Annotated in this window: 48 protein-coding genes and 2 tRNA genes (2 of these 50 running past the window's edge); 11 read left to right on the top strand and 39 right to left on the bottom strand. The window is 71.7% G+C overall.

Annotated elements, in window-relative coordinates; translation table 11 throughout:
* The 8 genes from CFP65_RS11930 to rplU all read right to left on the bottom strand — a co-directional run.
* Nucleotides 1–269, bottom strand: partial view of a hypothetical protein gene (locus tag CFP65_RS11930; RefSeq protein WP_104816082.1) — the beginning only. Its footprint begins 775 nt before the window's first position; only the first 269 of its 1044 coding nucleotides appear in the window; it begins with the start codon at nucleotides 267–269; the stop codon falls past the left edge of the window.
* 80 nt (nucleotides 270–349) lie between these two features.
* A complete protein-coding gene (locus CFP65_RS11935; RefSeq protein ID WP_158702142.1) occupies nucleotides 350–940 on the bottom strand; it encodes a hypothetical protein in 591 nt (196 codons plus the stop codon).
* 76 nt (nucleotides 941–1016) lie between these two features.
* Entirely contained in the window at nucleotides 1017–2291 is a 1275-nt protein-coding gene (locus CFP65_RS11940) for a glutamate-5-semialdehyde dehydrogenase (protein WP_104816084.1), read from the bottom strand.
* Between the two features lie 84 nt (nucleotides 2292–2375).
* The gene (locus CFP65_RS11945) at nucleotides 2376–2813 is read right to left on the bottom strand and encodes a hypothetical protein (protein ID WP_104816085.1); all 438 of its coding nucleotides are present in this window, start codon (nucleotides 2811–2813) and stop codon (nucleotides 2376–2378) included.
* A gap of 75 nt (nucleotides 2814–2888) precedes the next feature.
* Nucleotides 2889–4025, bottom strand: a complete 1137-nt coding sequence (gene proB / locus CFP65_RS11950) for a glutamate 5-kinase (protein ID WP_104816086.1) — start codon at nucleotides 4023–4025, stop codon at nucleotides 2889–2891.
* A gap of 103 nt (nucleotides 4026–4128) precedes the next feature.
* Nucleotides 4129–5604, bottom strand: a complete 1476-nt coding sequence (gene obgE / locus CFP65_RS11955) for a GTPase ObgE (RefSeq protein ID WP_104816087.1) — start codon at nucleotides 5602–5604, stop codon at nucleotides 4129–4131.
* Between the two features lie 167 nt (nucleotides 5605–5771).
* A complete protein-coding gene (rpmA, locus tag CFP65_RS11960; RefSeq protein WP_057238555.1) occupies nucleotides 5772–6029 on the bottom strand; it encodes a 50S ribosomal protein L27 in 258 nt (85 codons plus the stop codon).
* A 16-nt stretch (nucleotides 6030–6045) separates the two neighbouring features.
* Nucleotides 6046–6360, bottom strand: coding sequence for a 50S ribosomal protein L21 (gene rplU / locus CFP65_RS11965; RefSeq protein WP_104816088.1), 315 nt, complete (start codon nucleotides 6358–6360; stop codon nucleotides 6046–6048).
* Nucleotides 6361–6692: 332 nt separating this feature from the next.
* Here rplU and CFP65_RS11970 point away from each other — a divergent pair, with 332 nt between their 5' ends.
* The gene (locus CFP65_RS11970) at nucleotides 6693–7835 is read left to right on the top strand and encodes an IS30 family transposase (protein WP_371682514.1); all 1143 of its coding nucleotides are present in this window, start codon (nucleotides 6693–6695) and stop codon (nucleotides 7833–7835) included.
* Nucleotides 7836–8028: 193 nt separating this feature from the next.
* Here the strand turns inward: CFP65_RS11970 and CFP65_RS11975 are convergent, their stop codons facing one another.
* The 4 genes from CFP65_RS11975 to CFP65_RS11990 form a co-directional block, all read right to left on the bottom strand.
* Nucleotides 8029–11451 (bottom strand): Rne/Rng family ribonuclease, encoded by a 3423-nt coding sequence (locus CFP65_RS11975; RefSeq protein WP_104816089.1) that lies wholly within the window; start codon nucleotides 11449–11451, stop codon nucleotides 8029–8031.
* A gap of 424 nt (nucleotides 11452–11875) precedes the next feature.
* Complete coding sequence (locus CFP65_RS11980) at nucleotides 11876–12640, bottom strand: TIGR03936 family radical SAM-associated protein (RefSeq protein WP_104816090.1); 765 nt, start codon at nucleotides 12638–12640, stop codon at nucleotides 11876–11878.
* A gap of 122 nt (nucleotides 12641–12762) precedes the next feature.
* Nucleotides 12763–13632, bottom strand: a complete 870-nt coding sequence (locus CFP65_RS11985) for a hypothetical protein (protein WP_104816091.1) — start codon at nucleotides 13630–13632, stop codon at nucleotides 12763–12765.
* 63 nt (nucleotides 13633–13695) lie between these two features.
* Complete coding sequence (locus CFP65_RS11990; protein WP_158702143.1) at nucleotides 13696–14889, bottom strand: acyltransferase; 1194 nt, start codon at nucleotides 14887–14889, stop codon at nucleotides 13696–13698.
* A 201-nt stretch (nucleotides 14890–15090) separates the two neighbouring features.
* Here CFP65_RS11990 and CFP65_RS11995 point away from each other — a divergent pair, with 201 nt between their 5' ends.
* On the top strand, nucleotides 15091–15615 hold the full coding sequence (locus tag CFP65_RS11995) for a hypothetical protein (RefSeq protein WP_104816093.1): 525 nt from the start codon (nucleotides 15091–15093) through the stop codon (nucleotides 15613–15615).
* A 68-nt stretch (nucleotides 15616–15683) separates the two neighbouring features.
* Here the strand turns inward: CFP65_RS11995 and CFP65_RS12000 are convergent, their stop codons facing one another.
* The 9 genes from CFP65_RS12000 to CFP65_RS12040 all read right to left on the bottom strand — a co-directional run bounded on the left by CFP65_RS12000 (nucleotide 15684) and on the right by CFP65_RS12040 (nucleotide 26555).
* Nucleotides 15684–17612 (bottom strand): TIGR03960 family B12-binding radical SAM protein, encoded by a 1929-nt coding sequence (locus CFP65_RS12000; protein WP_104816094.1) that lies wholly within the window; start codon nucleotides 17610–17612, stop codon nucleotides 15684–15686.
* Between the two features lie 141 nt (nucleotides 17613–17753).
* Nucleotides 17754–18953, bottom strand: a complete 1200-nt coding sequence (rodA, locus tag CFP65_RS12005; RefSeq protein ID WP_104816095.1) for a rod shape-determining protein RodA — start codon at nucleotides 18951–18953, stop codon at nucleotides 17754–17756.
* Complete coding sequence (mrdA, locus tag CFP65_RS12010) at nucleotides 18950–21196, bottom strand: penicillin-binding protein 2 (RefSeq protein WP_104816096.1); 2247 nt, start codon at nucleotides 21194–21196, stop codon at nucleotides 18950–18952. Before mrdA ends, rodA begins: the two co-directional genes overlap by 4 nt.
* 46 nt (nucleotides 21197–21242) lie before the next feature.
* The gene (gene mreD, locus CFP65_RS12015; protein WP_104816097.1) at nucleotides 21243–21899 is read right to left on the bottom strand and encodes a rod shape-determining protein MreD; all 657 of its coding nucleotides are present in this window, start codon (nucleotides 21897–21899) and stop codon (nucleotides 21243–21245) included.
* A gap of 2 nt (nucleotides 21900–21901) precedes the next feature.
* Nucleotides 21902–22849, bottom strand: coding sequence for a rod shape-determining protein MreC (gene mreC / locus CFP65_RS12020; protein WP_104816098.1), 948 nt, complete (start codon nucleotides 22847–22849; stop codon nucleotides 21902–21904).
* Between the two features lie 110 nt (nucleotides 22850–22959).
* On the bottom strand, nucleotides 22960–23985 hold the full coding sequence (locus CFP65_RS12025; protein WP_104820811.1) for a rod shape-determining protein: 1026 nt from the start codon (nucleotides 23983–23985) through the stop codon (nucleotides 22960–22962).
* A 321-nt stretch (nucleotides 23986–24306) separates the two neighbouring features.
* The gene (ndk, locus tag CFP65_RS12030) at nucleotides 24307–24720 is read right to left on the bottom strand and encodes a nucleoside-diphosphate kinase (protein ID WP_104816099.1); all 414 of its coding nucleotides are present in this window, start codon (nucleotides 24718–24720) and stop codon (nucleotides 24307–24309) included.
* Between the two features lie 119 nt (nucleotides 24721–24839).
* Complete coding sequence (locus CFP65_RS12035) at nucleotides 24840–25190, bottom strand: DUF4233 domain-containing protein (RefSeq protein WP_104816100.1); 351 nt, start codon at nucleotides 25188–25190, stop codon at nucleotides 24840–24842.
* Nucleotides 25191–25193: 3 nt separating this feature from the next.
* A complete protein-coding gene (locus CFP65_RS12040) occupies nucleotides 25194–26555 on the bottom strand; it encodes a folylpolyglutamate synthase/dihydrofolate synthase family protein (protein WP_104820812.1) in 1362 nt (453 codons plus the stop codon).
* A 191-nt stretch (nucleotides 26556–26746) separates the two neighbouring features.
* Here CFP65_RS12040 and CFP65_RS12045 point away from each other — a divergent pair, with 191 nt between their 5' ends.
* The 3 genes from CFP65_RS12045 to CFP65_RS12055 all read left to right on the top strand — a co-directional run bounded on the left by CFP65_RS12045 (nucleotide 26747) and on the right by CFP65_RS12055 (nucleotide 31061).
* Nucleotides 26747–28159 (top strand): glycosyltransferase family 2 protein, encoded by a 1413-nt coding sequence (locus CFP65_RS12045; RefSeq protein ID WP_371682406.1) that lies wholly within the window; start codon nucleotides 26747–26749, stop codon nucleotides 28157–28159.
* 28 nt (nucleotides 28160–28187) lie between these two features.
* Nucleotides 28188–29327: a non-hydrolyzing UDP-N-acetylglucosamine 2-epimerase gene (gene wecB / locus CFP65_RS12050; protein WP_104816102.1), complete on the top strand. Its 1140-nt coding sequence runs from the start codon at nucleotides 28188–28190 to the stop codon at nucleotides 29325–29327.
* Nucleotides 29328–29546: 219 nt separating this feature from the next.
* Entirely contained in the window at nucleotides 29547–31061 is a 1515-nt protein-coding gene (locus CFP65_RS12055) for a chitinase (RefSeq protein WP_371682407.1), read from the top strand.
* A gap of 4 nt (nucleotides 31062–31065) precedes the next feature.
* Here the strand turns inward: CFP65_RS12055 and CFP65_RS12060 are convergent, their stop codons facing one another.
* The 3 genes from CFP65_RS12060 to CFP65_RS12070 form a co-directional block, all read right to left on the bottom strand.
* Nucleotides 31066–31599, bottom strand: a complete 534-nt coding sequence (locus CFP65_RS12060) for a hypothetical protein (RefSeq protein WP_158702144.1) — start codon at nucleotides 31597–31599, stop codon at nucleotides 31066–31068.
* Nucleotides 31600–31776: 177 nt separating this feature from the next.
* A complete protein-coding gene (locus CFP65_RS12065; RefSeq protein WP_104816104.1) occupies nucleotides 31777–32823 on the bottom strand; it encodes a rod shape-determining protein in 1047 nt (348 codons plus the stop codon).
* Nucleotides 32824–33026: 203 nt separating this feature from the next.
* The gene (locus CFP65_RS12070) at nucleotides 33027–35636 is read right to left on the bottom strand and encodes a valine--tRNA ligase (protein WP_104820814.1); all 2610 of its coding nucleotides are present in this window, start codon (nucleotides 35634–35636) and stop codon (nucleotides 33027–33029) included.
* A gap of 119 nt (nucleotides 35637–35755) precedes the next feature.
* Here CFP65_RS12070 and CFP65_RS38870 point away from each other — a divergent pair, with 119 nt between their 5' ends.
* The gene (locus CFP65_RS38870; RefSeq protein WP_158702145.1) at nucleotides 35756–36673 is read left to right on the top strand and encodes a hypothetical protein; all 918 of its coding nucleotides are present in this window, start codon (nucleotides 35756–35758) and stop codon (nucleotides 36671–36673) included.
* Nucleotides 36674–36727: 54 nt separating this feature from the next.
* Here CFP65_RS38870 and clpX read toward each other — a convergent pair whose 3' ends face one another.
* The 5 genes from clpX to CFP65_RS12100 all read right to left on the bottom strand — a co-directional run bounded on the left by clpX (nucleotide 36728) and on the right by CFP65_RS12100 (nucleotide 41576).
* Entirely contained in the window at nucleotides 36728–38017 is a 1290-nt protein-coding gene (gene clpX / locus CFP65_RS12080) for an ATP-dependent Clp protease ATP-binding subunit ClpX (protein ID WP_104816105.1), read from the bottom strand.
* A 287-nt stretch (nucleotides 38018–38304) separates the two neighbouring features.
* On the bottom strand, nucleotides 38305–38961 hold the full coding sequence (locus CFP65_RS12085) for an ATP-dependent Clp protease proteolytic subunit (protein ID WP_104816106.1): 657 nt from the start codon (nucleotides 38959–38961) through the stop codon (nucleotides 38305–38307).
* A 58-nt stretch (nucleotides 38962–39019) separates the two neighbouring features.
* Nucleotides 39020–39637 (bottom strand): ATP-dependent Clp protease proteolytic subunit, encoded by a 618-nt coding sequence (locus tag CFP65_RS12090; RefSeq protein ID WP_371682527.1) that lies wholly within the window; start codon nucleotides 39635–39637, stop codon nucleotides 39020–39022.
* A 226-nt stretch (nucleotides 39638–39863) separates the two neighbouring features.
* Nucleotides 39864–41240 (bottom strand): trigger factor, encoded by a 1377-nt coding sequence (gene tig / locus CFP65_RS12095; protein ID WP_158702146.1) that lies wholly within the window; start codon nucleotides 41238–41240, stop codon nucleotides 39864–39866.
* 262 nt (nucleotides 41241–41502) lie between these two features.
* Nucleotides 41503–41576, bottom strand: a tRNA-Pro gene (locus CFP65_RS12100).
* A 141-nt stretch (nucleotides 41577–41717) separates the two neighbouring features.
* Here CFP65_RS12100 and CFP65_RS12105 point away from each other — a divergent pair.
* Nucleotides 41718–41791 (top strand) — tRNA-Gly (locus CFP65_RS12105).
* 111 nt (nucleotides 41792–41902) lie between these two features.
* Nucleotides 41903–42679 (top strand): DUF6348 family protein, encoded by a 777-nt coding sequence (locus CFP65_RS12110; RefSeq protein WP_104816108.1) that lies wholly within the window; start codon nucleotides 41903–41905, stop codon nucleotides 42677–42679.
* Between the two features lie 4 nt (nucleotides 42680–42683).
* Here CFP65_RS12110 and CFP65_RS12115 read toward each other — a convergent pair whose 3' ends face one another.
* Both CFP65_RS12115 and CFP65_RS12120 read right to left on the bottom strand, forming a co-directional pair.
* Nucleotides 42684–42878 carry a hypothetical protein gene (locus tag CFP65_RS12115; protein ID WP_104816109.1) on the bottom strand — a complete coding sequence of 65 codons (195 nt, stop codon included), beginning with the start codon at nucleotides 42876–42878 and terminating at the stop codon, nucleotides 42684–42686.
* A gap of 396 nt (nucleotides 42879–43274) precedes the next feature.
* On the bottom strand, nucleotides 43275–44507 hold the full coding sequence (locus tag CFP65_RS12120) for a PP2C family protein-serine/threonine phosphatase (protein ID WP_104816110.1): 1233 nt from the start codon (nucleotides 44505–44507) through the stop codon (nucleotides 43275–43277).
* A gap of 126 nt (nucleotides 44508–44633) precedes the next feature.
* Between CFP65_RS12120 and CFP65_RS12125 the strand changes: the two genes are divergently transcribed.
* Entirely contained in the window at nucleotides 44634–45896 is a 1263-nt protein-coding gene (locus CFP65_RS12125; RefSeq protein WP_104816111.1) for a GNAT family N-acetyltransferase, read from the top strand.
* 107 nt (nucleotides 45897–46003) lie between these two features.
* Here CFP65_RS12125 and CFP65_RS12130 read toward each other — a convergent pair whose 3' ends face one another.
* Nucleotides 46004–46489 (bottom strand): ribose-5-phosphate isomerase, encoded by a 486-nt coding sequence (locus CFP65_RS12130; protein WP_104816112.1) that lies wholly within the window; start codon nucleotides 46487–46489, stop codon nucleotides 46004–46006.
* 61 nt (nucleotides 46490–46550) lie between these two features.
* On the bottom strand, nucleotides 46551–47150 hold the full coding sequence (locus CFP65_RS12135; RefSeq protein WP_104816113.1) for a biotin transporter BioY: 600 nt from the start codon (nucleotides 47148–47150) through the stop codon (nucleotides 46551–46553).
* Nucleotides 47151–47428: 278 nt separating this feature from the next.
* On the opposite strand from CFP65_RS12135, the gene CFP65_RS12140 reads away from it, so the two are divergent.
* A complete protein-coding gene (locus CFP65_RS12140; RefSeq protein ID WP_104816114.1) occupies nucleotides 47429–48832 on the top strand; it encodes an amino acid permease in 1404 nt (467 codons plus the stop codon).
* A gap of 104 nt (nucleotides 48833–48936) precedes the next feature.
* Here the strand turns inward: CFP65_RS12140 and CFP65_RS12145 are convergent, their stop codons facing one another.
* The gene (locus CFP65_RS12145) at nucleotides 48937–49572 is read right to left on the bottom strand and encodes a DsbA family protein (RefSeq protein WP_305778250.1); all 636 of its coding nucleotides are present in this window, start codon (nucleotides 49570–49572) and stop codon (nucleotides 48937–48939) included.
* A gap of 184 nt (nucleotides 49573–49756) precedes the next feature.
* Between CFP65_RS12145 and pepN the strand changes: the two genes are divergently transcribed.
* Nucleotides 49757–52366, top strand: coding sequence for an aminopeptidase N (pepN, locus tag CFP65_RS12150; RefSeq protein WP_104816116.1), 2610 nt, complete (start codon nucleotides 49757–49759; stop codon nucleotides 52364–52366).
* Between the two features lie 72 nt (nucleotides 52367–52438).
* On the opposite strand, the gene CFP65_RS12155 is transcribed toward pepN, so the two are convergent.
* The 5 genes from CFP65_RS12155 to CFP65_RS12175 all read right to left on the bottom strand — a co-directional run.
* Complete coding sequence (locus CFP65_RS12155) at nucleotides 52439–53314, bottom strand: carbohydrate ABC transporter permease (RefSeq protein WP_104816117.1); 876 nt, start codon at nucleotides 53312–53314, stop codon at nucleotides 52439–52441.
* Nucleotides 53314–54246 (bottom strand): carbohydrate ABC transporter permease, encoded by a 933-nt coding sequence (locus CFP65_RS12160; RefSeq protein ID WP_104816118.1) that lies wholly within the window; start codon nucleotides 54244–54246, stop codon nucleotides 53314–53316. Before CFP65_RS12160 ends, CFP65_RS12155 begins: the two co-directional genes overlap by 1 nt.
* 14 nt (nucleotides 54247–54260) lie before the next feature.
* Complete coding sequence (ngcE, locus tag CFP65_RS12165; RefSeq protein ID WP_104816119.1) at nucleotides 54261–55655, bottom strand: N-acetylglucosamine/diacetylchitobiose ABC transporter substrate-binding protein; 1395 nt, start codon at nucleotides 55653–55655, stop codon at nucleotides 54261–54263.
* Between the two features lie 153 nt (nucleotides 55656–55808).
* Nucleotides 55809–57110 (bottom strand): glycoside hydrolase family 18 protein, encoded by a 1302-nt coding sequence (locus CFP65_RS12170; RefSeq protein WP_104816120.1) that lies wholly within the window; start codon nucleotides 57108–57110, stop codon nucleotides 55809–55811.
* Nucleotides 57111–57218: 108 nt separating this feature from the next.
* Nucleotides 57219–57671, bottom strand: partial view of a maleylpyruvate isomerase family mycothiol-dependent enzyme gene (locus CFP65_RS12175; RefSeq protein WP_104816121.1) — the 3' portion only. It continues 171 nt past the right edge of the window; the window shows 453 of its 624 coding nt (coding positions 172–624); its start codon lies off the right edge, out of view; it ends in the stop codon at nucleotides 57219–57221.

Below are 57671 nucleotides of genomic sequence, written 5' to 3' on the forward strand. Positions count from 1 at the left end.
CTCACGCCGAAGTACACCGCCGCCGCGAAGGCCATCGCGACGAGCAGCAGCAGCGCCACCGCCTGGCGCGGCAGCGAACCGAGCGGCCCGAGCCCGATCCGGGTGCGCACCGCCCTCGGGTAGTGGCCGCCGAGGCGCTCGCGGGCCGACAGCTCCTGGATCCGCGCAGCCCGGACGAACGACTCGTCGAAGACGACGGATCGGTACTCGTCCTCGTTGCCGGACCCACCGTCGGGCGCACCCTCCGGAGGTTCGCGCGGGTCACCCATACCACCAAGAGTAAGGCTGGGGCTCGGCCGCTACGAGAGTCTGCGCAGGACGAGTTGCCACCTGCGGGCGGGGCGGGTCGCTACCTGGGCAGCAGGGCCGGCACGGAGGGGCTCGGCACCGTGGTCACGCCCGGGCTGCTGGTGCCGCTCTCCGGGCGGCGCGGCGACTCGGTGTCACTGCCGCCGGTGCCCCGGTAGATCGCGGCCACCGCGACGGCCACCACGCTCACGCCCATCACCACGGCCAGCACCCAGGCGATCGGCCGGTGCCAGCGCTGCTGGGCCACGTGCCGGCCGCCCACCCGGCGGGCCGCCTCGTACCGCGCCGCCCGGCCCCAGCCGGCCCGCCGCAGGTAGGCCCGGCGCTGGGCGCGGGCCGCCCGGGCGGAGGCGGTGAAGGGATCCGGGTAGTGCCGTTCGTCGTCCGCCCCGCCCGGGTGCGGACGCAGCTCGAGCGGCAGGCCGTCGGGCTCGTAGCCCCGGCCGTAGGCCACGCCGTCGGGCTCGAACCGCGCCTCGGCGGCGGCCAGCTGCCGCTCCCGGGCGCTCGGCTCGTGCACGGCGGCGGACCGGACGAAAGCCTCGTCGAAGACCACGGTGGCGAACTCGTCGTCCGCATCACCGTGGTCGGCGCCGCCGGAGTACGGCGAGCCCCCCACATCCTCAGCCATGGGGCTCAGCGTATTACCGGGCGGGCGATTTGTCTGTGGCTCCCGGCAGACGGCCCAGCCGACCGGGAGGCCCCGGTCAGCGCAGGTGGCCGTCGCCGGTGACGAGGTACTTCGTGGAGGTCAGCTCCGGCAGGCCCATCGGGCCCCGCGCGTGCAGCTTCTGGGTGGAGATGCCGATCTCCGCGCCGAAGCCGAACTCACCCCCGTCGGTGAACCGGGTGGAGGCGTTGACCGCCACCGTGGCCGCGTCCACCAGCTGGGTGAAGCGGCGGGCGGCGGTCTGCGAGCCGGTCACGATCGCCTCGGTGTGGCCGGAGGACCAGCGGCGGATGTGCGCCACGGCGGCCTCCAGCGAGGGCACCACGGCGGCGGCCAGGTCGAGGGAGAGGTACTCCTCCGCCCAGTCCTCCTCGGTGGCCGGCACCACGGTGGCGGCCGACCCCTCGGCGGCCTTGAGCACCGCCTCGTCCGCGTGCACCGTCACCCCGGCCTCGGCCAGCGCGGCCAGCGCGAGCGGCAGGAACTCGGCCGCGATGTCCTGGTGCACCAGCAGCGTCTCGGCGGAGTTGCAGACGCTCACCCGCTGCGCCTTGGAGTTGAGCAGCACCGCGACGGCCATCTCGAGGTCGGCCTGGGCGTCCACGTAGACGTGGCAGTTGCCGGTGCCGGTCTCGATCACCGGGACGGTGGAGCCCTCGACCACGGTGCGGATCAGCGAGGCGCCGCCGCGCGGGATCAGCACGTCCACCAGGCCGCGGGCCCGCATCAGCTCGGTGACCGACTCGCGGCTCTCCCCCGGCACCAGCTGCACCGCGTCGGCGGGCAGCCCGGCCGAGGCCACCGCGTCGCGGAGCACGGCGACCAGCGCGGTGTTGGAGCGGTACGCGGAGGCCGAGCCGCGCAGCAGCACGGCGTTGCCGGACTTGAGGCAGAGCGCGGCGGCGTCCACCGTGACGTTGGGCCGGGCCTCGTAGATGATGCCGACCACGCCGAGCGGCACCCGCACCTGCCGGACGTCGAGACCGTTGGGCAGCGTGTACCCGCGGACCACCTCGCCGACCGGGTCGGGCAGCCCGACCACGTTCCGCACGTCGGCGGCGATCGCCGCCACCCGCTCCTCGGTCAGCGTCAGCCGGTCGACCACCGACTCGGCCGTCCCGGCCGCCCGGGCCCTGGCCACGTCCTCGGCGTTGGCGGCGGTGATCTCGGCGCTCCGGGCCACCAGCGCGTCGGCGATCGCCAGCAGCGCGGCGTCCTTCGCCCTGCGCGGCACTGGGGCGAGCTCGGCGGCCGCCTCCCGGGCACGGCGCGCGGCGGCGAGGACGGGGCTGTCGGTCTGGCTACTGGTCATGCGGGCAAGGGTAGCGATTCCGACCCGGTGACCAGCCCCGCTTTCACTCGCTGAGACGGCCCGACGCGCTCCGCAAGGGCGGCCCTAGTACGGGTGGACGCCGCCGAGGTTGGGCGGGGGCTCGCCGAAGCCCTCGGCGACCCGGTGGTGGTAGGTGGGGCGGTCGACCACCTCCAGGCCGACGATCTCCCAGGGCGGGAGGTTGGCCGTCAGCTTGTGCTCGCCCCAGAGCCGCAGCGCGATGGCGGCCGCGTCGTGCAGGTCACGGGCCTGCTCCCAGTAGCGGATCTCGGCCCGGTCGGTGGCGTAACGGGCCGTCAGGAAGAAGGAGTGGTCATGCGCGAGGCGCTCCAGGGCGGCCTTGAGCTCGTCCAGCGGGGTGGCCCGCCCGGCCACGCTGAGCACCACGTGCCAGAGCCGCGCCTCCTCCGGCTCCGGCTCCACCGCGGCCGCACCGTCCGGGACACTGGCGAGCCGCCGCTGCGGGCGCCCGGGCAGTGCTTCCTGGCCCCTGCGTCCCACCGGCGGCCTCCTCGTTCTCCACGCGTCCCCCGGGCCGACGACGGCTCGGCCCGCCCCTGACGGAAGGGCCGCCCGTCAGCCGCGCAGCACGACCAGGTCGTCGCGGTGGATGACCTCACGCTCGTACGCGGCACCGAACTCCTGGGCCAGGTCACGGGTGGACCGGCCGAGCAGACGGGGCAACTCCCTCGCATCAAAGTTGACCAGCCCACGGGCGACGATGTGGCCGTTTTCGCCAAGAAGGTCCACCGGATCGCCCGCGGCGAAATCCCCGTCCACCCGGGTGACCCCGGCCGGCAGCAGCGACGCACCGCCCGAGACCACGGCCGTCACGGCCCCCGCGTCCAGCTGGAGGGCCCCGCGCGGGCTGCTCGCGTGGGCCAGCCAGAGCAGCCGGTCGGCCGAACGGCTGCCGGTGCGCAGAAAGAGCGTGCCAGTCGACCGGCCGGCCAGCGCGTCGGCCGCCTGGCTCGCGGCGGTCAGCACCACCGGGATGCCGGCCCCGGTGGCGATCCGGGCGGCCTCCACCTTGGTGACCATGCCCCCGGTGCCGACCCCGGCCTTGCCCGCGCTGCCGATCTCGATGCCCTCGAGGTCCTGCGGACCGCTCACCTGCTCGATCCGGCTGGTGCCCGGCCGGCTCGGGTCGCCGTCGTAGAGGCCGTCCACGTCGGAGAGCAGCACCAGCAGGTCGGCCCGGACCAGGTGGGCCACCAGGGCGGCCAGCCGGTCGTTGTCGCCGAACTTGATCTCGGCGGTGGCCACGGTGTCGTTCTCGTTGACGATCGGCATCGCGCCCATCGCCAGCAGCTGGTCCAGGGTGCGGTAGGCGTTGCGGTAGTGGGCCCGGCGGCTGGCGTCCTCCGCCGTCAGCAGCACCTGGCCGACGCGGATGCCGTACCGGGCGAAGGAGGCGGTGTACCGGGCCACCAGCAGCCCCTGGCCGACGCTCGCGGCGGCCTGCTGCCGGGCCAGGTCGGTGGGCCGCCGGTCCAGCCCGAGCGGGGCCAGCCCGGCCGCGATCGCCCCGGAGGAGACCAGCACGACCTCGGGGGCGTCGACCCGGCCGCGCGTCTTGGCCAGCGCGTCCACCAGGGCGTCCACCCGGTCCGCGTCCAGCCCGCCGGCGGCGGTGGTGAGCGAGGAGGAGCCGACCTTGACGACGATCCGGCGTGCCGTCAGGACCTCCTGACGCAGGGTCTGCTCGGTCACCACGTGCCTCCACTCTGTACGGGACGGGCCCGCCGCCCGGTGCGTAATGTACGCGATCCGGACGGCGGGCCCGCTCGGAGCTCAACCGATGGACTCCGTGGACTCAGTAGTCCTCGTCGTCGCCCTCGACGGCCTGCCGGCCGCTGGCGAGCGCCTCGAAGGCCAGGTACTCGGCCTCGGCGGCGTCCCGGCCCTTCTGCTTCTCCCGGCGGCGGTCGACGGCCGGACGCTGGGTCTCCATCCGGTGGTCCTCGCCGCGGCGGCCGAGCATCTCGGCACCGGCGGCCATGGTCGGCTCCCAGTCGAAGACCACGGCGTTCTCGTCGGCGCCGATGATGACGGTGTCACCCTCCTTGGCGCCGATCTTCCACAGCCGGTCCTCGACCCCGAGGCGGGCCAGCCGGTCCGCCAGGTAGCCGACGGCCTCGTCGTTGGTGAAGTCGGTCTGGCGGACCCAGCGCTCGGGCTTGACGCCGCGCACGCGGTACTCGCCGTCCTCCTCCGTGACGGTGAAGCCCTCGTCGTCCACGGCCGTCGGCCGCAGCACGATCCGGGTGGCCTCCTCGACCGGCTTGGCGGCACGGGCCTCGGAGACGATCTGCGCCATCGCGAAGCTCAGCTCGCGCAGGCCCTTGCGGGAGGCGGCCGAGACCTCGAACACGCGGTAGCCCGCCTGCTCCAGGGACTCGCGGGTGATGTCGGCCAGGTCCTGCCCGTCCGGCACGTCCACCTTGTTCAGCGCCACCAGGCGCGGGCGGTCGTCCAGGCCGCCGTACTGGGACAGCTCGGCCTCGATGGTCTCCAGGTCGGAGAGCGGGTCACGGCCCGGCTCCATGGTCGCGCAGTCCAGCACGTGCACCAGCACGCTGCACCGCTCGACGTGGCGCAGGAACTCCAGGCCCAGGCCGCGGCCCTGGCTGGCGCCCGGGATCAGGCCGGGCACGTCGGCGACGGTGTAGACCGTCTCGCCGGCGGTGACCACGCCGAGGTTGGGGATCAGGGTGGTGAACGGGTAGTCGGCGATCTTCGGCTTGGCCGCGGAGAGCACCGAGATGAGCGAGGACTTGCCCGCGCTCGGGTAGCCCACCAGGGCGACGTCGGCGACGGACTTGAGCTCCATCACGATGTCGCGGGCCTCGCCCGGCTCACCGAGCAGCGCGAAGCCGGGGGCCTTGCGGCGGGAGGAGGCCAGCGCCGCGTTGCCCAGGCCGCCGCGGCCGCCCTGGGCCGCGATGAAGCTGGTGCCGTGCCCGACCAGGTCGGCCAGCACGTTGCCCTGGCGGTCCATGACCACGGTGCCGTCCGGCACCGGCAGGACCAGGTCGCCACCGGTCGAACCGGTGCGGTGGCCGCCCGCGCCGGGCTTGCCGTTGGTCGCCTTGCGCTTGGGCGAGTGGTGGTACTCGAGCAGGGTGGTCACCTGGGCGTCGACCATGAGGATGACGCTGCCGCCCTCACCGCCGTTGCCGCCGTCCGGACCGCCGAGCGGCTTGAACTTCTCCCGGTGTACGGAGGCGCAGCCGTGGCCCCCGTTACCCGCGGCGACGTGCAGCTCGACGCGGTCCACGAAGGTGGTCATCTGGTTGTGCCTCCACTAACGAACGACTGGGGGAATTCTCGGACGCCCCGAGAGGGGCCCTCCCTCAAGCATGCCTGCCCGAGCGGATTACGCCCTGCTCCCAAAGCACGGAGGGTGGACCGGAAATTCCGGTCCACCCTCCGAAGAGCCTTGACGCCAGGTCAGACTCAGGCCTCGACGGCCACGATGTTGACGACCCGACGGCCACGGTGCGTGCCGAACTGGACCGCACCGGCGTTCAGCGCGAACAGGGTGTCGTCGCCACCACGGCCGACACCGGCACCCGGGTGGAAGTGGGTGCCGCGCTGGCGGACGAGGATCTCGCCGGCGCTGACGACCTGGCCGCCGAAGCGCTTCACGCCGAGGCGCTGGGCGTTCGAGTCACGGCCGTTGCGGGTAGAGCTTGCGCCCTTCTTGTGTGCCATCTCGCTGCTCCCTTACTTACTTCGCGGAGTCGATGCTCGTGATGCGGACGGCGGTGTGGCGCTGGCGGTGGCCCTGGCGCCGACGGTAGCCGGTCTTGTTCTTGTAGCGAAGGATGACGATCTTCTCACCCTTGGTGTGGTCGACGACCTCGGCGTGAACCTTCACACCGGCGAGGACCCACGGGTCAGAGGTGACGGCGTCACCGTCGACGACGAGGACGGTCGAGAGCTCGACCGAGTCACCCGGCTTGACGTCAACCTTGTCGATCTCCAGCACGTCGCCGACGGCGACCTTGTGCTGGCGGCCGCCGGCGCGAACGATCGCGTACATGCGGTTACCTGCTTTCCTTGCTCGGTCGGGACTCTCGATGCCAGCCGCTGGGCACTGACACAGCGGCCTCCCCCGGCCGTACGGGCCCAGGAGGTGATGTGCTCGGGAGCATGGCGTAGACACGCCGAGGGTCAATGATACGGATACCGCCCCGTTGGACCAAACCGGGCACACGTCAGGGGCGCGGGGAACTGCTTGGGTTCTAGGAGTCGTTGCAACACCCCAGTTCAGGGGATGCGATGGACTTCGAGATCCGTGGCAACCGCAGACCGCAGGGTCGGCGGAAGCTGCTGCGGGAGCGGGCGGCATACTCCCGGCTCGTGCAGCAGGGCGTGAGCAACACCGAGGCATGCCGGATCGTCGGCGTCGACCGCAGGACCGGCCAGAAGTGGCGTAACGGGCGCAAGCCGACCGGCACCCAGCGCACGGCGCCGGCTCCCCTCGACCTCGACGGGAAGCCGGCGCCGCCGACCGGGCCGGCAGGGCGGTCACGGTTCCTGACCGAGGCGGAACGGATCCACATCGCCGACCGGCTGCGGGAGAAGGCCACCGTCCGGGCAATCGCCGCGGAACTCGGCCGCAGCCCGTCCACCGTCAGCCGGGAGATCACCCGCAACGCCCACCCGGTCAGCGGCGCCTACCGCCCGCACGCGGCCCAGGCCCGCGCGAACGCCCGCCGGCCCCGCCCCAAACCGCGCAAGATCGGGCAGACTCCCGAGCTGCGGGACTTCATCCAGCACCTCCTGGACCTGAGGTGGAGCCCGGAGCAGATCTGCCAGGCTCTACGGGAAACCTTCCCCGACCGGCCGGAGATGCACGTGGCTGTCGAAACCGTCTACCAGACCCTCTACCTCCAGGGCCGGGGCGAGTTGCGCCGCGAGGTCGCCGCCGCCCTGCGCACCGGCCGGGCCCGGCGGATCCCGCACCGGCAGGCCGCCACCCGCCGCCCCCGCTTCGCCCACCCCATGGTCATGATCAGCGAACGCCCCGCGGAGGCGGACGACCGGGCCGTCCCCGGCCACTGGGAGGGCGACCTGATCATCGGCAAGGACGGCGCCTCGGCGATCGGCACCCTGGTCGAGCGCGCCACCCGCTACGTCATGCTCCTGCACCTCCCGGCCGGCCGCGGCGCCGAACAGGTCCGCGACGCCCTCGTGGCGACCGTCCAGACCCTGCCCGCCCACCTCAGGCGGTCCCTGGCCTGGGACCAGGGCGCCGAGATGGCCCGGCACGCCGACTTCACGATCGCCACCGACGTCCCGGTCTACTTCTGCGACCCCGCCAGCCCCTGGCAGCGCGGCTCCAACGAGAACACCAACGGCCTGCTCCGCCAGTACTTCCCCAAGGGCACCGACCTGTCCGTCCACAGCCCCGAACACCTGGCCGCCGTCGCCGCCCAACTCAACGGCCGCCCACGCAAAACGCTCGACTGGGACACCCCAGCCGAGCGCCTGCATAAACTCCACACGGCCTAGACAACCAACCACGTGTTGCAACGACCGCTAGAAACCACCCTGCGCGGGCATCCGCTGGGGCGGTCACCTTCGACAGGTCACGGCAACCACAGCAGGGGCGCGGGGAACTGCGCGCGCAACCGTGCGCCTCCGTAGAGGGCTGGTCGCGCGCGCAGTCAGTCAAGAGGGGCCCCGCGCCCCTGAATAGTGCAACTTACTCGGCCGGAGTCTCCGGCGCCGCGGCCTTCTTGGTCGTCCGCTTGGTAGCGGTCTTCTTGGCCGTGGTCTTCTTCGCGGCGGCCGTGGTCTTCTTGGCCGTCGTGGTCTTCTTGGCGGCCGTCTTGCGGGCGGCGCGCTTCTTGGGGGCCGGAGCCTCCTCCACGACCTCGGCCTCCACGACCTCCGCCTCGACGGCCTCGGTCTCGACGGGCACCTCTTCAGCCACAGCCTCAGCGGCAGCGTCGAGCGCGGCGGCCACGGCCGCCTCGGCCCGGGCCTGGAGGACCACGATCTCGGCCTCGCCCGGGGCGCCGGCCGGGGCCGTCGCCTTCCGGACGGCCCGGCGACGGGCCCGCGGCGGGGCAGCCGTGGTCACGGCCGGGGCCTCGACCACCTCGGGGGTCTCCTCGACCACCGGAGCGGCCTCGACGACCTCCTCGGCGGCCTCCTCGACGACCTCGGCCTCGGCGGCCGCACCGGAGGGCACGAGCTCGAACTCCTCGTGCTCGTGCGGCTCCTCCGCCTCGTGCTCGTGCAGCTCGTGCTCGGCCGCCTCGGTGGCGGGCTGGGCGGCGCCGCCCTTGCCCCGGCGACGGCGCTTGCTGCCGCCCGAGATGGGCTCGCCCGAGGTGCCCACCGAGGCGCCGCCGCCGCCCGGGGCGGTCGGCTGCTCCATGTGGACGATGACGCCGCGGCCGTTGCAGTGCACGCAGGACTCGGAGAAGGACTCCAGCAGGCCCTGGCCGACCCGCTTGCGGGTCATCTGGACCAGGCCCAGCGAGGTGACCTCGGCCACCTGGTGCTTGGTCCGGTCGCGGCCCAGGCACTCCAGCAGGCGGCGCAGCACCAGGTCCCGGTTGGACTCGAGCACCATGTCGATGAAGTCGATCACGATGATGCCGCCGAGGTCGCGCAGCCGCAGCTGGCGCACGATCTCCTCGGCCGCCTCGATGTTGTTCCGGGTGACGGTCTCCTCGAGGTTGCCGCCCTGGCCGACGAACTTGCCGGTGTTGACGTCGACCACGACCATCGCCTCGGTCCGGTCGATCACCAGCGAACCGCCGCTGGGCAGCCAGACCTTGCGGTCCAGCGCCTTCATCAGCTGCTCGTCGATCCGGTACGTGGCGAACACGTCCACGTCCGAGGTCCAGCGCTGCAGGCGCTCGGCCAGGTCCGGGGCGACCCCGCCGACGTACTCGTGGATGGTCTTCCACGCCACGTCGCCGGAGACGATGACCTTGGTGAAGTCCTCGTTGAAGATGTCGCGGACGACCCGGACGGTCATGTCCGGCTCGCCGTAGAGCAGCGCCGGGGCGTTGCCGGTGGCGGCCTTCTTCTGGATCTCCTCCCACTGCGCCTGCAGGCGCTGCACGTCGCGGGTGAGCTCCTCCTCGCTCGCGCCCTCGGCGGCGGTGCGCACGATGACGCCCGCGTCCTCGGGGACGATCTTCTTGAGGATCTGCTTCAGGCGGGCGCGCTCGTTCTCGGGCAGCTTGCGCGAGATGCCGGTCATCGAGCCCTCGGGCACGTAGACCAGGTAGCGGCCGGGCAGCGAGATCTGGCTGGTCAGGCGGGCGCCCTTGTGGCCGATCGGGTCCTTGGAGACCTGCACCAGGACGGACTGGCCGGACTTGAGCACCGACTCGATCCGGCGCGAGCCGCCGTGGCCGCCGAGCGCGCTGAAGTTGACCTCACCGGCGTAGAGCACGGCGTTGCGGCCCTTGCCGATGTCGACGAAGGCGGCCTCCATCGAGGGCAGCACGTTCTGGACCTTGCCCAGGTACACGTTGCCCACGTACGAGGTGGCCTGCTCCTTGTTGACGTAGTGCTCGACGAGCACGCCGTCCTCCAGGACGCCGATCTGGGTGCGCTCGCCGTTCTGGCGGACGACCATCACCCGCTCGACCGACTCCCGGCGGGCGAGGAACTCGGCCTCGGTGATGATCGGCACCCGGCGGCGGCCCAGCTCGCGGCCCTCGCGGCGGCGCTGCTTCTTGGCCTCCAGGCGGGTGGAGCCCTTGATGGACTGCACCTCGTCCGGGTCGAAGGAGGGCTCGGTGGAGCGGCGGCGCGGCTCGCGCACCTTCACGACCGTGCGGACGCCGTCCTCGGTGGTCTCGGCGGCCACCTCGACGCCACCCTCACCGCTGCGGCGGCGACGACGGCGACGACGGCGCGAGGAGGCCAGGCCACCGGCCAGGTCGTCCTCGTCCTCCTCGGACTCCGGCTCCTCCTCAGCGGCGGGCTCGGCCGGGGTCTCGACGGCCTCGGTCTCGAACTCCTCGGCCTCGCCACGGCGACGGCGACGACCGCCACGGCGACGGCGGCGGGACGGACGGTCGTCCTCCCAGTCGCCCTCGGCCTCGGGACCGGAGGCGGCCACGGCAGCGGGCTCCTCGACGGTCTGCTCGGCGGCGGGCTGCTCCTGCACCGGCTTGGCGGCCGGGGCCTTGGCCACCGGCGCCTTGGCCACCGGCTTGGCCGGCGCCTCGGCGCGCGGCTGCACCCGGACGGGCTGGCGGGTGCGGCGGCGACGGCCGACCCCGCTGTACTCGAACTCGTCCTCGTGCTCGCCCGCATCGGCGGCCGGAGCGGCGACCGGGGCGGGGGCGGCGGCGGGCTGGGCCGGGGCGGCGGGCTGCGCGGCGGGCGCCACGTACGCGGCCGGCTCCTGGAAGACCGGGGCCTGGAAGATGGCGGTGGAGGGGCGGACGGCACGGCGGCGGACGCGGTGCGTCGGGGCGTCCTCGGCCACCGGCGCCTCGACCACGGCGGGCGTCTGCTCGGCGGCGGGCTCCTCGGGAGCCTCCTCCTCGGCCGGCTCCTCGACGGCGGACTCCTCGGCCACCACCGGCGCGGGCTCGACCACGCGGCGCGAGCGGCGGGCCCGGCGGGCGGGGGCGGCGGGCGCCTCCTCGGCCGGGGTCTCGACGGCGGGCTCGGCAGCAGCCGGCGCCTCGACGGCGGGGGTCTCGGCGACCGGAGCGGCCTCGGCCGGAGCACCGGCGGGCGACTCGGCGCGCTTACGGGTACGGCGGGCCCGCACCGGCTTCTCGGCGACCGGCTCGGCCGGCGCCTCGACGGCGGCGGGCTCGGCGGCGGCCGGCGCCTCGATGGCGGGGGTCTCGGCGACCGGAGCGGCCTCGGCCGGAGCACCGGCGGGCGACTCGGCGCGCTTACGGGTACGGCGGGCCCGCACCGGCTTCTCGGCAGCCGGCTCGGCCGGCGCCTCGACGGCGGCGGGCTCGGCGGCCACGGCGGCCTCGGCGGGTACGACGACCTCGACGGCCGCGGCCTCGGCACCCTGCGGGGTGCCCGCCGGGCGGCTGACCGCCCGGCGACGGCGGCGCGGCGGCGCAGCCGAGGTGTCGGTATCGGAGCCTGCCGCTGACTGCTGCGGTTCGGTGTTGTCGAGCATGCGGGTGGATCTCCCGTCAGGCCCCCGGGCTCCGCATCCGGGCACGACCGGGCACCAGGGCTCCGGGGTGGGCCGCGAGGTGTCGCGGGCCCGCCGGAGCGGTGCCGTCGTGCGGGCGCGAGGCCGCACAGGGGCTCGTAGTCTCGCTCGGCACCCCGCACGGTGCGAGGTGTCGAAAGTCTTCTGGTGCTGGACCAGTCTTCTGGGTTTTCAAGGCCGGGCCGTCCCCGGGCCGGATGGCTGCCGGACGGGTACCTCGGGCGCACCGACCATCGGGATCGGCTGCCACAAGGGGCTGGCCTGCGCGACGGCGCTCGCTCCCCTGGGGAGCCGCGGGGGCCTCGGCAGGCCCTCGGCCCGGAGTAGCTCCGGGCCGGGCCGGCCTCCCGCTAGGCGGACGCAGGTGCGCGCGGCCCGGCGGCCGCTACTGGCCGGCCGGGGCCGCGGCGCGGTCGAGCGCCAGCGGGTCGGTCACCGTGCCGGTCTCCTCGTCGAGCGGCCCCTGCGCCAGCCTGGTCACCTCAGCGGGGACCGGCGGCGCCAGGTCGGCCGTCGCACGGAGACCGGACAAAACGTCGTCGGGTCGTACGGCGGGTGTGGCGTGTCGTACTACCAGCCGCAGTATCGCACAGGGACCGGCCTGGCGAACATCGGCGGCACGTTCTGTTCCGGTGTCGTTACCATCGCCGACCTGCGGCTCGGCCGGCTCCAGGGCCGCGACGGCGCCGCGCGCGTCGAAGACCCGCAGCCCGTTCTTGGTCTGGCGGCTGACCTCGACCTGCTCGGCGGCCAGGAACTTCTCCGCCGCGGCGGCGGCCTCGGCCGGGTCGACCCCGTCGAGCCGGACCAGCCACTCGGAGGCCTCCAGGCGCTCCACGAAGTTCGGGGTGCGGACCTCGACCGCGTCGATGATGTCCAGGCCGGTGGGCAGCGACTCGTCCAGCATCGCCCGCAGGGCGTCCGGGTCGCGGAAGTCGGCCAGGCCGATCTCCAGGTACTCCGCCTCGCTGGCCACCCCGGTGGGGGCCGCGTTGGCGTAGGAGACCTTGGGGTGCGGGGTGAAACCCGCCGAGTAGGCCATCGGGACGGCGGAGCGGCGCAGGGCCCGCTCGAACGCGCGCTGGAAGTCGCGGTGGCTGGTGAAGCGCAGACGGCCACGCTTGGTGTAGCGGAGACGGATGCGCTGCACCGTCGGCGCGGGCGGCGGACCGTCGGGCGTGCGGCGTGCCAGGGCTGCTCAGTCCTTAGTCAGTTTCCCCGTCCGGCTCGGCTGGCGAGCCGGACTCTGTCAGCACCAGGGTACGCGCCCCCTCAGCCCAGCAGTGCCCGCCGGAGCTCACCCGTGACCCGCCGCACCTCCAGCTTGACCGGCCACCACACCTCCCGCCGCACCCACCGGCAGGGCCGCACCACCAGGTACCGCCAGATCCGCCCGGCCGTCCGCCAGGCCCAGGTCAGCACCCCGAGCAGCACCCGGGCCACCGGCCGCAGCAGGACCCGCCAGACCCAGACGATCCCGCGCCCGACCCGCACCAGCCCGGCCCAGGCCACCCGTCCGACCGCGGCCAGTGCCCGACCCACCACCCGGCCCACCCGGACCAGTGCGGCGGCCGACACCCGACCGAGCCAGGCCAGCGGTGCGAGCACCAACCGCCGACCGGCCCGGGCCACCGCACGGCCGACCGGCAGCAGCACCGCCTTCCCGAACCAGATCAGCGGTCTGACCACCAGGTGGGTCACCACCCAGACCAGCGGCGCCACCACCAGGTACCCCACGGCCCAGACCATCGCCGCCGAGACCCCTCGGCCCACCGGCCGCAGCGCGGCCCGCCAGAGCCACCCCAGCGGCAGCACCACCAGGTGCGCCCCCAGCCACCGGACCCCGGCCACGCCCGCCCGGGCGGCCAGGGCGATGCCCCGGCCGAGCGCCGCCAGGCCCCGGCCGAGCGCCAGCGCCACCGGCACCACCGCCCGCCGCCAGACCCAGGCCAGCGGCCGGACGACCAAGGCCTCCAGCACCGCCCCGAGCAGCCGGCCGGCCCAGCCGATCACCGCGCCCACCGGCCGCAGCACCACCAGCGCCAGCTCCCAGCCGAACCGCACCGGCACCACGACCACCAGCGCGACGGCCCGCAGCACCCCGACCAGGCACCCGACCGGTCTCTCCTGCTCCCCCGTCATGCGGTCCCCCTCGTACGGTCGGTCCTGTCGGAGACGGTGATGCTAGCCCAGCCGCCCCGCAGGTCAGACCCGGTCCAGCTCCATCGGCCCCTTCGGCTCCTCGTGCTTCTCCTGCTCCTCCTGCTTCTCCTGCTCCTCCTGGACACCGACCGCCGCGACCACCGGCGGCCGGGCGGCGAACACGTCCTTCAGCCGCAGCGCCTGCCGCTCCACCAGGTGCCAGGAGACGACGGCGGCGGCCAGCACCACCACGGCCGAGAGCGTCACGTACCCGAGGTAGCCCCAGCGCTGCGCGCCGAACACCGACAGGGTCTGCTGCACCGCGAAGCCGTAGATGTAGATGCCGTACGAGTAGTCGTGCCGCGCCCCGATCCGGCGCAGCGGGGCGGGCGCCCGCAGGCCGGTCCAGAGCACCAGGTAGGCGAAGGCCGGCAGCCCGATCACCGTGAACCCGCCCGCCCGGGCGGTGACCACCAGCGCCACGGCGGCCAGCAGCGCGAGCGGCCCGCTCATCGGCAGCCGGTCCCGGTAGAGCTCGGCCAGGGCACCCAGCGCGAACATCAGGAAGAGGGGCGGGAGGTAGCTCAGGTTGAACAGACCGAGCACCGGCAGGGTGACGTAACCACGGCCGAACTCATAGGTGGGTGCGAGGAATTGAGCATGCGTCAGAGACTCCTGGGCCACCTTGGCGAGCAGCCCGGCGGCGAGCAGCAGCACCACCCAGCGGGCCCGCCGCAGCACCCGGGTCACGGCCAGCGCGAGCACCGCCAGGTAGGCCAGCAGCTCGATCTTGAGCGACCAGAGCGACCCATTGAAGATCACCTTGTACGGCACGTCGGTGAGCAGGCCGCCGATCCGCTGCTGGGCGAACTGCGCCCGCCAGTTCCGCGCCAGGAAGTGCCAGACGCTGTCCGGCCCGGCGTTCCACGCCGAGGCCGGCAGGCCCTCCCGCCAGGCCACCAGCGGCGCCACCACGAAGGCCGTCACCAGCAGGCAGAACCAGAGCCCGGGGAAGATCCGCAGCGCCCGGTGCCAGAGGAACCGCCCGGCCCCGAGCCGGCGCCCGCTGCGCGTGATCAGCAGCCCCGAGAGCACGAAGAACCCGCAGACCCCGAGCGTCCCGAGGTCGCTCTGCCCCCGCAGCCACCCCGTCCCGAGGTTCGGCCGCGCGAACCCGAGCGGCTCGGCGTGCGCCGCCACCACCATCAGCGCGAACAGCAGGCGCAGCGCGCCGAAGCCGTTCCGCTGCGACCACACCTCAGCAAGGGACGGAGGTCGCCGCCCACGAAAACCCGCCAGCATCGTCGGAAAATATCACCACCCCCACGCTCCGAAGAACCGATCGCCACCCACCACCGGCCTCCGACCGACCCGACCCGACCCGCCACGATGGCAGAGCACTCGACTAGCCTCGCCCGGCAACGACCGTGCTGCTGAGGGGGACGGACACCCGTGTCGATGAAGGAAGAACTACAACAGCTGCTCGAACCGCCCGCCGAGAAGTGGCCGCTCCCGAGCCCGGCGGAGATCGAGCAGGCGTACGGCAGTGCCCTGCCCACCGACTTCCTGTGGCTGGCGGAGACCTACGGCTCTGGGGAGATCGCGCGTTACCTCAGCCTCTTCCCACCACTCCGGGCCGCCGAGATCGGGATGCGCTCCGGCGTCCACCCGTTCTCGGCCGCGCCGTCGGAGTACGAGGAGGAGAACGAGGGCCTCGACCCGGCCTACCTGGAGCCGGGCGGCCTGCTCACCTGGGGATTCACCCAGAACGACGACGTCGCCTGCTGGCACCGGGTCGGGGAGCCGGACGAATGGCCGGTCGTCATCCGCCACGACCCGTGGACCCCGGGCCCGACCTGGGTGCGGCACGAGATGGGCGTCGTCGAATTCCTGGTGCGCACCATCCGCGGGCAGCTGGCGGCCAATCCGTTCACCGGCAACGAGCTCTGGCGCGATCCGTCCCCGTCGTTCGAGCGGCACTGAGGCGGAGAAACGAACGGTGCCCGCCCCGGCCGAACCGGGTCGGGCACCGTCCGCCTGAAGCGGTGTGGCTACTGGTTGACGACCGTCAGCGGCAGCAGCTTCACGCCCGTGGGGCCGATCTGGATCTCGGTCTGCATCTGAGGACACACGCCGCAATCGAAGCACGGGGTCCAGCGGCAGTCGTCGACCTCGACCTCCTCGAGGGCGTCCTGCCAGTCCTCCCAGAGCCAGTCCTTGTCGAGGCCGCTGTCCAGGTGGTCCCAGGGGAGGACCTCCTCGTAGGCGCGCTCACGGGTGGTGTACCAGGCGACGTCGACGCCGGTGCCGGCCAGGCCCTTCTCGGCGGCGGTCATCCAGCGGTCGTAGGAGAAGTGCTCGCGCCAGCCGTCGAAGCGGCCGCCGTCCTCGTAGACCGCGCGGATGATGCCGGCGGTGCGGCGGTCGCCGCGGGAGAGCAGGCCCTCCACGATGCCGGGCTTGCCGTCGTGGTAGCGGAAGCCGATGTTCTTGCCGTACTTGCGGTCACCGCGGATGGCGTCGCGGAGCTTGCCCAGGCGGGCGTCGGTGTCCTCGGCGGAGAGCTGCGGGGCCCACTGGAAGGGGGTGTGCGGCTTGGGCACGAACCCGCCGATGGAGACGGTGCAGCGGATGTCGTTCTGGCCGGTGACCTCGCGGCCCTTGGCGATGACGTTCTTCGCCATCTCGGCGATCTGCAGGACGTCCGCGTCAGTCTCGGTGGGCAGGCCGACCATGAAGTAGAGCTTCACCTGGCGCCAGCCGTTGCCGTAGGCGGCGGCGACGGTGCGGATCAGGTCCTCCTCCGAGACCATCTTGTTGATGACCTTGCGGATGCGCTCCGAGCCGCCCTCGGGGGCGAAGGTGAGGCCGGAGCGGCGGCCGTTGCGGGTGAGCTCGTTGGCCAGGTCGATGTTGAAGGCGTCGACCCGGGTGGAGGGGAGGGAGAGGCCGATCTTGTCCTCCGTGTAGCGGTCGGCCAGGCCCTTGGCGATGTCACCGATCTCGGTGTGGTCGGCGCTCGACAAGGACAGCAGGCCGACCTCCTCGAAGCCGGTGGCCTTGAGGCCGCGCTCGACCATCTCGCCGATGCCGGTGATGCTTCGCTCCCGGACGGGACGCGTGATCATGCCGGCCTGGCAGAAGCGGCAGCCGCGGGTGCAACCGCGGAAGATCTCCACGGACATCCGCTCGTGCACCGTCTCGGCGAGCGGGACGAGGGGCTGCTTGGGGTAGGGCCACTCGTCGAGGTCCATCACGGTGTGCTTGGAGACGCGCCACGGCACGCCCGGCGCGTTCGGCACCACGCGGCCGATCCGGCCGTCGGCCAGGTACTCCACGTCGTAGAAGCGCGGCACGTAGACGCCACCGGTCTTGGCCAGGCGCAGCAGCAGCTCCTCGCGCCCGCCCGGCTGCCCCTCGGCCTTCCAGGCCCGGATGATCTCGGTGATATCGAGCACGGCCTGCTCGCCGTCACCGATCACGGCGCAGTCGATGAACTCGGCGATCGGCTCGGGGTTGAAGGCGGCGTGGCCGCCCGCGAGCACGATCGGGTCGTCGATCGTCCGGTCCTTGGCCGCCAGCGGGATGCCCGCGAGGTCGAGCGCGGCCAGCATGTTCGTGTAGCCGAGCTCGGTGGAGAAGGAGAGCCCGAACACGTCGAAGGCCCGGAGCGGCCGGTGCGCGTCGACGGTGAACTGCGGGACGTCGTGCTCGCGCATCAGCGCTTCGAGGTCCGGCCAGACGCTGTAGGTGCGCTCGGCGAGCACGCCCTCGCGCTCGTTGAGCACCTCGTACAGGATCATGACGCCCTGGTTGGGCAGGCCGACCTCGTAGGCGTCGGGGTACATGAGCGCCCAGCGGACGTCACAGGCGTCCCAGTCCTTGACGGTCGAGTTGAGCTCGCCGCCGACGTACTGGATCGGCTTCTGGACGTGCGGGAGGAGGGCCTCCAGGCGTGGGAAGACCGATTCGACTGTCATAGGACTGGCTACCTCAAGGTGACTTCGAACTTAAAGAAGGTGACTTTCAAGGGTAGCCGAGCCGCAGAACTGCTCGGTCCGCAGAGCTCCTCGGTCCACAGAGCTCCTCGGTCCACAGAGCTACTCGGTCCGCAGAACCGCTCAGGTCCCTATCGGGCGCTGCGAGCGGACGGACTGGAGCAGGCCCACGGCCATCCAGACGGCGAACATCGAGGAGCCGCCGTAGGAGACGAAGGGCAGCGGGATGCCGGCCACCGGCATGATGCCGAGCGTCATGCCGATGTTCTCGAAGGCCTGGAAGGCGAACCAGGCGACGATGCCGCCGGCCAGGATGGTGCCGTAGAGGTCGGTGGCCTGGCGGGCGATCCGGCAGGCCCGCCAGAGCACCACGCCGACCAGCAGGATGATCGCCAGGCCGCCGACGAAGCCGAGCTCCTCGCCCGCCACGGTGAAGACGAAGTCGGTCTGCTGCTCGGGGACGAACTGGCCGGTGGTCTGGGTGCCGTGGAAGAGGCCCATGCCGGTCAGGCCGCCGGAGCCGATCGCGATCCGGGCCTGGGCGGTGTTGTAGCCCACGCCGGCCGGGTCGAGGGCGGGGTTGGCGAAGGCGGCGAAGCGGTCGATCTGGTACTTGCTGAGCACGCCCAGCTGCCAGATCGCGGCCGCGCCGCCCGCGCCGACGGTGATCAGGCCGAAGACCCAGCGGTTGGGCGCGCCGGAGGCCAGCAGGATGCCCATGATGGTCACGGCCATCACCATGACCGAGCCGAGGTCGGGCATCAGCATGACGACGCCCATCGGCACGGCGGCCAGCGCCAGGGCCTGGAAGACGCTCTTGTCGGAGGGGATGGTCCGCTCCCCCGCGTCCACCCGGGCGGAGAGCACCACGGCCATCCCGAGCACGATCGCGATCTTGGCGAACTCGGCCGGCTGGAGCGAGAAGCCGCCGCCGAACTGGATCCAGGAGTGCGCGCCGTTGACCCGCGAGCCCAGCGGGCTGAGCGCGGCGAGCAGTATCACCAGCACCGCGAGGTAGAGGAACGGGACGGCGGTGCGCACCCGGCGCACCCCTATCACGATCACCGTGCCGCAGAGCACCAGGCCGATCAGCAGGTTGGTCAGGTGCCGGTAGAGGAAGTACTGCGGGTCGCCGTGGGTCAGCGAGTCACGGCCACGGGTGGCCGACCAGACCAGCAGCGAGCTGCCCAGGGAGAGCGCGAGGGCCGCCAGGATCATGATCCAGTCGAGCCGCCGCAGCGGGGAGTCCTTGGCCAGGGCCCGCCCGATCAGCCCGCGCTGCGGGGAGAGCCGGACGGGGCGGTACGAGCCGTACGCGGTCATGCCCGGCTCCTTCCGTACGCGCGGGTCGGTTCGAGGGCGGCGGGCAGCGCCAGGTCGGCGGAGGCCGGGGCGGCCGGCAGCGCCGGGTCCAGGAAGGCCCGCTCGCCCTGGAAGGGGGTGGAGAGGGTGGTGGAGAAGGAGGCGGGCTTGAGGATGGCGGTGCCGTCCGGGTTGAACTTCGGCAGCTCGGCCTGCGGCTTGGGCAGCAGGGCCTTGGAGTTGTCGATGTTGCCCTTGTCGTCCACGCCGTACAGCGCCTGGTAGATCCGGCGCACGGAGTCACCGGAACCACCGGAGCCGGTGCCGCCTTGGCTTATCGTCATCACGACCGCGTAGTCGCCGCTGTACGTGGTCAGCCACGAGGTGGTCTGCTTGCCGGCGACCTCGGCGGTGCCGGTCTTGGCGTGCAGCTCGATCTTGCCCTGCGGCCAGCCCGATCCGACGAACTTCCAGGCGGCGGTGCCGCTGGTGATGACGCCCGCGGTGGCCTGGTTGATGTAGCTGAGCAGCTCGCCGCCGGCCGGGATCTTGCCGTCCTCGTGCGGGGCGATGTCGCGGACCAGCCCGCCGCCGGGGCTGACCACGGCCTTGCCGATGGTCGGGCGGTAGAGGGTGCCGCCGTTGGCCAGGGCCGAGTAGATCCGGGCCATCTGGAGCGGGGTGACCAGGGTGTCGCCCTGGCCGATCGCGAAGTTGACCGAGTCACCGGCACGCATCACGTTGCCGTCCACGCAGTTCTCGCGGGCGATCTCGTCGGCGTACTCGTGGCCGCCCTTGGCCGCCTGGGAGCACCAGGCGTCCTTGTTGGCGTCGAAGAAGGACTGCTTCCACTGCCGGTCCGGGACGCGGCCGGTCACCTCGCCCGGCAGGTCGATGCCGGTCTTGGCGCCGAGGCCGAACTGGTGGGCGGTCTTGAAGAACCAGTCCTGCGGGTTCTTCGGCTTGATGCCGCCGTCCTTCATCCACTGGTCGTAGGAGAGGCCGTAGAAGACGGTGTCGCAGGAGACCTCCAGGGCCTTCTCCAGCGAGATGTCACCGAAGCTCTCGCTCTCGAAGTTCTTGAACTCGCGACCGCCGATGGTCATGCTCTTCGGGCACGGGTAGTGCCCGTCCAGCGAGTACCCCGCCTGCACGGCGGCGGTGGTGGAGATGACCTTGAAGGTCGAGCCGGGGGCGGACTGACCCTGTATGGCCCGGTTGATCAGCGGGTAGTTGGAGTCCTTGTTGTTGAGCGCCTGGTAGTCCTTGGCCGAGATGCCGCCGACCCAGAGGTTCGGGTCGAAGGTCGGGGCCGAGGCCATCGCGACGATCCGGCCGGTGTGCACGTCCATCACCACGGCGGCGCCGGAGTCGGCCTCGTAGTTCTTGTTGGTCTCCTTGTCGAAGACCTGCCGGGCGTCGGTCATGGCCTGGGCGAGCTGCTGCTCGACCACCTTCTGCACCCGGGCGTCGATGCTGGTCACCAGGTTGTTGCCGGGCTGGGCGGGGGTGTTGCCAGCGCTGCCGATCACCCGGCCGAGGTTGTCCACCTCGAGGCGGTCGACCCCGGTGGTGCCGCGCAGGTCGTTGTCGTACACGGCCTCCAGGCCGGCCCGGCCGACCTGGTCGGAGGGCAGCCGGCGGTCCCGGCCGGTCTTGTCGGCCGACTTGGAGACCTCCTCGTCCGTCACTGGGGAGAGGTAGCCGAGCACCTGGGCGGCGTTGGCGCCCTCGGTGCCGGGGTAGTTGCGCACGGCGGTGGGCTGGGCGGTGACGCCGGGGAAGTCCTCGCGGCGCTCCATTATCTGCATCGCCTGCTGGGTGGTGGCCTGCTGGGTGACCGGGATCGGCTGGTAGGGCGAGCCGTTCCAGCAGGGCTGCGGGGTCTTGGCGTCGCAGAGCCGCACCTTGTCCTGCACGTCCTTGGCGGGCACGCCGAGCACCTCGGCGAGGCGGCCGAGCACCGCCTTGCCGTGGTCCTTCTGCTGCAGCAGCGAGGTGCGGCTGACCGAGACCACCAGCCGGGTCTGATTGGCCGCCAGCACCCGGCCGGAGGCGTCCAGGATCTCGCCGCGGATGGCCGGTTCGACCACCTCGCGGATGTGGTTGCCCTGGGACTTGGCGACGTACTCGCTGCCGGTGCGGATCTGGAGGTACCAGAGCCGCCCGCCGAGGGTGGCGAGCAGCGAGAGCACCAGCACCTGCAGGACGACCAGGCGGATCGTCACCCGCTGGGTGCGGCCGGTCTCCGGGATGTTGCTCAACGGACTTCGCTCCTGCGAATCGTGACGAGGGGGTGGCCCACGGCGGCTACGGGCGCTTGGCCAGGCCGGGGATGCGCTTCTTGCGCCCGAAGGCGCTCTTGCCGTACGTGGGCACCGAGGAGACCTCGCGGGTGGTGCGGTAGCGGGAGAGGGTGCCGAGGCCCGAGCCCGAGCCGTCGCTGCTCTCGGTGGTCACCGGGCCGCCGTCGAAGCGGCGGGCCAGGGCCATCACGGCCGGCACCACGAAGGGGGCCAGCAGCACGTCGTAGAGCAGTGCGCTGAACACCAGGCCGCCGAGGCCCACGTGCCGGGCGGCGGTGTCGCCGACCAGGGCGCCGACGGTCGCGTACAGCAGGGTGGAGACCACGGCCGCGCCGGCCACCACGATCAGCGCGCTGACCGCCGAGCGCTGCCGGCCGCCCTCGGGGCGGAGCAGGCCGGTGGCGTAGCCGAGCAGGCAGAGCACCAGGGCGTAGCGGCCGATCGCGTGGTCGGAGGGCGGGGCCAGGTCGGCCAGCAGGCCGCCGGCGAAGCCGACCGCGCAGCCGGCCGCCGGGCCGTAGACCAGGGCCAGGCCGACCACCACGAGCAGCAGCAGGTCGGGGGTGGCGCCGGGCAGTTGGAGCCGGCCGAGCACGCTCACCTGGAGCACCAGGGCGAGCAGCAGCAGGACGGCGGCGAGCGGGATGCGGCTGGTGCGCACGGTCAGTTCCCCCCGGTGGGAGTGGTCGCGGGCGGGGTGGCGGGCTGCTGGGGTGCCGCCGGGGCACCGGCCGCCGGGGCATTGGCGGCCGGGGCGGGCGGCAGCACCGCGTCCCGCGGGTCGGTGCGCGGCGGGACGACCACCACGCCGACCAGGTCCAGCCGGGTGAACTGGACGAAGGGCTCGACCTGGACGGTCTTGGTCAGCTCGCCCGGGGTCGCCTCGACCTTGACCACCTTGCCGACCGGCACGCCGGGCACGAACGGGCGGCCGCTCTGCGAGCCGAAGGTGACCAGCCGGTCGCCGGGCTTGACCTGGGCCTTGCCGTTGAGCAGCGAGACCCGCATCGGGCCGGTGCCCTGGCCGTTGGCGAAGCCGATCTCGCCGCTGCCCTCCAGCCGGGCCCCGGCGGTGAAGCCGGGGTCGGAGGCGAGCAGCACGGTGGCGGTGGTGCGGGCCACCGTGGTGACCCGGCCGACCAGGCCCTGGCCGTTGATGACGGTCATGTCGCGGGTGAGGCCGTCGTCGCTGCCGGCGTCGATGGTGATCGTCCAGGAGAAGCCCTGGGCGGCGCCGATCGCGATCACCTGGGCGGCCTTGACGGTGTAGCCGCCCGCGCCGGCGGTGCGCAGCAGGTCGTCCAGCTGGCGGGTGCGGCCGGTGGCGGCGTCCGAGGAGGCGACCCGCTGGCGCAGCTCGGTGTTCTCCCGGGTGATCTGGTCGAGCCGCTGCTGGTGGGTGCTCGCGTCGCGGACGGCGCGGATCGTCCCGGCCACCGGGTCGACCGCCCCGGAGGCGGCCCGCTCGACCGGCCCGAGCACGCTCGCGGCGGCGCGTCTGGCGCCGCCCAGGGGCGAGCTCTCCCCGCCCTTGATGTCGACCGTGATGAGCGCGAAGGCCACGGCGACCAGCAGGATGAGCAGGAGTCGGCTCTCTCGGGTGTCCCTCACGGTGCTGGAGCTGCCCCTTCGTTCCGTGACCGGTAAGTGCCCGTGCCGGGTGAGCTGTGGGGCTCACCCGGCGAGGCGTTCAGTATTGAGGTGGCGGTGCTGAGGTGGTGTCAGCGACGCGGCTGGGCGTCGAGCACCTGCTGGAGCGCCTCGAACTCCTCGACGCACTTGCCGGAGCCGAGTGCGACGGAGTCCAGCGGGTTCTCCGCGATGTGGATCGGCATGCCGGTCTCGCGGCGCAGCCGCTCGTCCAGGCCGCGCAGCAGGGCGCCGCCGCCGGTGAGCACGATCCCACGGTCCATCACGTCGCCCGCGAGCTCGGGCGGGCACTGGTCCAGGGTGGTCTTGACGGCGTCGATGATCGAGTTGACCGGCTCGTCGATGGCCTCGCGCACCTCGGCGGCGGAGATCACCACGGTCTTGGGCAGGCCGCTGACCAGGTCGCGGCCGCGGATCTCGGCGTGCTCGTCCTTCTCGCCCTCCAGGCCGAAGGCGGAGCCGATGCTCATCTTGATCTGCTCGGCGCTGCGCTCGCCCAGCAGGAGCGAGTACTCCTTCTTGATGTGCTGGACGATCGCGTTGTCCAGCTCGTCGCCGGCCACCCGGATGGACTGCGCGGTGACGATGCCGCCGAGCGAGATCACGGCCACCTCGGTGGTGCCGCCGCCGATGTCCACCACCATGTTGCCGGTGGCCTCGTGCACCGGCAGGCCGGCGCCGATCGCGGCCGCCATCGGCTCCTCGATGATGTGCACCTGGCGCGCGCCCGCCTGCGAGCTGGCCTCGATCACGGCGCGGCGCTCGACCCCGGTGATGCCGCTGGGCACGCAGACCACGACCCGCGGGCGGGCCAGGTAGCGGCGGCGGTGGATCTTCAGGATGAAGTACCGCAGCATCCGCTCGGTGATCTCGAAGTCGGCGATCACGCCGTCCTTGAGCGGGCGGATGGCCACGATGTTGCCGGGGGTGCGGCCGATCATCTTCTTGGCCTCGGAGCCGACCGCCAGGATGCCGCCGGTGTTGGTGTTCACCGCGACGACGGACGGCTCGTTGAGCACGATCCCCTTGCCCCTGACGTACACCAGCGTATTGGCAGTGCCGAGGTCGATCGCCATGTCACGGCCGATGAACGACAGGTTGTTGGCCATGGAGAGTGGGGTGCCTTCCCGGGCTCGGAGTCATCAGATGGCGGGGAGATGGGCGGAATTCAGCTGAGCAGCCGTACCGGGCCCAAGAGTTGAGTCCATCGTAGCCACGCCGGTCATCAGCTCGGACGCGATGTCCGGCCTACCGCCCATTGTCCGGGGTACGACCGCGTCTCATTGGATTGGGACGCCGTGTCGGGGTGTGGAGTTCCGTGATTTGACGATCAAAGTCTGGTGTTAACGCAGACGGCGCACAGAGCGGGCCGGGACGCTCACACGCCCGGCCCTACCTGGGCCGATCCCGAAGCTCGGTCAGGCGTGCGAGGGGAAGAAGATCTTGATCTCGCGCTCGGCCGAGGCCTCGGAGTCGGAGGCGTGGATCAGGTTCTCGCGGGTGATGGTCGCGAAGTCGCCGCGGATGGTGCCCGGGCCGGCCTGCAGCGGGTCGGTGGCACCGGCCAGCGCGCGGATGCCCGGCACCACGTTCTCGCCCTCGACGATCAGCGCGAGCGAGGGGCCCGAGGTCATGAACTCGAGCAGCGGCTCGTAGAACGGGCGGCCGACGTGCTCCTCGTAGTGCTGCTCCAGCGTGGCGCGGTCGAACGTGCGCAGCTCGACCGCCGCGAGCTGCCAGCCCGCCTTGCGCTCGATCCGGCTGATGATCTCGCCGGCCAGGCCGCGCTTGACGGCGTCGGGCTTGAGCAGGACGAGAGTGCGCTGGGACACGGTGCGGCTCCAGGGGATTCGGTACGGCATGGTGTATGCGGCCTTGCCCGAAACATTACCTTGCGTGAGCACGGCAGGCCGCATACCCCCGGCTGCCCCGAAAGGCCCGGTCGAACCCCTCAGGCCGCCACGGCCTCCGCCGCTTGGGCCGCCCGCTGGGCCTTGATCGCGTCGATCTTGCGGCCGTAGTGCACCGAGCACCACCAGAGGGCGGCGAAGACCGCACCCAGGCCGAACATGGTCGGCAGCAGCAGGCCGCTGGCGATCAGGCCGATCTGCAGCGCCCAGCCGATCGCCACCGCGCCGGGGCGCGACAGCATGCCGCAGAGCAGTACGCAGACCACCATCGCGCCGCCGGTGACCGCCCAGATGGTGCCGGTGGAGACGTCGGTCAGGCGCATGGCCACCAGGCCGGCGAAGAGCAGCAGCAGCACTTCGCCGATCAGGGTGGAGGAGCAGAGGGTGCGCATGGGTCAGGCCTTCCCGAGCAGCAGGCGGGCCTCGCCCACGGTGATGACGGAGCCGGTGACGAGGACGCCGCAGCCGGTCAGGTCGCCCTCCTCCTCGGCCAGGGTGACGGCGGCCTCGATGGCCTCGTCCAGGCGGGGCTCGACCTGGACGCGGTCCTCGCCGAAGATCTCCACGGCGACGGCGGCCAGCTCGTCCACCGGCATGCTGCGGTGGGTGGAGTTCTGGGTGATGACCACCTCGGAGAGCACCGGCTCGAAGGCCTCCAGCAGGCCGGTGACGTCCTTGTCCCCGCTGGTGCCGATCACGCCGACCAGCTTGGTGAAGCCGAAGGCCTCGGTCAGCGCGGCCACCGTCACCTGGGCGCCGCCCGGGTTGTGGGCCGCGTCCAGCAGGATGGTGGGGCTGCGCCGGACGACCTCGAGACGGCCCGGGGAGGCGACCCCGGCGAAGGCCGCGCGGACCTTCTCCACGTCCAGCTGCCCGCCGCGCGCGCCGCCGACGCCGAAGAAGGCCTCGACGGCGGCCAGCGCCAGCGCCGCGTTCTGCGCCTGGTGCTCGCCGTGCAGGGGCAGGAAGATGTCCTCGTAGTCCTCGCCGCCGAGCCCGCGCAGCGTCACCAGCTGGCCGCCGACGGCGATCTCGCGGTGCCGCACGCCGAACTCCATGCCCTCGCGGGCCACCGTGGCGTCCACCTCGACGGCCCGGCGCAGGATGGTCTGCGCGGCGTCCAGCGGCTGCTGGGCGACCACGGCGATCGCGCCCGGCTTGATGATCCCGGACTTCTCCACCGCGATCTCGCCGGTGGTGTTGCCCAGCTTGTCGGTGTGGTCCAGCGAGATCGGGGTGATCACCGAGACCTGGGCGTCGATCACGTTGGTGGCGTCCCAGGAGCCGCCCATGCCGACCTCGACCACGGCCACGTCCACCGGGGCCTCGGCGAAGGCGGCGTAGGCCATCGCGGTGAGCACCTCGAAGAATGAGAGCGCGACGGGCTGCTGCTCGTCCACCATCCCGAGGTACGGCTCGATGTCCCGGTAGGTCTCGACGAACTTCGCCGGGCTGATCGGGGAGCCGTCCAGGCTGATCCGCTCGGTCACCGACTCCACGTGCGGGCTGGTGTAGCGGCCGGTGCGCAGCTCGAAGGTGCCGAGCAGGCGCTCGATCATCCGGGCCGTGGAGGTCTTGCCGTTGGTGCCGGTGATGTGGATCGCCGGGTAGGCCCGGTTCGGCTCGCCGAGGATGTCGAGCAGCGCCTCGATCCGCACCAGCGAGGGCTCCAGCTTGTTCTCGGGCCAGCGCTTCGAGAGGGCGAGCTCCACCTCACGCAGCGGGTCGGCGCTCTCGGCCTGGTCGGCGGGGCGCATCGTGTACGGGTTCTGCTCGGCCTTGTCACTCACGCCGACAGTCTACGGACGGGGGTCGGCGGGCCCGACGGCGCGGTGACCCCCGCCACTTCGTAAAGACTTCACCAAGTGGATCGTATAGCCTCTGTTTCGCAGGCGAACAGTGACGTTTTGCCTATCTATCGATGGCTTTCTACCCTACGAGGTCACTGTTGCGAGGTTTCTTCCAGGCGCACGAGGCTGTCGTCCTCCTGGTGGCGAGCACCCTCTCGCTCCTGCTGCTGGCCTACATGGTCTTCGTCTTCGGCCGCTTCCTGCTCTACTGGGGCGGCTCCGCGCACGCCTTCCGGCACAACCGCCCGGCCGAGCCCGGCGACCCCGCCTCCTTCCACTGGCACCTGGTGATCCCCTGCCGGGACGAGGAGGCCGTGATCGAGCAGACCCTGGCCCGGCTGCGCGCCGCCTGCCCCGGTGCCCACCTCTGGGTGGTGGACGACGACAGCGAGGACGCCACCCGCGCCCTGGTGCTGGCCGCCGCCGAACGGGACCGGGACGTCCACCTGGTGCAGCGCCGCCGCCCGCAGGCCCGGATCGGCAAGGGCGCCGCGCTGAACGCCGCCTACCGGGAGGTCTCCGCCTGGCTGCCGCCCGGCACCGACCGCGCCCGGGTGGTGATCGGCGTGGTCGACGCCGACGGCCGGCTCGCCCCCGACGCCCTCCCCCAGGTCGCCAACGCGCACGCGATGGGCCGCCCCGACACCGGCGCCGTGCAGATCGGCGTCCGGATGCGCAACGCCGAGGACCCCCGACCGCGCCCCGACCGCGGCCGGCTCGGCAACGCCTTCGCCCGAGCCCTGGTGCGGATGCAGGACATCGAGTTCCAGGCCGGCAACGCCGGGATGCAGCTGCTGCGCCGCCGCACCGGCTCGGTCGGCCTCGGCGGCAACGGCCAGTTCGTCCGGCTCACCGCGCTCGACTCGCTCGCGGGCGAGGCCGGCACCCCCTGGCCCGAGCGCGCCCTGCTGGAAGACTACGAATCCGGCCTGGAGCTGCGGCTGGCCGGCTGGCGCCTCACCCACGTGCACGAGACCAACGTCTCCCAGGAGGGCCTGGTCTCCACCCGCCGCTTCCTCACCCAGCGCACCCGCTGGGCCCAGGGCAACCTCCAGTGCCTGCGGTACACCGGCCGGGTGCTGCGCTCGAAGGAGTACGGCCCGGGCGGCAAGGCCGAGGTGCTCTACACCTTCCTCCAGCCGCTGGCCGCCGTCGCCCTGGTGGTGCTCACTCCGGTCTCGATCGGCATCTCCTTCGCCACCCGGGTCTTCTACCCGGGCGACGCGGCCGGCTTCGAGGAGCGGTTCGGCCCGCTGATGGCCGTCGCCTTCCTGCTCGCCGCGCTGCCGCTGGTGCTCTGGGGCCTGACCTACCGCCGGCTGGTCACCCCCGACCGGTCCTGGCTGACCGGGCTGCTCTGGGGCCTCCTGTTCTGGCTTTTCACCTACCACCTCTTCGTGGTCGGCACCCGGGCCGCCGTCCGGCTGCTGCGCGGCCGCAACGGCTGGGCCAAGACCCGCCGCAACGCCGAGACCATCGCCGCGGGCGCCCCGACCGCCCTCGAAGCCTGACCACTCGAAGCCCGATCGGAGAATTCGGATGTCCGTGCACACCCTCCCCCGCCGTATCGCCTCGCCGCAGATCGCCGTGGTCCTCGGCACCCGGCCCGAGCTGGTCAAGCTCGCCCCGCTGATCCACGAACTCGGGCCCGCCGCCCGCCTGCTGCACACCGGGCAGCACTGGGACGAGGCGATGTCCGGTCGCTTCCTGCGCGAACTCGACCTGCCCGAGCCCGAGTTGCTCACCGGCGTGGGCGGCCGCCCGCGGGCCGGGCAGATCGCCGCCTCGCTCGACCAGCTGGACGCCGCCTTCACCGCGGAGCGCCCCGGCGCGGTGGTCGTCCAGGGCGACACCAACGCCACCCTGGCCGGCGCGCTGGCCGCCAACGCCCGGGGCATCCCGCTGGTGCACGTCGAGGCGGGCCTGCGCAGCCACGACCGGGCGATGCCGGAGGAGCACAACCGGGTCATGGTCGACCACATCGCCGATCTGCTCTGCGCCGCCACCGAGGACAACCTGGCCAACCTGAGCGCGGAGGCCGTCCCGGCCGAGCGGGTGGCGCTCACCGGCAACACCGTGGTCGAGGTGGTCCGGGCCGGCCTGCCGCGGGCGGCCGAGCGGGTGGCCCTGCTCGACCGGTACGGCCTGCGGCCCGACGGCTACGTGCTGGCCACCGTGCACCGCCCGGAGAACACCGACACCGCCGAGGCACTCGGCGCCGTGCTGGCCGGCCTCGGCGGCCTCGGCCACCCGGTGCTCTTCCCGATGCACCCGCGCACCCGGGCCGCCGTCGAGCGCTTCGGCCTGACCCACCTGCTGGCCGGCCTCCAGGTGATCGAGCCGGTCGGGTACGCGGAGTTCCTGGGCCTGGCCCGGCACGCCGCGCTGCTCGTCTCCGACTCGGGTGGCGTGCAGGAGGAGTGCACCGTGCTGGGGCGCCCGCTGCTGGTGGTCCGCCGCTCCACCGAACGCCCCGAGGCCGTGGCCGCCGGCTTCGCCGCCCTGGTCGAGCCCGGCGAACAGCTCGCCACCATGGCCGCCGCCTGGCTCGCCGACACCCGCAGCAGGCTGGCCCGCCTGGCCGCCACCCCCAGCCCGTACGGCGACGGTTCTGCCTCGGCGCGGATCGCCCAGCTGACGGTCGAACTGGCCTCGGCCGAGCTGCACAGAGCCGCGTAGAGCTGTCGCTCCAGGACCTGCGGGGAATCGCTCAGAGCAACCACAACAGGGGCGCGGGGAACTGCGCGCGCAACCGTGCACCGCCGTCGTGCCCTGGTCGCGCAGTTCCCCGCGCCCCGGGGGCAACGCCCCATCGCGGGTGCCCTTGACAGAGGCATTGGTCTACTCCACCTTGTGAGGCGTAGCGCAGCGCACCTCCTCCCCCCACAGGAGTCGGCCATGCACGCACGCCCCAGAAACGCCTTCCTCGCCGCCATGGTGGCCGCCGCCCTCGCGCTGGTCGGTCTGCTGATGGCCAGTCCGGGAGCCCAGGCCGCCGATGTCGAGCTGATCGCCAACGGCGGGTTCGAGAGCGGGAACCACCTCGCGCCCTGGGTCTGCAGCAACAACTCCGGTGCGCCGGAGGGCAGCCAGGTGCACTCCGGCTCGTACGCCCTCCAGGCCACCCCGAGCAGCACCGACACCGCCCAGTGCACCCAGACCGTGACGGTCAAACCGTCCTCGGCCTACACGCTCAGCGCCTGGGTGCTAGGCCCGTACACCTACCTCGGCGTCACCGGCACCGGCGGCACCGACCCCAGCACCTGGACCACCGGCACGAGTTGGAGCAAGCTCTCGACCGGCTTCACCACCGGGGCGAGCACCACCCAGGTCACGGTCTACCTGCACGGCTGGTACGCCCAGGGCGCCTACGAGGCCGACGACGTCTCCCTGCTCGGCCCCGGCACCCCGCAGCCCAGCCCCTCCGGCTCCACCACCGTCCCACCGTCCCCCAGCCCGAGCCCGTCCCCGAGCCCTAGCCCCTCCCCCAGTCAGAGCAGCACCCCGCCCACCGGCGGTCTGCCCAAGCACCTGCTGACCGGCTACTGGCAGGACTTCGACAACGGCGCCACCGTGCAGAAGATCAGTGACGTGCCCGCCGCGTACGACATCATCGCGGTGGCCTTCGCGGATGCGACGGGCACGCCGGGGGCGTTGAGCTTCACGCTGGACAGCACCCTCTCCAGCCGGCTCGGCGGGTACACCACGGCGCAGTTCAAGGCGGACATCGCCGCCAAGCACGCGGCCGGCAAGCGGGTGGTGCTCTCGGTCGGCGGGCAGAACGGGACGGTCTCGGTCAGCGACTCGAGCTCGGCCGCGAACTTCGCGAACTCCGCGTACGCGCTGGTCCAGCAGTACGGGTTCGACGGGGTGGACATCGACCTGGAGAACGGGGTCAACGCCACCTACCTGGGGCAGGCGCTGCACTCGCTGGCGGCCAAGGTCGGCAGCGGGTTCGTGCTGACCATGGCGCCGCAGACCATCGACATGCAGTCCACCGGGATGGAGTACTTCAAGCTGGCGCTGAACGTGAAGGACGTGCTGACCATCGTCAACATGCAGTACTACAACTCGGGGTCGATGAACGGCTGCGACGGCAACGTGTACGCGGAGGGCACCGAGAACTTCCTCACCGCCCTCGCCTGCATCCAGCTCCAGGGCGGGCTCGCCCCGAGCCAGGTCGGCCTCGGTGTGCCCGCCTCGGGCTCGGCGGCGGGCGGCGGGTACGTCAGCCCGAGCGTGGTGAACGCGGCCCTGGACTGCCTGGCGAGCGGCACCAACTGCGGCTCGTACAAGCCGGCCAAGACCTGGCCCGGGATCGGCGGTGCGATGACCTGGTCCACCAACTGGGACGCAAGCGCCGGTGGCGGCATCGCCTCGAGCGTGGGCGGGCACCTGCACGCGATGCCCTGAACCCTCAGGAGTGGCGGGCTTCCGGGATGCGGGAGCAGTGGCGGCGCCGGAGCTCGGCGGTGATCTCCTCGGCCTCCCCCTCCGGGAGGAGGGGGAGCATCATCGCCACCGCCTGGAGCAGCCCGCCGAGCAGGTACGTGGTGTCGGGGGTGGCGGCCACCAGCCCCCGCACCGAGGCCACGTCGCCGTCGCCGACCGCCTCGATCAGCCGGGCCACGTCCGCCGCCTCCTCGTCCACCACCACGGCCGAGGTGTCGGCGGGCGCGCGCTGGGCCATCACCCGCAGCACCCGGTCGCCGACCTCGGGGGCGTAGGCCTTGCGGACGGACTCGGCGGCGATCCAGACCAGCAGCGTGGTCACCTCGCGCTCCACGTGCCGGTCGAAAAGCTCGTCCAACTGCCGGTCGAAGGCGAGTTGGTTGCCGTGCCGGAAGGCGAGCAGCAGCGCGGCCGCCCGCGCCTTCGCCGCCTCGACCTCGGCCACGGGCAGTTCGTCGGCCAACTCCTCGGTCACCACCACGCCGTTCCCTCCCGTCATGAGTCACTCGCTGAGAACTCCTGCTCACCGTACACAGTGGAACTGCAACTTCCGGTGAACTCGCGCGTGCAACACAACTGGCCACGAGAAATGCCGTCCGGCGCAATAACCGGAAAGCGGGCCCGGTTTCACCGTCAATTCCCCTCGGCGGAAAGCGAATCCAAGACCCGCGAGCGGCTAGGCACTCACCGAGAAGACCCGGCGCAGCGCCTCGACCTCCTCGACGCACTGGCCCGAGCCCACGGCCACGCAGTCCAGCGGGTTCTCCGCCACCCGCACCGGCAGGCCGGTCTCCCGGGAGAGCCGGCGGCTCAGGCCGCGCAGCAGGGCGCCGCCGCCGGTCAGGGTGATGCCCTGGCCCATCACGTCGCCGGAGAGCTCGGGCGGCACCTCGTCCAGTGTGAGCTTCACGGCCGCGACGATCTCGTCCACCGGCTCATCCAGGGCGGCGCGGACCTGCTCGGCCGTCACCACGGCGGTGCGGGGCAGGCCCTGGACGGCGTCCCGGCCGCGGACCTCCACCTCGGTGGGCTCCTCCGGCTCGAAGGCGTCGGGGTCGGCGGAGCCGATCACCAGCTTGATCTCCTCGGCGGTGCGCTCGCCGATCAGCAGGCCGTGGTCCTTCTTGACCTGCCGGATGATCGCGGCGTCCAACCGGTCGCCCGCGCAGCGCAGCGACTGGGCCGCGACGATCCCGCCCATCGAGAGCACGGCCACCTCGGTGGTGCCGCCGCCGATGTCCACCACCATCGAACCGGTGGGCTCCTGCACCGGCAGCCCGGCCCCGATCGCCGCCGCCATCGGCTCCTCGATCAGATGCACCGAGCGCGCTCCGGCGCTGCTCACCGCCTCGATGACGGCCCGTCGCTCCACGCCGGTGATGCCGCTGGGCACGCAGACCACGACCCGGGGCTTGGGGCCGAAGAACCGGCCCGGCTTGCCGGTGACCTTGGCCAGCAGGTGGCGCAGCAGGTGCCGGGTGCCCTCGAAGTCGGCGATCACGCCGTCCTGCAGGGGCCGGCCGGCCACGATGTCCCCGGGGGTGCGGCCGAGGGTGCGCTTGGCCTCGGCGCCGACGCTCAGCACCTCGCCGGTGCGCTTGTCCATCGCGACCACCGAGGGCTCGTTGAGCACGATGCCCTTGCCGCGGAGGTAGACCAGGGTGTTGGCGGTGCCGAGATCGATGCCAATGTCCTGACCGCGCCTTGCTTGCGTACTCGCCATTGGCCCGCCCTTTTCTCTTCGTGCACGTTCGCAGAGGGCCAAGGGTACGTGAGGAATTCGGCCGAACGGCCTATCAGGATCCGGGGATTACCTGCCGAATAGCGGTTGGGCCGTTCGGCCCTGACGGCACGGGACTTTGGTCCTGCCGAAAACGCCGCAGGGGCACCCGGACGGAGTCCGGGTGCCCCTGCGGGCGATTGCCGTCAGCTCGCGGGCAGCGCCGCCAACTGAGCGGTGATCCGGGCGATGTCGGCCTCGGCGGCCTCCTGCCGGGCCTTGATCTTGGCGACCACCTCGTCGGGGGCCTTGGCCAGGAAGCCCTCGTTGCCGAGCTTGCCGGCGCACTGCGCCTTCTCCTTCTCGGCGGCCGCGAGGTCCTTCGCCAGGCGCTTGCGCTCGGCGGCGACGTCGATGGTGCCGGAGAGGTCCAGCGCCACGGTGGCCCCGGCCACCGGCAGCGAGGCGGTGGCGGAGAAGCCCTCCTCGGGAGCGGTCAGCCGCAGCAGCGAGCGGATGGCGTCCTCGTGGGCGACCAGCGCGGTGCCGTCCAGGGCGAGCGTGGCGGGCACCTTCTGGCCGGGCTTGAGGCCCTGGTCGGCGCGGAACCGGCGCACCTCGGTGACCACCTGCTGGAGGGTGGCGACCTCGGCCTCGGCGGCCTCGTCCCGGCGGGAGGGGTCGGCCTTGGGCCACTCGGCGATCACCAGCGACTCGGCGCCGGTCAGCGTCGTCCAGAGCGTGTCGGTGACGAACGGGACGATCGGGTGCAGCAGGCGCAGCGTCACGTCGAGCACCTCGCCGAGCACCCGGCGCGCGGCGTCGGCCTGCGGGCCGCCCTTGGCCAGGGTGGTCTTGGAGAGCTCGACGTACCAGTCGAAGACCTCGTCCCAGGCGAAGTGGAACAGCGCGTCCGAGAGCTTGGCGAACTGGTAGTCCTCGTACAGCGCGTCCACCTCGGCCGTGACGGCCTGCAGGCGGGAGAGGATCCAGCGGTCGACCGCCGTCATCTCCTCCGGCGCGGGCAGCGGGCCCTCGACGGTGGCGCCGTTCATCAGCGCGAAGCGGGTCGCGTTCCAGATCTTGTTGCAGAAGTTGCGCGAGCCCTTGACCCAGTCCTCGCCGATCGGCACGTCGGCACCGGGGTTGGCACCGCCGGCCAGGGTGAAGCGGACGGCGTCGGCGCCGTAGGCGTCCATCCAGTCCAGCGGGTCGACGGCGTTCGGGTTCGACTTGGACATCTTCTTGCCGAACTCGTCGCGGACGAGGCCGGTGAGCGCGATGGTGTGGAACGGCGCCTGACCGTCCATCGCGTACAAGCCGAACATCATCATCCGGGCGACCCAGAAGAAGATGATGTCGTGGCCGGTGAGCAGCACGTCGGTGGCGTAGAACTTCTCCAGGTCCGGGGTCTGCTCCGGCCAGCCGAGGGTGGAGAAGGGCCAGAGGCCGGAGGAGAACCAGGTGTCCAGGACGTCCGGGTCCTGGTGCCAGCCCTCGCCGGTGGGCGGCTGCTCGTCGGGGCCGACGCAGACGACCTCGCCGTCCGGGCCGTACCAGACCGGGATGCGGTGACCCCACCAGAGCTGGCGCGAGATGCACCAGTCGTACATGTTGTCGACCCAGTCGAAGTAGCGGCGCTCCATCTCCTTGGGGTGGATCTGCACCCGGCCGTCGCGGACGGCGTCGCCGGCCTGCTTGGCCAGCGGCTCGACCTTGACCCACCACTGCAGGGAGAGGCGCGGCTCGACGATGGTGTGGCAGCGCGAGCAGTGGCCCACGGCGTGCATGTACGGGCGCTTCTCGGCGACGATGCGGCCCTGCTCGCGCAGGGTGCCGACCACAGCGGCGCGGGCCTCCAGGCGGTCCAGGCCGAGGAAGGGGCCGTGCGCGGTGATCACGCCGTGCTCGTCCATCACGCTGAGGTTCGGCAGGCCGTGGCGCTGGCCGATGGCGAAGTCGTTCGGGTCGTGCGCCGGGGTCACCTTGACGGCGCCGGTGCCGAACTCCGGGTCGACGTGCGCGTCGGCCACGACCGGGATGCGACGGTCCGTCAGCGGCAGCGCGATGGTCTTGCCGACCAGGTGCGCGTAGCGCTCGTCCTCCGGGTGGACGGCGATCGCGGTGTCGCCGAGCAGCGTCTCGGCGCGCGTGGTCGCCACGACGATCGACTCGTCGCCGTCGCCGTAGCGGATCGAGACCAGCTCGCCGGGGCTCTCCTCGTGCTCGACCTCGATGTCCGAGAGCGCGGTGAGGCAGCGCGGGCACCAGTTGATGATGCGCTCGGCGCGGTAGATCAGGCCGTCGTCGAAGAGCTTCTTGAAGATGGTCTGGACGGCCTTGGACAGGCCCTCGTCCATGGTGAACCGCTCGCGCGACCAGTCCACGCCGTCGCCCAGGCGCTTCATCTGGCCCAGGATCTTGCCGCCGTAGTTCTCCTTCCACTCCCAGACCTTCTCGACGAAGGCCTCGCGGCCGATGTCGTGGCGGGAGAGGCCGGACTCGGCGAGCTGCTGCTCCACCTTGTTCTGGGTGGCGATGCCGGCGTGGTCCATGCCGGGCAGCCAGAGCGTCTCGTAGCCCTGCATCCGCTTGCGGCGCGTCAGGGCGTCCATCAGCGTGTGCTGGAAGGCGTGGCCCAGGTGCAGGGCACCGGTGACGTTCGGCGGCGGGATGACGATGGTGTACGGCGGCTTCTCGCTCTTCGCATCGGCCGTGAAGTAACCGCGGTCTACCCAGCGCTCGTACAGCTCGCCCTCTACGTCAGCGGGAGCGTAGGTCGTCGGGAGCGTGGCGGCTTCGTCCCCGGGGAGCACGGGCTGCTCGGGGCGCTGGTTCGTGGTGTCGGTCACGACGCACAGTTTACGGTAGCGTGCCCCGACGCCCGGACGATCTTGTTCGAGCACGGACAGTGACGAGCCGGGGGAGAACGCCGATGTACGGCCACGAGCAGCAGCCACCGCAACCCTACGGACAGCCCCCGCAGTACGGCGCCCCGCCGCCGCAGGGGTACGGCCAGCCCCAGCCGCCGTACGGCCGGCCGCCGCAGCCGCAGCCGTACGGGCAGCCGCAGCAGGGGTACGGCCAGCAGCAGCCCCCGCCCTACGGCCAGCCCGGGTACGGCTACCCGCAGCAGGCCCAGCCCCAGCCCCAGCCGGGGTACGGCTACCCCCAGCAGCCCGGCTTCGGCTACCCGTCGCCCCCGCCGCCGCAGAAGAACCGGGCCGGTCTGGTGATCGGGCTGGTGCTCGCGTCCGTGGTGCTGATCGGCGGCGGGCTCGGGGTGTACGTGCTGACCGGCGGCAGCGGGACCACCACGGTGGCCGGCTCCTCGGTGCACCTGGCCAAGGTCACCGGGCACTACAAGCTGAACGCCCCGGTCACCCTGCTCGGCGGCTACACCCGCAAGTCCTACCGCGAGATACCGGGCGACCCTTCCGAGAAGGGCAACGGGTACACCGCCTACGACGGCGGGCTGCTGACCACGTACTCCAAGACCAGCCCGGCGCTGGACTCGCTCACCGTCGGCGGCTCCTACGGCACCATCACCGACCCGGGCGCGGTGATCGACCAGGCCTCCAAGCAGATCACCGCCTCCGGCAAGATGACCTGGCAGACCCCGCTCAGCCCGGTGGACCCGATGGAGGACGCCGACCCGGACGGCAAGCTCTCCTGCGGGGTGGCGAGCCTGAGTGGGCTCTCGGTGCCGATCTGCGTCTGGGCCGACCACTCGACCAGCGCCTCGGTGACCATCAGCCACCTGGCGCTGGGCGGCGAGGTGCTCAACCTCACCCAGGACCAGGCCGCCCAGGAGACCCGCGCGGTGCGCGACCAGCTGCTGGCCAAGAAGTAGTCCGGACGCGCGAGAGGGGCGCGAGGCTCAGCCTCGCGCCCCTCTCGCCCTGCCTCACGCGCTCTTGTCGCGGCGCTCGCGCTTGATCATGTCCCGCGGGACCAGGGTCGGGATCGCGTGCTTGGAGACCACGTCGCCGGTGACGACCACGCGGGCGACGTCCTGGCGCGAGGGCACCTCGTACATCACGGACATCAGCACCTCCTCCATGATCGCCCGAAGGCCACGGGCACCGGTGCCGCGCAGGATCGCCTGGTCGGCGATGGCCTCCAGCGCGTCCCGGGTGAACTCCAGCTCCACGCCGTCGAGTTCGAAGAGCTTGCGGTACTGCTTGACCAGCGCGTTCTTCGGCTCGGTGAGGATCTGCAGCAGCGCCTCGCGGTCGAGGTTGTGCACGCTGGTGATCACCGGCAGCCGGCCGATGAACTCGGGGATCATGCCGAACTTGACCAGGTCCTCCGGCATGACCTGGCGGAAGTGGTCGCTGGAGTCGATCTCGCGCTTCGAGCGGATGTTGGCGCCGAAGCCGATGCCCTTGGCACCCGCGCGGCCCTCGATGATCCGCTCCAGGCCGGCGAAGGCACCGCCGACGATGAAGAGCACGTTGGTGGTGTCGATCTGGATGAACTCCTGGTGCGGGTGCTTGCGGCCCCCCTGCGGCGGCACCGAGGCGGTGGTGCCCTCCAGGATCTTCAGCAGCGCCTGCTGCACGCCCTCGCCGGAGACGTCGCGCGTGATCGACGGGTTCTCGCTCTTGCGGGCCACCTTGTCGATCTCGTCGATGTAGATGATCCCGGTCTCGGCCTTCTTGACGTCGTAGTCGGCCGCCTGGATGAGCTTGAGCAGGATGTTCTCGACGTCCTCGCCCACGTAGCCCGCCTCGGTGAGGGCGGTGGCGTCGGCGATGGCGAACGGCACGTTCAGCATCCGGGCCAGGGTCTGCGCGAGCAGCGTCTTGCCGGAGCCGGTCGGGCCGAGCAGCAGGATGTTGGACTTCGCCAACTCGATGGCGTCCTCGCGGCCGTTGCCGCCGCTGCGGCCGGCCTCGCCCGCCTGGACCCGCTTGTAGTGGTTGTACACCGCGACCGAGAGCGACTTCTTCGCCAAGTCCTGCCCGACCACGTACTGGTCGAGGAACTCGTAGATCTCGCGGGGCTTCGGAAGCTCCTCGAACCGGACCTCGGAGGTCTCGGCGAGCTCCTCCTCGATGATCTCGTTGCAGAGATCGATGCACTCGTCACAGATGTACACGCCAGGCCCGGCGATCAGCTTCTTCACCTGCTTCTGCGACTTGCCGCAGAACGAGCACTTGAGCAGGTCGCCACCGTCTCCGATGCGTGCCACGAGGTGCTTCCCCTTCGCCAGGGGCCCCGCGGGGGTCCGGGGCCTGGTGCTGTGAGCCGGGCCGCAGCCAGGCGGTCGGTCTCGCTATTCGACGGTACTCTGCCTAGCCGGTGAATCCGCCGTCTTCGGCAGGTCTGCCGTACGCCCTGGGCGAATTGATACCGAACAGATGCCGTCGCGCGGGGTTCGGCGCCGCCTGCGCGGCACCGGCCCTCCACTGAATTGTGCCGGTCCGAACGCCCGACCGGAACGGGGCGGGGAGTGACGTACGCCCCGCCCCACCCGGCTCAGTCCGTGAGCGAGGTCTTGCGGGTCGAGATGATCTGGTCGATCAGCCCGTACTCCAGCGCCTCCTCGGCGGTGAGGATCTTGTCGCGCTCGATGTCGTCACGCACGGTGGCGACGTCCTTGTTGGAGTGCTTGGAGAGCATCTCCTCCAGCTGCTCGCGCATCCGGAAGATCTCCTTGGCCTGGATCTCCAGGTCGGAGACCTGGCCGCGGCCGGTCTCGGTGTACGGCTGGTGGATCAGCACCCGCGCGTTCGGCAGCGCCATCCGCTTGCCGGGGGTGCCGGCGGCGAGCAGCACGGCGGCGGCGGAGGCCGCCTGGCCCATGCAGACCGTCTGGATGTCGGGCTTCACGAACTGCATGGTGTCGTAGATCGCCGTCAGCGCGGTGAAGGAACCGCCCGGGGAGTTGATGTAGAGCGAGATGTCCCGGTCCGGGTCCATCGACTCGAGGCACATCAGCTGGGCCATGATGTCGTTCGCCGAGACGTCGTCGACCTGCGAGCCGAGGAAGATGATGCGCTCCTCGAACAGCTTGGCGTACGGGTCGTACTCACGGACGCCCTGCGAGGTGCGCTCGACGAAGCGCGGGACGATGTACCGGCCCTCGGCGCGGGCGCCGTAGAACTCGCCGCGGGGCGACTGGGGGGTGATCATGAGGTGTTCTGTCCTCCGAAGCGTACGGTCAGGTCAAGTCTTCGCTGCTCGGCTGCCGTCAGGCGCCGGTGCCGCCGCCACCGGGGACGTCCGCGGCGCTGTGCATGATCGAGTCGATGAGGCCGTACTCCTTGGCCTCCTCGGGCGTGAACCAGCGGTCGCGGTCGGAGTCCGCGGTGACCCGCTCGAAGGACTGGCCGCTGTGCTGGGCGATCAGCTCGGACATCCGCTTCTTGGTGCGGAGCAGCTGCTCGGCCTGGATCCGGATGTCGGTGGCCGAGCCACCGAGACCGGCGGAGGGCTGGTGCATCAGGATGTTGGCGTTCGGCAGCGAGAAGCGCTTGCCCTTGGCGCCGGCGGTGAGCAGGAACTGGCCCATCGAGGCCGCCATGCCCATCGCGATCGTCACCACGTCGTTCTTGATGTACTGCATGGTGTCGTAGATCGCCATGCCCGCGGTGATCGAGCCACCGGGGGAGTTGATGTAGAGGTAGATGTCCTTCTCGGGGTCGGCCGCGAGGAGGAGCAGCTGAGCGGTGATCTTGTTGGCGATGTCGTCGTCGACCTGCTGGCCGAGGAAGATGATCCGCTCGTTGAGCAGCCGGTTGTACACCTGGTCGCCCAGGCCGCCGAGCACGTCACCAGCGGCGGCGTGCGGCGCCATCAGGCCAGGCATCTGCATCTGCGGGAACGTCACTTAGGCACCTGCTCAATCGAAATTCGCGTAGGAGGGCGCAGCATCGCTGTCTATGGACCCTAACGCGCAGGCCGGGCCGCTGAATCCCCCACGCAGAACTGTTCGCTGTGAGCGCAGGTCCACCCGGGGGAACACCGGGCGAACGGCAGCGGGCCCGGCACCCCCGCGAAGGGGTGCCGGGCCCGCTGACCGAGCGTTACCGGGATCAGGCCTCGGTGGTCTCGGCGGCAGCCTCGACCTCGGTGCCCTCGACCTCGTCCTCGTCGTCCTCGAAGGAGACCGGCTCGCCGTTGGTGTCGGTCACCTTGGCGGACTCGACCACGGTGGCCAGCGCCTTGCCGCGGGCGACCTCGCCGACCAGCAGCGGCACCTGGCCACCCTGGACGACCTGCTGGGCGAACTGGTCCGGGGTCATGCCGGAGCCGGCGGCGCGACGGATCAGGTGCTCGGTCAGCTCCTGCTGGTCGACACCGATCTCCTCCTTCGCCACGATCTCGTCCAGGACGAACTGGGTCTTGATGCCCTTCTTGGCCTGCTCCTCGGTCTCCGCCTGGAAGTCCTCGACGGACTTGTCCTGGGAGGCGAGGTAGGCCTCGAGGGTGAGGCCCATCGGCTCGAGCTGGTGGTGCTCGAGGTTGTGGCGGCGGGTCTCGACCTCGTCCTTGAGGAGCTTCTCCGGGTACTCCATCTCGATGAGCTTCAGCAGCTCGTCGAGCACCCGCTCCTGGGCCTGGGTGGCCTGGTCGAACTCACGCATGCGCTCCAGGCGCTTGCGGGAGTCCTCCTTCAGCTCGTCCAGGGTGTCGAACTCGCTGGCCAGCTGGGCGAACTCGTCGTCCAGGGCCGGGAGCTCCTTCTCCTGCACCGCGGTCACAGTGACGGTGACCTCGGAGCTCTTGCCGGCCTGCGAGCCGCCCTTGAGCTCGGTGGTGAAGGTCTTGGACTCGCCGGCGGAGAGGCCGAGGATGGCCTCGTCGATGCCGTCCAGCAGGCGGCCGGAGCCGATCTCGTAGCTCACGCCGGTGGCGGTGCCGTCCTCGGGGGTCTCCCCGTCGACCTTGGCCTCCAGGTCGACGACGACGACGTCACCCTCGGCGGCGGCGCGCTCGACGTCCTTGACCGAGGAGAAGCGCTCGCGCAGCTGCTCCAGGGACTTCTCGACGTCGGCCTCCTCGACCACGATCGGGTCGACGACGACCTCGATGGTGGAGAAGTCCGGCAGGGTGATCTCGGGGCGGACGTCCACCTCGGCCACGAAGGTGAGGCCGTTGGCGTCCAGGTCCTCGACGCCCTTGATGTCGGTGATGTCCGGCTGTCCGAGGACCTCGATCTTGCCCTCGTCGACGGCCTGCGTGTAGAAGCGCGGAAGAGCGTCGTTGACGGTCTCCTCCAGCACTGCGGCACGGCCGAAGCGCTGGTCGATCACCTTGGCGGGAATCTTCCCCTTGCGGAAGCCGGGGATGGAAACCTGCTGGTTGATCTTCTTGTACGCCGCGTCGAGGCTGGGCTTGAGCTCCTCGAAGGGCACCTCGACGGTGAGTCGAACCCGAGTGGGGTTCAGAGTCTCGACGGCGCTCTTCACGGTTGGGTCTCCTAGGGGCTTGCGGTCTGGTTGTCTCCGCCCTGACCGGGCCGGCCGGGTGGCCGGAACGGGGCGGGCGAGACGGGCGATGGGCAGAAAGGAGCTGCATCTCCCGTATGGGGTGGACGGTGAGCTTGACTCCTCGCCCTCGGGCGGCTGACCTGCGCGCATGCCGCAGGCACCACCGCCAGCGGCCCATCCTACCGGTACCACGAGATGAACAGGCAGGGCCCCGTCCGCCGGACGGGGCCCTGTCGCACTGTCGGGGTGACCGGATTCGAACCGACGGCCTTCCGCTCCCAAAGCGGACGCGCTACCAAACTGCGCCACACCCCGTGGTGCCGAGCAGAAGCGTACACGTAGCCTCCCCCTCACCCGGCGTCATTATCGGGGGCCTCCGCCGCTTACCGGTGTGCGCTCGAGGGGCCCGACCAGGTAGGCTGTCCCCGTCCTCGCGGCAGCTGCCGTGCGGTCGTTGCGGGTGTAGCTCAATGGTAGAGCCCCAGTCTTCCAAACTGGTCACGCGAGTTCGATTCTCGTCACCCGCTCCACAGCCTCCGGCCCCAGGTCAACGACCTGGGGCCGGAGTCGTTCTGAGCACCGGTCAGCATTGGCTACGCTCGGCCCGTTCGAATCCGGCACGAGTGTTCTAGGGGTGGACTGTGCGTCCGCAGCAGCGGCTGGCCGTGATCCAGCGCAGCGTGGTCCGCGAGATGGCGCGCTACGGGCAGGAGTTCCACGTCGAGGGCGAGCTGGTCCGCGGGCCCGGCAGCACCGCGGTGGCCGTCCGAGAGCACCCCGGCGACGGCGGGCACGTGGACCTCGGGTACGTGCTGGAGCTCGGCCGGGCCGACGGGCCGGTGGTCTGGGACTGCGCGGCGGGCCTCGGCAAGACCGAGGAGGAGAAGCTCGACAGCGCGGTGCGGATGTGGGCCACCACCACCGCGCCGGCCCTGGTGGAGCTGGCCGAGCGGCGCGGCGAGCACGGCGACCACTACCGGCCCGGCGAGCTGCCGGGGTGGCACGCGGTGCAGGGCCCGGCGGCGGTCTTCGGCTTCGGCAGCGAGGAGCTGGCCGGCTGGCTGGCCGACCACCAGGTGCTGCCCGCGCTCGCCCCGGCGCTGCGCCCCGAGCTGACCGGCGCCCCGATGCACGGTGTGAAGCTCTTCCTGGGCGGCCGGGCGGGCGAGGACGTGGCCGAGGTCCGGGTGGACGGCGAGGTAAGCGAGGCCGCCTCGGCGGCCCTGCGCACCCTCCCCTGGCCGCGCGGCGAGCGGCTCTGCTGGGCCAGGCTCTTCGTGCTGCTGGCCCGCGACCAGGACGGCGAGCCGGCCGCACCGCCTCGGCCGACCGAGCCGGAGCCCGGCCGGGCGGTGCCCCGGGCACGCCGACGGGACGCCCTGGGGCGCTGGTGGCAGGCGCGCCGGGCGGGCCGCTGACCGGTCAGCTGACGACGGAGGAGATGGTCTTCGCGAGTTGGCTGAGGAAGTCCTGGATCGGCTTGGCCGCCGTGGACTGGCTGACCATGAAGCCGAACAGCGCGGCCAGGATCGCATGGCTCAGCTTCATCTGCTTGTTGCGGATGAAGATGATGACGATGACACCGAACAGGAACAGCGCGGAGACGGAGAAGGCCACCCGAGTTCACTTCCCTCTTTCTTCGTAGCGAGGCTGGCTCGGGCGGAAAGTCGACTCGGTGCCCCCATACCCCCCGAAGTACCGTCCAGCCCCGCCCGGACTCAGTGTGGTCGTTCGTGCGGACTGCGTAAAGCACTTGCCGGAACCCCGGCTTGAAGATCCTGCGATGTGAGACGAATTTCCGCCGGTCGAGACGATAGCCCAGCGGTCCTGACGGACCGTCGGCGGGGGCCGTCCGACCAGCTCAGGGCAGTCGTGGCGGGCCCGCTCCGTGTGCGTAGATCCACTCCACCGACGCGGCGTCAGGTTTGGCCGAAGATCATCGCCCGGACTTGACACCGCTCCCCCACCGGACGGGCACCGGTCACACCCCGTTCACCACCGCCGCACCGGGCCTCACTGCCGCCACAGCAGCAGCACCGCGCGGTCGTCGTTCACGTCCTTGGCCACCGTCTCGATCAGCCGCACCGCCGCGCCCCGGCCGCCGGTGGCCAGCTGCGAGCCGGCCACCAGCCGGTCGGCCTCGCCCATCAGCCGGTCCATGCCCTCGGTGAGGTCCCGGCCGGGCACCTCCACCATGCCGTCGGTGCAGAGCAGCAGCACGTCGCCCCGGTTCAGCCGCCCGCGCACGCCCTCGAACTTCGCACCGTCGTAGATCCCGAGCAGCGGCCCCTCCACCGACTCCTTGACCTCCCAGCGCCCGGCCCCGGAGAGCCGCTGCATGCCCGGCAGGTGCCCGGCCGAGAGCAGCTCGTACTCGCCGCTGTCCAGGTCGAGCACCAGGTGGACGGCGGTGGCGAAGCCCTCCTCCCAGTCCTGCCGGAGCAGGTAGCCGTTGGCGGCGGGCAGGAACTCGTGCGCGGGCAGCGAGCCGAGCAGGCCGCCGAAGGCGCCGGAGAGCAGCAGGGCCCGTGAGCCCGCGTCCATGCCCTTGCCGGAGACGTCGGCGAGCACCACTTCGAGCACCCGCCGGCCAGGCCCGGTGCGGGCGGCCACCACGAAGTCGCCGGAGAAGGACTGCCCGCCGGCCGGGCGCAGCGCCATGTCGGCGTGCCAGCCCGTGGGCAGTTCGGGCACCATGCTCTGCACCCGCAGCCGCTCGCGGAGGTCGAAGAGCATCGAGCCGCCGCCCCGCCAGGGCACCCCCACCCGGCTGCGGAACTGCGCGAGCAGCAGGCCGGCCACCCCGACCGCGCCGACGACCAGCGCGGCACCGGGTGTCACGCCGAAGACGTAGGTGTCGGGGCTGCTGCTGGCCACCCGCTCGCCGGTGTGGATCAGCGACTCGGTGGACAGGCCCATCGCGGCGGCCGCGTAGAGCAGCACCAGGGTGCCCGGGCGCAGCAGCAGCGAACCCGCGAGGATCGGCAGCACCAGCGCGGTGGGCGGCACCCAGGCCGGTATCCAGACGTTCAGCAGCACCAGCACCGGCACCATGGCCAGGAAGAGCGCGAAGGCCAGCCAGTCCGAGGCGTCGCCGCGGAAGTAGTCCACCCCGGTGCGGCGCAGGCGTCGGCGAGCCCGGTAGAGCCGCGCTCGCCACCGGGCCGTCCAGGGCTCCGGGGCCGCTGTCGCGGGGGAGCCCTGCGCAGTCGTCTGGGGCGGAGTGCCCGGCGTGCTGCCAGCCATGGGGTCCGACCTTATCCACCGGCGCGCCCCGGCGTCGACGGGACGGGCGGGTTCGCGCCCGGCGGCTCGGGTCCGCCCGGGCACAAACCGGTCGCGCACGATGGATTCCGGTGGTACCTGTGGGCCATGACTGCCGACCCGCACTCCGCTCCCCCGTTCGACCTACGGCCGCTGCGTCCCGAGGACTGGGAGGAGTGGTACCGCTGCCTGGAGCTGGCCTTCGGCGGCGAGGAGGAGCCGCCCGAGGAGCGGGAGCTCTGGCGGGCGCTGACCGAGTTCGACCGCTCCACCGCCGCCTGGGACGGCTCGTCGGTGATCGGCAGCGCCGGGGCGTTCAGCTTCGGGCTCTCGGTGCCGGGCGGCGCGGTGCGTCCGGCCGCCGGGGTCACCATGGTCGGCGTGCTGCCCACCCACCGCCGGCGGGGCGTGCTCACCGCCCTCATGCGCCACCAGCTGGCGGCCGTCCGCGAGCGCGGCGAGGCGCTGGCGGTGCTCACCGCCTCCGAGCCCGCCATCTACGGCCGGTTCGGCTACGGGCAGGCGACCTGGCGGATGGCGGTCTCGATCCCCAGCCGCCGGGTCGCCCTCCCGCACACCCCCGACCCGACCGTCCGGCTCCGCCTGGTCGGCCTGGCGGAGGGGAGCGCCGCCTGCGAGGAGGTGTACGCGGCGCTGGTGCCGCTGCGCCCCGGCATGCTGGAGCGCCGCCCGGGCTGGGAGCGGCTGCCGCTCACCGACGCCCCGGGCTCGCGGGACGGCTTCTCGCCGCGGCTCTGCGTGCTGGCCGAGGACGCGGCCACCGGCCGCCCGCTCGGGTACGCGCGGTACGCCGTGCGCACCAGCTGGGAGGGGGACGTCCCCGGCGGCGAGGCCAAGGTCCGGGACGTGCAGGCGCTCACCCCTCAGGTGTACGCCCGGCTCTGGTCCTACCTGCTCGAACTCGACCTGGTGGACACCGTCACGGCGTACAGCCGGCCGGTGGACGACCCGCTGCTGCACCTGCTGAGCGACGTCCGCCGGGTGCGGCCGACCCTGGGCGACGCGCTGTTCGTCCGCCTGGTCGAGGTCGGCACCGCCCTGGCCGGCCGGGGCTACGCGGCTCCGGTCTCGGTGGTGCTCGAGGTCTCCGACGAGTTCTGCCCCTGGAACGCGGGCCGCTGGCGGCTCAGCTGCGCGGGGCCGGACAAGCCGGCCGCTTGCGAGCGCACCGAGGACCCGGCCGACCTGGCCCTCTCGGTCCGCGAGCTCGGCTCCGCCTACCTGGGCGGAGTCACCCTCGCGGCCCTGGCGGGCGCGGGGCGGGTCACCGAGCTTCGGCCGGGGGCGCTGGGCGAGGCTTCGCGGGCCTTCGGTTCGGACCTGGCCCCATGGCTGCCGCACGGCTTCTAAGGCGGCAGGATCAACCTAGGGGGCGCGGGGAACTGCGCTGCCAACCATGCACCTCCGTAGAGGGCTGGTCGCGCAGTTCCCCGCGCCCCTGATGGTGCGACTGATCGTCAGCTCTGGGGGTGGTGGGCCGGGATCGGGGGCAGCTCACCCATGGTCTCGTACTCGCTGAGCATCTCGATCCGGCGGGTGTGCCGCTCGGCGCCGCTGTACGGGGTGTTGAGGAAGATCTCGACGAACTTGGTCGACTCCTCCTCGGTGTGCATCCGGCCACCGATGCTGATCACGTTGGCGTTGTTGTGCTCGCGGCCGAGCGCGGCGGTCTGCTCGCTCCAGGCCAGCGCGGCTCGCACGCCCTTGACCTTGTTGGCGGCGATCGCCTCGCCGTTGCCCGAGCCGCCGATCACGATGCCCAGCGCCTCCGGGTCGGCGGCGGTGCGCTCGGCGGCGCGCAGGCAGAACGGCGGGTAGTCGTCCTCCGCGTCGTAGATGTGCGGCCCGCAGTCGACCGGCTCGTGGCCGGCCTCCTTCAGCCACTGGACGAGGTGGTTCTTGAGGTCGTATCCGGCATGGTCGGAACCCAGGTACACGCGCATGCGTATGAGTGTGGCATGCGCGTGCCCCGGGAGGTCGGCCAGGCCCGACGGCCCCGTCAGGTCAGCCGCGACGGCCGATCAGCTTCCAGGCCAGCGGGAGCGCGCCCATGGCGAGCAGGGCCTTGAGCGCGTCGCCCACCAGGTAGGGGTAGAGGCCGAGTTCGGCGGCCCGGGCCAGCGGCACGTGCAGCGCCAGCGCCAGGTACGGCACGCCGACCGCGTAGACGGCCAGGTTGCCGAGCACCATGACGCCGGCGGTGCGCAGCGGGCTGCGGTCGGCGCCCCGGCGGGCCAGCGCGCCGGTCAGGCCGGCGGCCAGCACGAAGCCGATCACGTAGCCGAAGCTGGCCATCGCCCAGCCCGAGCTCGCCCCGGCGAACCAGGGCAGCCCGGCCGCGCCGGCCAGCAGGTAGAGGCCGAGCGAGGCGATGCCCCGGCGGGCACCGAGCGCGGTGCCGACCAGCAGGGCGGCGAAGGTCTGGCCGGTCACCGGCACCGGCGAGCCGGGCACGTGGACCGAGAGCTGGGCGGCCAGGCCGGTGAGCACCGCACCGCCGCCGACCAGGGTCAGCTCGCGGGCCTGGGCGCCGAGCCGGGTGGCGGCCTTCGGGAGCAGGTCCGCGAGGACCGGGGTACGGGCGGGGACGGCGGCGATGGCCATGGCGGGGCTCCTAGTCTCGGTGAACACCCGTTCTCGGTGAACACCTGTGAACCTACGCGCTCGATCGCACCCGGACGACGCCGTCACCGACAAACCGTCAGGGCCCGCACTTGTCGGGATCATCCCAGCACCGTCACTTTGAGCGATGTCACGAGTGCTTTGGGTCATCGATTCGTCCGCATGCCGATCCAACGGCCGAGCTCCTTGGCCGGGCCGCCGGGCGTACCGAATAGTGGAGCAACCCTCTCCGCAATCCGTACACAGTCTGGACTTCCCGCATGGCGACTCCCACCCCCCGGCCGACGCTGGCCCCCGAGGGCCAGACGACCGGCTCCGGCGCGGCCGGCGGGCAGCTCGGCCACGGCCTGAAGCCCCGTCACCTCTCGATGATCGCCCTCGGCGGGGTGATCGGCGCCGGTCTCTTCGTCGGCTCCGGCGCGGGCATCGCCGCCGCCGGGCCCGCGATCGTGCTGGCCTTCGCGCTCTCCGGGGTGCTGGTCATGCTGGTGATGCGGATGCTCGGCGAGATGTCGGCGGCACACCCGGCCAGCGGCTCCTTCTCGGTGCACGCCGAGCGGGAGATCGGCCCCTGGGCCGGTCTGACGGCGGGTTGGATGTACTGGACGCTGCTCTGCGTTGGTGTCGCCGCCGAGGCGATCGGCGCCTCGCACGTGATGGCGGGGTGGATCCCGGCGGTGCCGTCCTGGCTCTGGGTCGCGGTCTTCATGGCCTTCTTCTGCGGCACCAACCTGGCGGCGGTGAAGAACTTCGGCGAGTTCGAGTTCTGGTTCGCCGCCGTCAAGATCACCGCCATCGCGGCCTTCCTGGTGATCTGCGTGCTGGCCATCGCCGGCGTGCTGCCCGGCACCTCGGCCCCCGGCACCGGCAACCTCACCGGCCAGGGCGGCTTCCTGCCGAACGGCACCGGCGGCCTGATCACCGGCCTGCTCGCCTCGGTCTTCGCGTACGGCGGCCTGGAGACCGTCACCATCGCCGCCGCCGAGTCCGAGGACCCGCGCCGCAACGTGGCCAGTGCCGTCCGCACCGCGATGTGGCGGATCGCCGTCTTCTACATCGGCTCGATGGCCGTGATCGTCACCCTGGTGCCGTGGAACGACCCGGCCGTGGTCAAGGACGGGCCGTACGTGGCGGTGCTCGACTCGCTGGGCATCCCCGGGGCCGGGCAGCTGATGAACGTGGTGGTGCTGATCGCCCTGCTGTCGGCGATGAACGCCAACATCTACGGCTCCTCGCGGATGGCCTACTCGCTGGTCCGGCGCGGGCAGGGCCCGCAGGCGCTGGCCAAGGTGAGCGGCGGGGTGCCGCGGCGGGCCGTGCTCGCCTCCTGCGCCTTCGGCTTCCTCGCGGTGCTCTTCAACTACTGGTGGCCGACCACCGTCTTCCACTGGCTGCTCAACATGGTCGGCGCGGCCGTGCTGGTGGTCTGGGGCTTCATCGCGGTGGCGCAGCTGCGGATGCGGCGGCGGCTGGAGCGCGAGGCGCCCGAGCAGCTGACCGTCCGGATGTGGCTCTACCCCTACCTCACCTGGGCCGCGCTGGCCGGGATCGCGGCGGTGCTGGCGCTCATGACGCTGGACGCGGACAACAGGGTGCAGCTGTACTTCACGGCCGGGCTGGCCGTGGTCCTCGCGGTGATCGGGAAGGTTCGGTCGGGGCGGTAACCACCGGGGGCGCGGGGCCCCTTTGAATTAACTGCGCGCGCGACCAGCCCACTACGAAAGTGCATGGCTGGCAGCGCAGTTCCCCGCGCCCCCAGTGGTTGCCCTTACTCGAAGGAGGGGCCGGCAGTCCGGGTCCGCTTGATCTCGTAGAAGCCGGGCGTGCTGGCAACGAGCACGGTGCCGTCCCAGAGCCGGGCGGCGGCCTCGCCGCGCGGGGTCGGGGTGACCACCGGGCCGAAGAAGGCGACGCGGTCGCCGTCCGGGCCGTCGACCGCGATGACCGGGGTGCCCACGTCCTGGCCGACCAGGGAGATGCCCTCCTGGTGCGAGGCGCGCAGGGCCTCGTCGTAGGCATCGGACTCGGCGGCGTCGGCCAGCTCGGCCGGGAGGCCGGCCGCGACCAGGGCGGCCTCGATGGTGGCGCGCTCGTTCGGCAGGGCCTGGTTGTGGAAGCGGGTGCCCAGCTCGGTGTAGAGCGGGCCGATCACCTTCTCGCCGTGCGCCTGCGCGGCGGCGATCACCACGCGGACCGGGCCCCAGGCCTTCTTGATCGCCTCCCGGTACTGCTCCGGCAGGTTCTCGTTGTGCTCGTTCAGCACCGCCAGGCTCATCACGTGCCAGCGGGTGTCGACCGGGCGGAGCTTCTCCACCTCCAGCATCCAGCGGGAGGTCATCCAGGCCCAGGGGCAGACCGGGTCGAACCAGAAGTCGGCGATCTTGCGGGAGTCGGCAGTCGTCACGGACGGCGTCCTTCGCTCGGAGGAGGTGCTTGGCACAGACCCCAACACGGGGGGCCCACCGGGCATTCCGGCCGCCCGGTACGGACCTGTGCAATGGTACGGAGGGGTGCGTGCAAGGATGCTCCCCGGGGAAGAACCCACCGCCGCAACCACTACGTACGAGCCGGACAAAGGAGTACCGCCCGTGCCGGGTAAGAACCTGACCCGCGAGGAAGCCCAGCAGCGGGCCGACATCCTCACCCTGGACAGCTACCGCGTCCACCTGGATGTTTCGGCCGCCACCGACCCCGCGGTGGCCACCTTCGGCTCGACGACGACGCTGAGCTTCCGGTGCAGCACCCCGGGCGCGGACACCTTCGTCGACCTGCTCGCCCCGGCCGTCCGCTCGGTCACCCTCAACGGCCGCGCGCTGGACCCGGCCGAGGTCTTCGACGGCGTGCGGGTCAGCGTGCCCGGCCTGGCCGAGCAGAACGAGCTGGTGATCGAGGCGGACTGCGCGTACAGCCGCACCGGCGAGGGCCTGCACCGCTTCGTCGACCCGGTGGACGGCGAGACCTACCTCTACACCCACTTCGAGCCGGCCGACTCCCGCCGGGTGTTCGCCAACTTCGAACAGCCCGACCTCAAGGCGCCGTTCAGCTTCACGGTGACCGCCCCGGCCGCCTGGGACGTGTACGCCAACGCCGTGGACGAGCGGGTCACCGCGGAAGGCGCCGTCAAGGTCTGGGAGTTCGCGCCGACCAAGCCGATCTCCACCTACCTCACCGCCGTGGTGGCCGGCCCGTACCACGTGGTCCGCGACCACTACAGCCGCAAGCTGGCCGACGGCACCACGCTGGAGATCCCGCTCGCCGCGACCTGCCGCAAGTCGCTGGCCCGGTACTTCGACGCCGACGAGATCCTCACCGTCACCAAGCAGGGCCTGGACTACTTCCACGAGGAGTTCGACTACCCGTACCCCTTCGGGAAGTACGACCAGTGCTTCGTGCCGGAGTACAACATCGGCGCGATGGAGAACCCGGGCTGCGTCACCTTCCGCGAGGAGTTCGTCTTCCGGTCGAAGGTCACCGACGCCGCCTACGAGGGCCGGGCCAACGTCATCCTGCACGAGATGGCGCACATGTGGTTCGGCGACCTGGTCACCATGAAGTGGTGGGACGACCTCTGGCTGAAGGAGTCCTTCGCCGACTTCATGGGCTCGTTCTCGCAGATCGAGGCCACCCGCTACCAGGCCGCCTGGATCACCTTCGCCAACCGGCGCAAGGCCTGGGCCTACCGGCAGGACCAGTTCCCCACCACCCACCCGATCACGGCCGACATCCGTGACCTGGAGGACGCCAAGCTCAACTTCGACGGCATCACCTACGCCAAGGGCGCCTCGGTGCTCAAGCAGCTGGTGGCGTACGTCGGCCGGGACGCGTTCTTCGAGGGCGTCCGGCACTACTTCAAGCGGCACGCCTTCGGCAACACCGTGCTCGGCGACCTGCTGGAGGCGCTGGAGGCCACCAGCGGCCGCGACCTGACCGCCTGGGCCGCCGCCTGGCTGCAGACCTCCGGGGTCAACCTGCTCACCCCGCAGCTGACCTGCGACGCCGAGGGCCGGATCACCGAGTTCGCGGTGCTCCAGGAGAGCGGCACACTGCGCCCGCACCGCCTGGCCGTGGGCTGCTACGACCGCGCCGAGGACGGCACCCTGGTCCGCACCCAGCGGGTCGAGCTGGACGTGACCGGCGCCCGCACCGTCGTCCCCGAGCTGGCCGGCCGGGTCCGCCCGGACCTGGTGCTGCTCAACGACGACGACCTGACCTACTGCAAGATCCGCTTCGACGACCACTCGCTGGCCACCCTGCGCTCCTCGCTCGGTGACCTCTCCGACCCGCCCTCCTTGCCCGCCGACGGGCAGGAGGGGCCCAGTCGGCCTGGCGGCCTCGCCCGGGCATTGACCTGGTCCGCGGTCTGGAACCTCACCCGCGACGGTCTGATGCCGGCCCGCGACTACGTGGACCTGGTGCTGCGGTTCGCCGGCACCGAGTCGGACATCGGCGTGCTCCAGTCGCTGCACGGCCAGGCCAAGGCGGCGCTCGACCTCTACGCCGCGCCCGAGTGGCGCGCCGAGGGTGCCGGGCTGCTGGCCGAGTGCGCCCTGCGCGAGCTGCGGGCCGCCGCCCCCGGCAGCGACCACCAGCTGGCCTGGGCCCGCTTCCTCAGCCAGAACGCGGGCGGGTCCGAGCACCTGCAGCTGATCCGCGGCCTGCTGGCCGGCACGGCCCGGATCGACGGCCTGGAGATCGACCAGGAGCTGCGCTGGGACCTCTGGCTGACCCTGGCCGCCGCCAGCGAGGCCCAGGAGGCCGAGCTGCGCGGCGAGTTGGAGCGCGACAACACCGCCAGCGGCAAGCAGCACCTCACCCACTGCCTGGCCGCCCGACCCACCGCCGAGGCCAAGGCCGCCGCCTGGGCCGCGGTGGTCGACTCCGACGAGCTGCCCAACGCCCTGGTCGAGGCCAGCATCGCGGGCTTCAACCTGGCCGGCCAGCGCGAGCTGACGGCCGGCTACCTGGAGCCGTACTTCGAGCTGCTCGAGACTGTCTGGGCCCAGCGCAGCATCGAGATCGCGATGCGGATCGTCGGCGGCTTCTTCCCCCGCTACCAGACCACCGAGGCGACGCTGGCGGCCACCGACGCCTGGCTGGCCTCGCACCCGCAGGCCGCACCGGCCCTGCGGCGGCTGGTGCTGGAGGGCCGCGACGACCTGGCCCGGGCCCTCCGGGCCCAGGCCTGCGACCAGGGGTAACCATTCGGGCGCGGGGAACGGCACCTCCTGCGTGGCTGGTCGCGCCGTTCCCCGCGCCCCCAGTGGTTGCCCTTACTTGAGCGTTCCAGCCGTCAGACCGACTTGGACTTGGCGCTGGAATGAGAGATAGACGACGAGCACCGGCAGCATCGCGATCGTCATCCCGGCGAACAGCGCCGCCGGGTCCCCCGCGTACCCCTGCTGCAGGGCCAGGTTGACCAGGCCCTGCGCCAGCATCGACCGGTTGGCGTCCGTGCCGGAGGTCGGCTGCATCAGGGTGACCGGCAGGATGTACTGGTTCCACTGCCCCAGCAGGTTGAAGATGCCCACGCTGACCAGGCCGGGCCGGGCCATCGGCAGCATCACCTGGAAGAAGGCCCGGGTGTGCGAGCACCCGTCGAGCATCGCCGCCTCGTGCACGGCCGTCGGCAGCGTCCGCAGGAAGGCGTGTAGGAAGAAGACGGTGAAGGGCAGCGAGTACGCGACGTACACCAGGATCAGGCCGAGGTAGCTGTTCAGCCCGAGCAGCGGGGAGATCGTGCCGAGCCGCCGCACCATGAAGAAGAGCGGCACCAGCGCGAGGTACACCGGGAACATCGCCCCGGCCACGAAGAAGTAGTAGACGACCCGGTTGCCGGGGAATTCGTAGCGGGCCAGCACGTAGGCCGCCATCGCGCCGAGCAGCATCGTCAGGGTGAGCGAACCGGCCAGCACGATCACGGTGTTGAGGAAGAATCCGCCGATGCCGCCCTTGCTCCAGGCCCGGCCGAAGGCCGCGAAGCCCCAGTGCGAGGGCCAGGACCAGGCGCTGCCGTCGATCTCGGCGTCGTTCTTGAAGGAGCCGAGCACCACCCAGAGCAGCGGCAGCACGATCAGGACGGCCCAGAGCAGCAGGAAGCCGTGCGAGAACACGTTGAGCGGGCCGGTCCGCTCGCGACGGGCGGCCATCAGTACTCGATCCGCTCGCGACGGGTGACCCGGAGCGCGACGACGGAGAGGACGAGGGTGAAGAAGAAGATCACCACGCCCATCGCGCACGCGTAGCCCGCCTTGCCGAAGAAGAGGAAGTTGCGCATCAGGTAGGTCGCCACGATCTCGCTGCGGTGGTCCGGGCCGCCGCCGTAGCTGGCGCCCACCGTCATGGTGGAGACCAGGGCGAAGACGTCCATCGCGGCGATCGCCAGGTAGACCCAGGCCGTCTGCACGGTGTCCCAGAGCAGCGGCAGGGTGATCCGGAAGAAGGTCTGGGGCCGCCCGGCGCCGTCCAGCAGCGCGGACTCGTAGACGTCCCTGGGCACCGACTGCATCGCGGCCGAGAACAGCACCAGGTAGAAGCCGGTGCCGGCCCAGACCAGCACGCCGAGGATGCACCAGAGCACCAGGTCCGGGTCGGCCAGCCACTCCACCGGGTGGCCGGGGCTCTCCAGGCCGAGCTTGAGCAGCACCCCGTTGAACAGCCCGCCGCCGTCCGGCCGGTAGACCGCCTCCCAGAGCACGGCCAGGATGGCCACCGAGAGCACCTGGGGCAGGAAGAACAGCACCTTGTACCCGCCCGCGCCGCGCACCCCCTGCACCCTGGCGGTGCCGCCGCGCCCGCCGACGTTGAGCATGAAGGCGAAGAACAGCGCGAGCAGGACGGTCGCCACCGGCAGCACCGCGAGCAGCAGCAGGTTGTGCCCGAGCGCGCCGAGGAAGACCTCGTCGTGGGCCAGCTTGGTGTAGTTGTCCAGGCCGACGAAGTGCATCTGCTGGGACTGGCCGTTCCAGTCGGTCAGCGAGTAGCCGAAGGTCTGCAGGTACGGCCAGATCACCAGTGCGGCGTACAGCAGCACGGGGACCACGAGGAAACCGATGATGAACGGGTACCGGCGGTGCCGCATGACGCCCTGACCTCTCAGGCCTTCTTGGCCTTCTCGGCGGCGGCCTTGGCCCGCTTCAGCCACTCCTCCGGCTTGATCCGGTTGGCCATCAACTCGGTGCTGGCGTTGCCGAGTTCGATGTCGAAGGCGCTCTGGGTGTTCGGGTAGTCGTAGTTGAAGACCTCCGTGCCGGCGGCGCCCAGCGCGGCCACCGCCGACTTGGTGCCGGGGCGCAGCTTCACCTCCGGGCCGATGCCGTCCTTGAGCACGGTGACGGCGTTGGCCTGCTGGGCGAACTGCCCGGCGCCGGCCTTGGTGAGCATCATCCGGAGGAACTCCATGCCGCCGGCCACGTTCTTGGCCTTGGCGGGCACGATGAACGGCTCGTCGGCGCCGGCCCGCAGGGAGGTGGGCGGCAGCTTGTCACCGGGCAGGCTCGGCATCGGGAGGAAGGTCATCTCGAAGTCGTCCGGGGTGAGCTTGAGCTGCTCGTTCTCCAGCCAGGAGCCGCAGGGCACGAAGGCGGCCTTGTACTGGTTCCAGGCGGTCTGCGCCTCGGTGTGCGTCATGCCGTTGGTGCCGGGCAACAGGTAGTCCTGGTCGACCAGTTGGTAGATCGCGCTGATCGCGGCCTTGGCCTCGGGGCCGTCCCAGACGGTGGTGTCGAGCTGGTCGACCCGAGTGATGATCTCCCGGCCGCCCTGGCGGGCCAGCAGGTCCATGATGGCGACGTTGATGTAGTACGGGTACTTGCCCTGGTGGCAGAAGGGCGCGACGCCGGCCGCCTTGATGGTGCCGCAGAGCGTGATGAACTCGGCCCAGGTCTTCGGCGCCGTCCAGCCCTTCTCCTTGAAGAGCTTGCCGGAGTACCAGAGCCCGGAGACGGAGTACACGTAGTTCAGCGAGTACATCTTGCCGTCGAAGGAGCCGTGCTCGACCGTGCCGGGCTGCAGCACGTCGCGGACCTTCCGGCTCGGATCGTCCAGGTAGGGCGCGTCCAACAGCGCTGTCAGGTCGGCGAGTTGGCCGGCCTTGTGCAGCACGTCCAGCTTGATCTGCTTGGCCCCGGAGTCGTCCACCACGTCCGGCGGGCTGCCGCCGTTGAAGCGCGGCTGGAGCAGGCCGGTGATGTCCTGGGTCGGGGTGTGGGTGATCTTCGCGGCGGAGTAGGTCTTGGCGTACAGCCCCTCGAAGGCCTTGGCGTAGTCGTCGCCGAACCCGCCCTTGAAGATCACCACCTCCAGCGGCGCCGACCCGTCCACCCCGAGCGGGTTGGTCGCGCTGCTCGCCACCGCGGTGGCCCCGCCGGTCGTCCCGCCGCCACCACCCGCGCAGGCCGCGAGCAGCGGCCCGCCGGTGACCGCGAGTGCGGTCAACCCCGCTGCGCGCCTGAGGAGTTCACGACGGTTGTAGCCAGCACCCGTGCTCATCCGTGCCCTCGATTCTCGACGTCCCGTTTCCGCCGGAGCCAGAATGTAGCGCGTTGCTGCTCGATTGAACATAGAAACGCGCAGCTTCGCGCAATACCGCACGGAGCGGCGTTACGCGAAGCTGCGCGGGGCACCTACCCTGTCAGGTACTGCTCAGCCACTCAACCCCTTGTCGAGCGCGGCCACCAGCGAACCCTGCGCGTCGTCGTTGTCCAGCGCCCAGGCCATCACCCCGGCCAGGCCGTGCCAGTCGGCGTACTGCGCCTTCCGGGTGAGCAGCTCGGGGGTGTCGTACGACCAGAACTCGGTGCCGTCGTACTTCCAGGTCGCGCCGTGCTGCCGGTCGTAGTGGACCGTGCCGGGCAGGTCCTTGATCTGGTTGTACGGCAGGTTGCCGCCCCGGGCCGGGCCGGTCGAGGTCTGGTACAGCCCGAACTTGTCGCCGGCCGGCACGCCCGTCCAGCCGTAGCCGTAGAACGGCACCCCGAGCACGGCCTTGTGCGGCGGCAGGCCCTTGGCCAGGTAGTGCCGGACCACCCGGTCGGCGCTGTACGAGCGGTTGTCGACGGCCGGATCGGCGCTGTCCGAGTAGAGGTTGGCGTTGTGGTCGGTGCTGCTCTCCCAGGTGCCGTGCAGGTCGTAGGTCATCAGGTTGAGCCAGTCCACCTGCCTGGCCACCTGCGGGATCTCCAGCCGGTCGGCCTTGGTCTCGTTGGCCGGCACGGCGGCGGTCAGCAGGTAGTGCCGGTGGGCGCTCCGGCCCAGTGCGTCCAGCTGGCGGCGGAACTCCTGCATCAGCAGGGTGTAGTTGTGCCCGTCCTCGGGCCGCACCACGTTGCCCGGGTCACCGCCGCCGCCCGGGTACTCCCAGTCGATGTCGATGCCGTCGAACACCCCGGCGCCGGCCCCCGGGGTGACACCCGGCAGGTTGCCCAGAAGGTAGAGGTCGAGGCAGGAGGCGACGAACTTCTTCCGCGAGGCGTCGGTGGCGGCGGCGTCCGAGAAGTACTTGGACCAGGTCCAACCACCCAGCGAGATCACCGACTTGAGCTGCGGGTTGGCGGCCTTGAGCTTGCGCAGCTGGTTGAAGTTGCCCTTCACCTGCTGCGCGTCGGCGTCGGCCACCCCGTCCACCGACTCCTCGGCGCCCACCGGGCGCTGGTAGTCGGCCCAGGGGTCACCGACCCCGGCACCGCTCGCCTCGAAGCAGGTGCCGTCCGAAGAGACGTTGCCGAAGGCGTAATTGATCACGGTGAGCTTCCCGGCCTGGCCGGAGGTCTGCACCTTCTTGGCGGAGAAACCGCTGTAGATGCCCCACTGGGTGAAGTACCCCACCCGCTGACCCTGCAGGCCGCGGTGCCCCTGGCCGTCGTGGGCCTGGGCGGAGGTGGCGGGGGCGACGATCAGGGCGGCCAGCGTGGCGGCCGCGAGCAGGGCTGAGGTTCTTCTGGGCATGATGGACCCGTTCTCCGAATCAGCGTCAATTGGTCTAGGCCAAGCTGAGACAGAGGTTTAGTCCACAAGGAAGGCCGCGCACAAGGGGGTGCGGCCGGATATCGCCGTTCACATCCGGGCGGCGAGGGTCGGCAGGCCCTCCCCGGACAGCTCGGCCAGGCCGGCCGGGCGCCCGGTGACCGCCAGCAGCAGCTCCAGCATCGGGCCGCTCACCTCCGGCCCCTCCCCCGCCCACCACCGGGCGTCGGTGGCCCGCAGGGTCAGCCCCTCGACCCGCCGCTTGCCGCCGATCAGCAGGTTGGAGCGCCGGTAGAAGTCGGCGCACCTGGTCAGCGCCTCCTCCGGGTACGCGTGCACGATGCCCAGCGGCCGGCGGATGTCCTCACCGTGCACCACCGTCTCGCCCAGCCAGCTGTCGTCCGGGCCCGGCGGGTGGGTGGTCGAGTTCAGCTGCGCCGCGAAGGCGTCCACCGTCTGGTCGATCGTCCCGGCGGTCAGCTCGGCGATCTCCCGCCCGGTCATCACCTCGAACCGGAAGCCCGCCCTGGCCAGCTTCACGAA

This window comes from Kitasatospora sp. MMS16-BH015 (assembly GCF_002943525.1).
Lineage (GTDB): Bacteria > Actinomycetota > Actinomycetes > Streptomycetales > Streptomycetaceae > Kitasatospora.

Coding starts and splice junctions, on each gene's coding strand:
- CFP65_RS11935 (WP_158702142.1), bottom strand. CDS start 940: ATGGCTGAGGATGTGGGGGGCTCGCCGTACTCCGGCGGCGCCGACCAC.
- CFP65_RS11940 (WP_104816084.1), bottom strand. CDS start 2,291: ATGACCAGTAGCCAGACCGACAGCCCCGTCCTCGCCGCCGCGCGCCGT.
- obgE (WP_104816087.1), bottom strand. CDS start 5,604: ATGACCACCTTCGTGGACCGCGTCGAGCTGCACGTCGCCGCGGGTAAC.
- rpmA (WP_057238555.1), bottom strand. CDS start 6,029: ATGGCACACAAGAAGGGCGCAAGCTCTACCCGCAACGGCCGTGACTCG.
- rplU (WP_104816088.1), bottom strand. CDS start 6,360: ATGTACGCGATCGTTCGCGCCGGCGGCCGCCAGCACAAGGTCGCCGTC.
- CFP65_RS11975 (WP_104816089.1), bottom strand. CDS start 11,451: ATGCTCGACAACACCGAACCGCAGCAGTCAGCGGCAGGCTCCGATACC.
- CFP65_RS11985 (WP_104816091.1), bottom strand. CDS start 13,632: ATGACGGGGGAGCAGGAGAGACCGGTCGGGTGCCTGGTCGGGGTGCTG.
- CFP65_RS11995 (WP_104816093.1), top strand. CDS start 15,091: ATGAAGGAAGAACTACAACAGCTGCTCGAACCGCCCGCCGAGAAGTGG.
- CFP65_RS12000 (WP_104816094.1), bottom strand. CDS start 17,612: ATGACAGTCGAATCGGTCTTCCCACGCCTGGAGGCCCTCCTCCCGCAC.
- rodA (WP_104816095.1), bottom strand. CDS start 18,953: ATGACCGCGTACGGCTCGTACCGCCCCGTCCGGCTCTCCCCGCAGCGC.
- CFP65_RS12035 (WP_104816100.1), bottom strand. CDS start 25,190: ATGCGCACCCTCTGCTCCTCCACCCTGATCGGCGAAGTGCTGCTGCTG.
- CFP65_RS12040 (WP_104820812.1), bottom strand. CDS start 26,555: ATGCGCCCCGCCGACCAGGCCGAGAGCGCCGACCCGCTGCGTGAGGTG.
- wecB (WP_104816102.1), top strand. CDS start 28,188: ATGTCCGTGCACACCCTCCCCCGCCGTATCGCCTCGCCGCAGATCGCC.
- CFP65_RS12055 (WP_371682407.1), top strand. CDS start 29,547: ATGCACGCACGCCCCAGAAACGCCTTCCTCGCCGCCATGGTGGCCGCC.
- CFP65_RS12060 (WP_158702144.1), bottom strand. CDS start 31,599: ATGACGGGAGGGAACGGCGTGGTGGTGACCGAGGAGTTGGCCGACGAA.
- CFP65_RS12065 (WP_104816104.1), bottom strand. CDS start 32,823: ATGGCGAGTACGCAAGCAAGGCGCGGTCAGGACATTGGCATCGATCTC.
- CFP65_RS38870 (WP_158702145.1), top strand. CDS start 35,756: ATGTACGGCCACGAGCAGCAGCCACCGCAACCCTACGGACAGCCCCCG.
- CFP65_RS12085 (WP_104816106.1), bottom strand. CDS start 38,961: ATGATCACCCCCCAGTCGCCCCGCGGCGAGTTCTACGGCGCCCGCGCC.
- CFP65_RS12090 (WP_371682527.1), bottom strand. CDS start 39,637: ATGCCTGGCCTGATGGCGCCGCACGCCGCCGCTGGTGACGTGCTCGGC.
- CFP65_RS12120 (WP_104816110.1), bottom strand. CDS start 44,507: ATGGCTGGCAGCACGCCGGGCACTCCGCCCCAGACGACTGCGCAGGGC.
- CFP65_RS12125 (WP_104816111.1), top strand. CDS start 44,634: ATGACTGCCGACCCGCACTCCGCTCCCCCGTTCGACCTACGGCCGCTG.
- CFP65_RS12130 (WP_104816112.1), bottom strand. CDS start 46,489: ATGCGCGTGTACCTGGGTTCCGACCATGCCGGATACGACCTCAAGAAC.
- CFP65_RS12135 (WP_104816113.1), bottom strand. CDS start 47,150: ATGGCCATCGCCGCCGTCCCCGCCCGTACCCCGGTCCTCGCGGACCTG.
- CFP65_RS12140 (WP_104816114.1), top strand. CDS start 47,429: ATGGCGACTCCCACCCCCCGGCCGACGCTGGCCCCCGAGGGCCAGACG.
- CFP65_RS12155 (WP_104816117.1), bottom strand. CDS start 53,314: ATGGCCGCCCGTCGCGAGCGGACCGGCCCGCTCAACGTGTTCTCGCAC.
- CFP65_RS12160 (WP_104816118.1), bottom strand. CDS start 54,246: ATGCGGCACCGCCGGTACCCGTTCATCATCGGTTTCCTCGTGGTCCCC.
- ngcE (WP_104816119.1), bottom strand. CDS start 55,655: ATGAGCACGGGTGCTGGCTACAACCGTCGTGAACTCCTCAGGCGCGCA.
- CFP65_RS12170 (WP_104816120.1), bottom strand. CDS start 57,110: ATGCCCAGAAGAACCTCAGCCCTGCTCGCGGCCGCCACGCTGGCCGCC.